A 56,864-nucleotide genomic window follows, 5' to 3' on the forward strand; every position below is an offset into this window, starting at 1 on the left:
AAATTACGCAAACTGTTCTAAGTTGACCGCCACCAACGGAAACGCTTCGTCCACGAATTTTTCGAGGGCGGGGCGTTTTTTCATGTGGCTGTAGTGCGAAGCCAATCCATAGATCGCCAGGTGGCGACTGTGGCGGGAGTTCCGTGGGGACTTTGGAGTTTCTCAACCAATAGGAAAGCAAATCAAATATCTGCTTCTTGATGGTTCCTTCAACCAGTGACTCAAATTGCTGGTGCGGTTGGGCACAGCCAGTATGCAGACGTGCGAGGAATTCCACCACGGCGAGGATCAAGTTTCGCAGGTTGTCCTGGCTGTAACTGCAGACATTCAAAGTCCGTTTTTCGATCTCTCTGTCATGAACATTTTTGAATGGAATAATCCAGCAGGGCATATTTATCGGGGAAATGCGCATAAAAAGTGGCGCGATTGATCTGCGCCTTATCGGTTACATCCTGAACGGAGATACTCTCAAAGTTTTTTTCGGCGAGGAGATTCTCAAAGGATTTCAGGATCAGGCCGCGGGTACGAACGACGCGCGGGTCTAGTTTTTCATCAGAGTTAGGCAACACTTTGTCTCCTTTGTCGCTTAGTCAACAGAACCAGTTCTTTGTTGGTTGACTTTCATTGGGTAAGTTGGTAAAGTAAGCAACATATGTTGCGTAAGCAACGTGTATATTATCAAACAATTCAAGGAGAGTCAATATGAACAACAATTATCGGAGCAGGAAATATGGGACGCGGTATCGGAACCCGCGCAGTCGCTGGCGGTCACTCGGTCACATTTGTGGACGCGAATCCTGAAGTTGCAGAAAAAGCTGCTGCTGATTTGAAAGCCTCCGCCAAGAATGGCGCGACAGTTTCGGCCTCAAGCCTCGGTGATGCAGTCCTCGGTGATGTGGTTGTACTCGCTGTATGGTATGGCACCAATATTGAGATCGCAAAGCAGCTCGGCGCAAAACTCGCTGGCAAGGTTGTCGTGGATATCGCCAACCCGTTGAACTCCACCTACGATGGTCTCGCCACTGCGCCTGATTCATCTTCAGCAGAAGATCTCGCCAGGGCAATCGCCGCTGGCGCCTATGTTGTGAAGGCTTTCAATACAACTTTCGCAGGCACGCTCCTGACGGGTGAGGCTGGCGGACAGAAGCTTGACGTCTTCATTGCTGGCGATGACGCCGATGCCAAAGCCAAGGTTTCCCAGATCGTCACCGACGGCGGCATGCGCGCCATTGACGCTGGTCCTCTGCACCGCGCGCGCCAGATCGAATCCATGCAATTGTTGCAGATCGTTTTGCAAGGCACCCTCGGCACCAACTGGGGCAGCGCCATCAAGATCCTCGGATAGGAAAAATATGTTCACAGCAAATAAAGATATTGCAATTACCCCGATTGAGGAATATGCCAAACAGGCAACTGACGAAAAGATCGAGCGGACTTCAAAAGCCCTCGAAGCCAATGGCATTCAAACGCTGATCGCCGAAACCGGCGCGGAGGCAAAACGATTGTTCCTTGGGTTGATCCCTGAAGGATCGGAAGTTTTCCTTAGCTCCTCTGTAACCCTTGAACAACTGGGCATTGTCGCAGATGTTGATCAATCAGGACGTTTTGATGCAGTCCGCCCCAAGATGTACGCCATGAATCGCGAGACTCAGGGACGTGAAATTCGCAAGCTGATCGCCGCGCCTGATTTCGCCGCTGGCAGTGTCCACGCTGTAACGGAAGATGGGCACGTGCTGATCGCTTCTGCCACTGGCAGTCAGCTTGGTCCGTACGCTTCCGGCGCGGGCCGCGTGATCTGGGTGGTCGGCGCTCAGAAGATCGTAAAAGATCTGAACGATGGTTTCCGTCGCATTCAGGAACATGTTGTCCCTCTTGAAGAAGAACACATGCAGCAACTCTACAAAGTCGGTACAGCGGTCAATGAAATGCTGATCGTCAACCGCGCAACCCGCCCGGGCCGCATCACGATGATCCTTGTCAAGGAAGAACTCGGTTTTTAAAAGAAATTAAACTCGCGATGGTGTTGTCTGCTAAACAGACAACACCATCAAAGGACTGCAAGAGAAAAAATGAATACACAAACAAACGCTCCCGCTAAAGATGAATTTTCGATTCACCCCGCCACCCTGCTTGGTCATGTTTCATTGAGAGTTGCCAATCTGGAAAATCAGATCGTCTTCTACACCCAGGCGCTCGGATTCAAACTCCACTGGCGCGAAGGGAACAAGGCTGGCCTGGGCGCAGGCGGCGCGGATTTGTTGCGGCTCACCGAAGAACCTGACCTGAAGAAATATCGCCGCGTGACCGGGTTATATCACTTCGCTATCCTTTTTCCAGACCGCCGTCAATTGGCGATCGCGGTGGCGCGTTTGTTTGCATTCAAATATCGCAACCATCCCACCGATCACATCATGACCAAGACCACTTATCTGGATGATCCTGAAGGCAATGGCATTGAGCTGTACGCAGAGTCACCGGAAGATGGAATCTTTACGATTGAAAATAATGATTTTGTCACCCGCCGCGCGGATGGGACATTAAGCGACGGCCGCGAACCATTGGATGTGGACGCACTCTTCAGTCACCTGAAAGCAGATGACAAACTTGATGTGCCCGTTCCGCCCGAAACACGCGTGGGACATATCCATTTGCATGTGCGCAATGTGCAGGAGGCTGTTGATTTTTATCACGGCATCATCGGTTTTGACGTGATGGGACTTTCATCCACATTTCAAGCCGCGTTCATTTCTGCGGGTGGATACCACCACCACTTGGGACTCAACGCCTGGCAGGGTGAAGGCGCGCCTCCTCCTCCAGCCGATGCGGTGGGACTGCGTCACTTTACAATTGATTTCGCAGATCAAGAAGCGTTGAACGAAGTTGTCAAACGGATCGATGATGCGGGAATCCCATCCAACAAAACAGACGATGGATTATTGGTCTACGACCCGTCACAAAACGGTGTGGTTTTGAGAACAATATAAGAAATTAGTGGATAAACATTGAAATGCCTCGCAGCCATGCGAGGTGTTTTTATTTGGCTTGGAAAATGCAGAGAGATATCGCGTTATAATTCGGGGCTACTCCCATCAAAATCAAAATCAAATCCAAAATCGGAAATCAAACTCATGCATATCCTTGTAACCAACGATGACGGCGTGCAAGCGCCCGGACTTCTAGCTCTCGCGCAGGAAATGCGCAAACTCGGTAAAGTGACTATTTTTGCGCCGGATAAGAATTGGTCTGCCTCCGGACATGTAAAAACGATGGAGCGTCCGCTGCGCGTGAAGGAAGTTTTTCTTGCAGATGGGACGAGTGCATTCGCGTCAGATGGCGCGCCTTCGGATTGTGTTGCTTTGCCTTTACTGGGTTTGGTCGAAGAAAATATTGACTTGGTAGTTTCAGGTATTAACCCCAATGCCAATCTCGGACATGATGTCACGTATTCAGGCACAGTCACGGCCGCGATGGAAGCGGTCATCGCGGGCATAAAGGGCATTGCGGTTTCGCTTGATTCACCGGAAGGCCACAAAGGCTTATTGGATTATTCCTGCGCGGCTTCGGTGGCGCGGCGTGTGGCTGAAAAGGTCATTGCGGATGGATTACCTGAAGGCGTGGTAATGAATGTCAACGTTCCGTATTTAAAAGAGAATGAACTCAATGGATTTATGATCACCCGTCAGGGATTGCGCGTCTATCGTGATGCGCTCGACGAGCGCATCGATCCGCGCGGCAAACCATATTTCTGGATCGGCGGCGAAGCTCCCACCGGTGTGGATGAACCCGGCACGGATTTTGGTGCTCTCCGTGCGGGCTGCGTTTCCATCACCCCGCTGCAATTGGATTTGACCCATTACAAGGCGATGGATGTCTTAAAGAAGTGGAAGTTTTGACGATAGCTGGAAGTTATATTGACAAAAAAACTGCCATTGAAATTGTAAATAAAATCACTTATAATATGGCTGTCCGTCGTTAGGATGCCCCCCTCATCCTGGCGGCGGGCATTTTTTAATAATTTTTTGGAGATCCCCCTCATGAATTTTTTTCAAAAACTTTTTGGTGGTTCCACTGCCAGGAAACATGAAAAGCGTTATTACAGCTTTTCAACAAAATGTCTACGCTGCGGCGAGACTATTACCGGCCGCATCGATCTGGATAATGAACTCAGCGTGGAGTACGAAGACGGTGGCGATACGTACCATGGCCGCAAAGTCTTAATGGGAAGCGGTATTTGTTTTCAGCGTGTGGAGGCGGATTTTAAATTCACATCAGCCCGTATATTGATCGAAAGGCATATCACTGGCGGAGAGTTTATTTAATATGGGTGATTCAAGCATCAATGAATATTGGAATGCATTTCTGTCCAGCCTGCCGCCCACCTCGCCTTATTTTGGAAGATCCTTCCTCACTGAAAAATTTGGCGATACACCGGATCTGGTTGATGAATTGGGAGGACTGGTTGTCAAGGGCATAAAAACAGCCGCATGTTCTGCGTTGTGGGAATGGGAGGCGGAGGGACATTTTCTTCCGCACCTCGGTATGGTTTCCATTGTGCTTAATGGTCAAGACCTTCCCTTATGCATCATCGAGATCACAGAAGTGTATGTTTGCCGCTTCAAAGCTGTGGATCAAGATTTTGCCCAGGCAGAGGGGAATTACTCCATCGCATATTGGCGGGAAGTCAATAAAAAACTCTTCTCGCGCTCACTTCCTAAAATTGGAAAAGAATTCACCGAAGAAATGCCCTTGGTATGTGTATTGTTTAAAGTCATTCATAAATAATGCGCCGCATCTCGCACATACTTCTCGGCCTCCTTGCTTTACTTCTCATTCTGCAGGCCGGATTTTCCTTGCAGTGGCCCATCGCCCATGATGAAGCGCCTCTTTTTTATGAAGCCTTTCTCATGCGCACCGAAGACCGAATTCCCTATCGTGACATATTTGATTTTCAAATGCCGGGCAGTTTCGCGGCTTATTATGCGCTCGGCAGACTGGGCGGATTCAGTGACCTGCGTATTCGAGTGATAGATCTGCTTATTCTCTCGATACTTCTCCTCGTCACATATTTTTCCATCCAGCGTTTCGGAAAAGTGGCTGCGTGGAGCGCGGCAATATTGTTTGGTTTGCAATATCTGCAAGGCGGACCATCCATGTCACTCCAGCGCGAATATCTTTTACTGGCTTTCATCGCGCCGGCGGTTTGGATTGCCATGCGTGATGATCTGACTTCCAGGCACAGATTTATGCTCGGTTTTTTATTCGGTTTATCGACGGTTATAAAACCCCATGCCGCGATCGGACTCATCCCCATCCTGCTTTTTGACATTACGGATAATATCCAGCAACGTAAGTTGACCGTGCTAAAAGCCGCCGCGGCAAGCCTTCTTCCCGCCTCGATTGGATTCTCCGTCCCGATCGTCGCTGTCTTTACATGGCTTGCGTTGAACAATGCCTTGATGCCCTTTATTGAAATTGCCTTAAACTACTGGCCGTTATATTCGCAGATCAACGGCCAGCTGGTGATCACGCCGAAAGCAGAACGAATCCCCTTTTTGCTGGAACAGGTCTGGCGTCTGGGTGGACACGGAATATGGTTAATTCCAGCGGCGATCGGCCTTTATTTAAATCAAAATATGCGGACCTATCGCCTGGCCAGCCTGGCTTTGTGTTATGCGATTTATCCCGCGCTTTCAGGCCAATTCTTTCCATATCACTACATCCCATTTGTTTATTTCATCATCCTTTTAGCTTCATTGGCCGTCTCCACCATCCCCCTCCCGCCATCACCCGCCCGCCAACTTTCATCCATCATCCTTTTGGTGGTCATCCTCATTAACGTTCGCCCCTCATCCGCATTTCTGCGCCAGATCGAAGGCAGACCCGTTAACACCTCCACGTATCGAGCAAATGAGATCGCGCGTTTTCTTGAAAATAATTTAAAAGATGGTGATAAGGTTCAGCCGCTGGATTGGACTGGCGGGACATTGCTTGCCATGCTTGAGACGCGCGCGCATATCGCTACGTCCTATGTGTTCGATTTTTATTTTTATCATCATGTGTCGATGCCCTATATCCAAGGCCTGCGTTCAGACTTTATGCATGAATTACAAACTGCGGCTCCTCGCTTTGTGATCGAAGTTACTTCAATGGATAAGCCCTGGGTTGGCGGTGAAGATACCTCAAGGGATTTTCCAGAACTGCGTAATTTCTTGAACGAGAATTATTCCATTACAATTCAACAAGATGACTATTTGATCTATGAAAGAAGATGAGGCGCCTTCTGTCCCGTAAAGATATTTTATGAAATGGCTCTCTCGTGTTACCTGGTTATATCTGACCCTGCCGTTCATTATTTTTTGCGCGGGATGGCTGCGGCTGTCGATCGCGATTCCGGTGGCTGCAGTGCTTTTATGGGTTGTTTGGCGGCTGCTAAAACAAAAGTCCAGTGACCTTTCCCCATTCCCAAAATTCCAGCTCCCATTTTACTTATTACTTCTTACCATCCTTTGGGTCTTCCTCTCCGGCGTGGGCGGATACGCTTTCCAAAATTGGGATCATCATTGGCGCAATGCCGTCCTGCGCGACCTGATCACAGACAGCTGGCCTGTGGTGTATTCATCCCCTGAACAAGGTCCAGTAAAGATGCTTGTTTACTATCTGGGATACTGGCTCCCTTCCGCCCTGGCTGGGAAATTGCTTGGATGGAAGTTCGCCAATTTTTTTCTCTTCCTGTGGACCTGGCTTGGTGTTTTACTAACCATTCTGCACCTCAATCTCAAATTAAGAACCAGCTTGATCAAGACAGCTCTTCTGCTTATTTTCTTTAGCGGCGCGGATGCGCTGGGTGTACTCTTCTTTGCTCAAGAGTATCCAACGCTCTGGCCTCCCGTCCAGCATCTCGAGATCTGGGCTGGAGGTTTGCAATACTCCGCGTTCACTACACAGTTGTTCTGGGTGTTCAATCAAGCCGTCCCTGCGTGGCTGTGTATTGTACTTATTCTGGAGTTGGACCATTCGCTGTCCGGGTATCGCTCATTTCAAATTACTGAAAAGATTTTTATCTGGTCACTCTGTTTCTTCTTTGCTCCGCTTGCTTCCATTGGATTATTTCCTTATTTGCTGATCGAATGGTTCAAAGGAACGAATTTTAAGAATCCACTCAAGGATATTCGTTTCGACCTGCTGTTGGCCAGTGTGGCGGTTGTCATAATTTCCTATCTTTTCTTTTCCTCCAATACCGCCGCACAGGAACGCGGATTTCAATCTTTAGCTGTAAAAGATTTCCTGATCTTCTTTCTGCTGGAAGGCGGGATTTTCTGGCTGTTGCTTGCCCCCGGTTTGCGGCGTGACCTGCGCTGGATCGTAACTGGCTTTCTCCTTATCCTCATTCCATTTATTCAACTCGGAAGCGGCCGCGACTTTGTCATGCGCGCCTCGATTGCGCCGCTGTTCTACCTCATGATGATGACAGGCGGGATCCTTTTTCAAAATACCTCTTCGCGCTTCCTGCGTTTTACTTTTATTGTTCTATTCCTGATCGGTGCATTGACCCCGCTTTATGAGATCAACCGCTCGGTCTATAGAACCTTTGAATATTATCTTTTGCTTGATGACAGTCCGCCTGCGCAGCCAAGCCAGGAGCCGATCACGCATCTTGAGCAGGGCGTCGCCCCGGAACTGGAACATCCCGGCGCCCTCGTCTCGGATAAAATTCAAACGCTAAAATTCATGGATGACAAACTTTCGAAGAACTTTATTGCCAATGTCAGGCAATCGTTGTATTATCGCTATATAGCACCCCGTTAAACTTGGAGCATATCATGACACAATTCCCAACCCCTCCGGACCCAAAGGAATTTTACGAACAGGTCTGGGAGATTGCCCGCCAGATCCCGCGCGGCAGGATCGCCTCGTATAAGCAGATCGCAAAATTGATCCCATTGCCAGCCGGTGTGGATGGTGAAACCTATCTGGAATTTGGGGCGCTTTGGGTGAGCGGCGCCATGGCCGCCAGCCCAAGTGATGTCCCCTGGCAGCGCGTGGTTAACTCGAAGGGCGAGATCAGCGAGCGGGACGGCGTTGAAGCAAAAAGGCATGTTCTCCTGTTGGAAGAGGAAGGCGTTGTCTTTGGTGTCAGGGGCCGCATTGATCTGAAGAGATATGGCTGGAGCGGAAAGCTTAAGTGAGGAGAAATTCCCAATGCCTGCCTTTGCCTCTCCACCCAACCTGCAAGCTTACTACGAACAAGTCTGGAATATTGTGCGCCAGATACCGTTCGGCAAAGTTGCCGCGTATGGGCAGATCGCCAAAATGATCCCTCCGCCCCCTGATGTTGAGATCGAAGCCTACGCGGCTTTCGCCCCAAGGTGGGTTGGCGGAGCAATGGCCGCCTGTCCTGATGATGTGCCCTGGCAACGGGTCATTAACTCACAGGGCAAAATCAGTGAACGTGAAGGCGCGGAGCGGCAGCGTCAACTGCTCGAATCAGAGGGGATTATCTTCGATGCCAAAGGCAGGGTTGACCTGAAAAAATACGGCTGGAGCGGCAGGAACGAAGATGATATTCCCAAACAGCCGTCTCTGTTTTAGTATCCCTCTTGACCCTGCGTGTTCCCTGACGTTTTTAACACGCCTGAAACAAGCTGTTTTTCCCGCGCCTGTCGGTAATGAATAATGCAGGCTTTATAATGGACTTTATGACTACTCAAGGTTTTTTCACTAAAAATAATTCAGTTAGAAATCAACGCATGTTCTTTGCAGCGTTAAGCGGATTTTTTACGGGGACGGTCGTAACGCTGGCCACAAGTTTTATTAATACCTGGTTTTTCCCAGACCTGCCTCTATATTTGAACTGGTCTTCTGTTTTAGTTGCATGGGTTATGTGGGCATTTCTGGGAGGTTTGCTGGCAGGCTTATCTGCGCTTTCCGCTGAAGGCTGGGCCGGGGTTTTTGTTTCCGCTTTGAGCATGGCAGTTGCGGTGCTTGTGATCAACTCAATTCAAGGTTCAGAAAGTATGATGGTGAGTCTGGTCGCATTCTTTGGATTACTGCTCCCATTCTTTGCCATGCTGTTCCCATTGGCAGCTCTTTTTTACTGGCTCGCCAAGCGTTCTGTTGAAGCACTGTCTTTAAGCGGCTGGCCGCGCGGCCGCGTTTTTCTGGTCAATGCTTTGATTGTGCTTGTGTTGGGAGCACTGCCGGGCTGGTATGTAAAAATGGATCAAAGGGCTGAGCAAGGGGTGCGAATTATCCATAATATTCTACAGGGAGCGCCTATGGAATTCAAAGAAGATCTCTCAAAAACCAGTGGATTTTTGGAACATCAAGGCCAGTCTTATGCGCTCAGTCAGGTAGACTCATCCTATTCAACGGTTGGAGTGGATGTCACCGTTCACTATGAAGATGGATATACCATAATGTGCACGGTAGTCTTGTATCCCGGCCAGGAGCCTTCCGTGTCGCCTTGTAAAGCTCAGACACCGTAGTCATTTCCCCGCGAGTTCAGCGATCAGCATGTCCAGAGCCAGTTCCAGTGTGATCTGGCTCGTTTTGACTCTTTCATCGATTGTTAGTAATTTACGATAAATACTTTCCAGCGCTTCGATCGAGAAGCGCCCTGCCTGCCCGGTTGTTTTTTCAGCAACGAACGGATGCACGCCCAGCGCGCGCGCCACATCATCCTTGTTGCCCCGCCCGTCCAAAATTTCACGCGCCTGTATCAATAATCTGAATTGGCGCACGACCATGCCCCACAAGGAAAACACTTCTTCGTTCTCAAGCAGACGATGCAAAAGTTTTTGTGCGACTTTGCCGTTGCCCTGTGACAACGCATCGACAAAATCAAAGACACTTTGCTGGGAAGTGACGATACAGACCGCTTCCACATCCGACCCTTGAATCGGTCTTGCCCAATTGACATAAGCCAGTAATTTAGAAATTTCCATCCCCGCTTGGCGCGTGTCCACGCCGACCATTTCAGCGAGTTTTGAGGCCGCTGCAGGTTCGATTTTTCCATCCTGCTTCTTCACCTCATTGACGATCCAGCCTTGCATCTCCTTTTGTCTTGGGAGCATGAAAGCCTGGGCCTTTACAATAGACGCGTTTTTGGCCGCCCATTTGATCAACCAGTGTTTTTCTGCTTCCTTGGGTTCGATCAATTCATGGATGACAAGCTTGACTGAATCAGGCGCCTTGCTGATGTACTCTTCAAATTTTTTGCGGGTGCCAACATTATTGTATTTTGCCGATGGATTGGAGAGGACCACCAGCCGCTTTGGCGCCAGGAATGGCATGGCGTTGAGGGCGTTATTAAAGTCATCCTCGCTCACACTTCGCGCTTCAAGGTGTGCCGTGTTCATCCCTGCAGTGGTGGGGTCGGTAAAGTCAGACTCGAAGTCCTTGAGCCTGCGCGTGATGGCGAATTCATCGTTTCCGTATAAAATGAAAATATTGGGCATGATTCTTTTACCACAAAGTGTCACAAAGGTTTTCCTGGGTGCCCTTTGTGGTTAATTTTATTTTGTGATGATTCTATGTACACCCTTGCGGATGGGGATGATATCAATAATCTGCATGGCCCCCATGTCCGCTTCGGTGGTGTAGCGCTGCTGGAGCAGTGGTCCAAGCGGACGCGCGATCAGCACGCCAATAACGCCCGCTGCTACCGCGATGGGCAGGAGCAGGAGCCGTGTCCACGTGGATTTGGCCAATCGAAGCACCGACCAGCTCAATGTTCCGGCCAGAAGCGTGGTGGTCGCGAGGTTTGTCCCGCAGCCCGCGTGGATCGCCAATCCGCTTTCCCCTTCGCGTAATCTTTCCAGCGCTTCAGTTGAGTTGATCCAAACATCCTGCGTGGAAAAATCCCCGAGCAGGAAAAATCCGGTTGGGTTGGAATGCCCTGCCATATTGCCCTGGTGTGTGCGTGACAGCATGTGCAGTGTGGCATGTTCGAGCGCGTGGTTGCGCCGTGTTTCGAGAATATAGGGGAGGTCGAGGATCATAAGGGAATTATATCCTTTACGCTTACGCTGTGGCGGCGTAGACTTGATCAAGCAGTTCAAGAAATTCAGCAGATGGGCGTGTCTTCAGGATCTCCCGTCGTGTTTCGCGGTCGAGTGTTTTCAACAAGAGGTATTGCACCGCGTATTTTCGGAATAACCTTTGGCCATCTTCATCGCCATAAAATTCCACGCTTTTTGCCAGGTGGTTATGAATGGTTTCCTTGACCATTTCAGGCGGGACCTGTTCGCGGTCCAGCCGCGCAAATATCCACGGGTTGGCAAGCGCGGCGCGCCCGATCATGACCGCATCACAGCCTGTGTAGTCCTTCAGCTTTTTGATATCTTCAACCCGCTTGACATCGCCATTCCCAATGACGGGAATTTTCACCGCGGATTTCACTTCTGCGATGGCGTCCCAGTTCGCGTTGCCGCTGTAGCCTTGCTCCTTGGTGCGCCCGTGGATCGCGATCAGCGAGCCGCCGCATTCTTCCACGATGCGCGCGATGAGTTTGTAGTTTTTATTCCGCTCCCAGCCTAATCGGATCTTGCCCGTTACCGGCACTGTGAGTTTGGCGCTAAGTTTGCTAAATGTGCGCGCGATCTTGAGCGGCGATTTCATCATGCCGACGCCGGCGCCGCGATGCGAGACACTTTTGGCAGGACACCCCATGTTGATGTCAATAATGCTCGGTCCCCAATCCTGCACGCGCAGGGCAGCTTCCAAAATTTTGTTGGGATCGTCCCCGTATAGTTGAAAAGTGACGGGGCGCTCCACTTCCTGGTAATACAATTTTTTCGCGGGTTGTTTTGACCTGCTTAAGATTTTTTCAACTTGAACGAATTCAGAATAGCTCATCGCTGACCCGAACTCGCGGCACAGCGAACGGAACGGCCAGTCAGAATAGCCGTCCATCGGTGCGAGGATGGTATCGCCATAAATAGGAATATCGCGAACATGGAAATTAGGTGAGGAATTGTTGTTCATAAAATAAAAAGGGCGGACATCCTTTGTCCGCCCAAGTATAACTGTTTTATGCCGGCTGTTTCTTCAGCAGCTCCAGATGATGTTTCCGAAATTTTAATACTTTTGGCGCGACTACCGCCTGGCAATAGGGCTGGTTCTGATTGCGCGCAAAATATTCCTGGTGGTAATCTTCGGCAACGAAATAATTATTTACTGCGGTCACTTCTGTAACAATGGGTCCGCTCCAGATGACCTGGGCGTTTAACTCGCGGATGATCTGCTCTGCGGTGGTTTTTTGCTCGGGGGAATGATAGAAGATGGCGGAACGATATTGCACGCCGACGTCTCCGCCCTGGCGGTTCATGGTTGTGGGGTCATGGATCGCAAAGAACACATTCAGCAAATCACGGAACGAGATCACAGACGGGTCAAATTTGATGCGGATCACTTCCGCGTGGCCGGTATCTCCGCTGCATACATCGCGATAGGACGGATTTAGTACGTGTCCGTTTGAATAGCCTGATTCAACCGATTCCACCCCTTTGATATCATCGAAAACTGCTTCCAGACACCAGAAGCATCCCCCTGCGAGTGTGGCGGTCTCATACTGGTCGCTCATAATAAAATCTCCTTTTTGTATGCTTTCAAGACAACACGGGGATGAAATATATTCTTAAAAGAAGATAACAGTTTATTAAACAAAAAGATCACCGTTAGGGGGATCTTTTGAAGATTTATCTCATTCCGGATAGCGTGATCAATCCGCTGCTGATGTTGATGTTCATTATTTTCAGCCCGGGCGTTTGCTCATTTATTTTTTCAGAGAGAAGTTGGTTGAGCCAGGTCTCTGCCTGTGAAAGTAAAATATTCGGGATCACTTGACGGCCGATCTGTATTGTTTCGATCTTAATGGCGGGCTGTCCATTTGAGTCCAGATCGATTGTCCCGTTTATCAATGCGGAAGTCTCGTTGTCACTGCCGTTTACGATTCCCCAGATCTGGATCTGGCCATTGCGCAAATAGACTTGTATCTCCCGCATGGGCAGGTCGGGATTGTTCTTCATTTCCATCGCAAGCCATGAAGTAATCTGTAATTCGGTCAGCGTAACTGTGTTCAATGTGCCGGGTTGGGGGAGCGCGCTTTCAAGCGCCGTCTTTGCCTCCAGGCCGGCTGTGTCCGATGATATGATCTGTGCGCCTGGTCGTTCTGGAGCGCCTTCCATGCCGCTTTTGGCATTGCTTACTGCCAGGCTGATCAATGCATCCACGAGCGGAGCATACTGTGGGTATGATGCGCCAATCTCGGCCCGGGTCTGCGCGGCGATATCATCTGCCAGTGGCTGCGCAAGCGGAGTGGGCGTCGCAGGAATGATAAGTTGCGCCATATCAGACCCAGGGTTGTTTCGCGCAACCACAAAAGTGGACGTGCCAAGGATCAATATCATGACCGCAACGACGGTTACAATTCGTAAAATGTTTTTTAGCGGGCCGGGAATGGAGACGGAGGCAGAATTCGCAAAACCACGAAATGGTAAAGTTTTATCCTGTGATTTTATCCGTCCAAGCCAAAGCCTTGCTTCGTGATTTTTAGGATTGATCTTGAGCACGCGTTCATAGCATTCCGCCCTGCGTTCTTTTTCTTCCACCATGCGCGCCATCAGCATCCACGCGGTTTCTTCATCGGGATATTCGGTGAGCAGTTCGGCAAGATATTTTTTTGCCAGTTCACGGTTTCCGCGTTGGAAGGTGTAATCGGCTTGCTTGAGGAGTTCTTTTTTATTCATTTATTTTGACCAGTCCCTAAAGGCCTTTTGAACCTTTAGGGACTGGTTTTTTTCTCTAGATACTCGGTTCGGGGAGTTCTTCCTCAGATTTATTAAGGATTAACTCGCTTTTATTGAGGACTAATTCACCGTCGTCGTTGATGTCAACTTTTATGGCGTCGCCGTTGACAAATTCACCGGCCAGCACACGGTCGGATAACGGGTCTTCCACTTTTTGCTGGATGACGCGGCGCAACGGACGGGCGCCAAATTCTGAGTCATAACCTTGTGTGGCCAGCAGTGACAATGCTTCATCCGAGGCGGTCAGCACAAGCTCATGATCCTTCAAGCGCTCGGCGACCTTGTTCAATTCAAGCGATACGATCTGCTGAATATCTTCCTTGTTGAGCGAGCGGAAGATGACGACTGAGTCCATCCGGTTGATGAATTCGGGCCGGAAGGCGCGCTTGAGCGATTCGTTCAGTTTCTTGCGCATATCGTCGTACGAAAGGCGTTCTTCGGTCACTTCGTCGCGTTTCATGGCAAAACCAAATGACGTTTGATTCTTGATCATGTCCGCGCCGATATTGGAGGTCATGACGATGATCGCATTGCGGAAATCCACTTTGCGTCCCTTCGCGTCGCTGAGGTGACCTTCCTCCATGATCTGCAGGAGCATATTGTGGACTTCAGGATGCGCCTTTTCAATCTCGTCGAAAACGATGATGGAGTATGGGCGGCGGCGCAGGGCTTCGGTCAATTGACCGGCATCTTCATAGCCGACATATCCGGGAGGCGCTCCCACCAAACGGGCGGCGGTGTGACGTTCCATGAACTCGGACATGTCCAGTTGGATGGCGGCTTCTTCACTGCCAAACATGAACTTGGCGAGAGTCTTTGTTAATTGGGTTTTTCCTACACCTGTCGGTCCGAGGAACATAAATGAACCGATCGGGCGCTTAGGGTCTTTTAGACCGGCGCGTGCGCGGCGGACTGCGCGAGAGATGGCAACGATGGCATCTTCCTGCCCGATAATATCCTTGCGTAATTCATCTTCCATCTTGAGCAGGCGCTGTGATTCTGCCTCGGCAAGCTGCATGAGCGGAACGCCCGTCCACATGGAGACGACTTCGGCGATATCTTCCGCTGTCACCACGGGGCTGTTGGCGCGATCCCAGCCAGTGCGCAGGCGTTCGATCTGCTGGCCGAGGTCGGTCTCGCGTTCTTCCCATTCTTTTATATCTTCAGAGTTACCCTCTTCCTGAGCGAGGGTTCGGTTCTGGCGTGCAGCACGCAGCTGACCAAAGAGATCCTTGGCGTGTTTCGCGGCGGGACTCTTGTACATGCGTACGCGCGAGGAAGATTCATCGATCAAATCAATGGCTTTATCGGGCAGGAAACGCTCGGTAACGTAGCGCGCCGATAAATGCGTGGCGGCTTCGAGCGCTTCGTCTGAAATAACCAAATGATGATGTTCTTCGTATGCGCCGCGGATGCCCTTGAGGATTTGAATGGTCTCTTCTTCAGAGGGTTCATCCACCTGCACCGGCTGGAAGCGTCGTTCGAGTGCGGCATCGGATTCGATGTGCTTGCGATATTCATCCATAGTGGTCGCGCCGATGACTTGCAATTCTCCGCGCGAGAGGGCCGGCTTGAGGATGTTGGCCGCGTCGACGGAGGAGCCTGCGGCTCCCGCCCCGACCAGCATGTGGACCTCGTCAATGAACAGGATCGCCCCTGAAGCCTTTAACTCATCAATGATCCGTTTGAGTCTTTCCTCGAACTGACCGCGATACATGGTGCCGGCTACAAGCGAGGCCACATCGAGTTGCAGCACGCGTTTGTTCATCAACGGGGCGGGGACATCACCGTCAACGATGCGCTGGGCGAGTCCTTCGACGATGGCGGTCTTGCCGACGCCGGGTTCGCCGATCAATGCAGGATTGTTCTTTGTGCGGCGCGCCAGGATCTGAATGACGCGCTCGATTTCTTTTTGACGCCCGATGACGGGGTCCAGTTTTTTCTCTTCAGCCTTCGATGTCAGGTCGGTGGCGAGTTGATCGACGAGAGGGGTCTTGGGACCGGTCGCCGATGCGGAGCCGCTTTTGCCCGGTTGCGGGCCGGCAGGTGTCGGCGAAGAGGAGGATGCGGATTCGTTCAAGACGCGGCGGGTCTGTCGGCGGATCTGATCCCCGGTGACGCCAAGTCTGCGCAGGGCTTCCATTCCAGTCGATTCAACGCGCAGAAGCGCCAGGAGGATGTGTTCAGTGCCAATGTAATGGTGGCCGAGCCGACGGGCTTCATCCACCGCAAATTCGAGGACTTGTTGGGTTTCCGGGGCGAGTTCGATGCGGTTGGAATCAAAGTCTGTTGAACCGCTTGAAACGCGTTGTACCACTTCGCGGACGCGCTCCGGGGTCATGCCGAGGTCGCGCAGGACTCTGCCTGCCACGCCGCCTTCCTCATCCATTAATCCGAGGAGGAGGTGTTCGGTTCCGATAAAATTTTGACGGGCGCGCTCTGCCTCTTGATGGGCGAGACTGAGTACACGCCTTGCTCTTTGTGTAAATCTTTCCATGCCTGCCATAATGTTCTCCTAATATACTGAGGCATTGTACCAAAAAGGCGGGTGACTCAGCGTTGGAAAAAGGTTAGAGTTTTCTAACGGGTTCCAAACTTGGAACTTCCAATGCTTATCGGTTGTCCCCGTCTCCTTGAATCTTACCGCGCGCCTGCCTATCCAAAAGTTTAGTTAAATTGGATTCGGCCACTTCTTCGAGGGAAATGTCCAATTCGGTGCAGGTTTGGGCCAGATACCAGAGCACATCGCCCAATTCGGCTTTGAGGGCTTCGCGTGTTTCGGCGCTGAATTCCCCTTCCTTATCCCGAAAAACCTTTTTGATCTTGCCTGCCACTTCGCCGGCCTCGTTGACAAGTCCCAGGGTGGGGTAGATGACTCCATGCCCGATGACAGGATATTTTGCGGTGGCGCGTGATTTGATTTGGTAGTCGCTGAAGTTCATGATTTATTCCATTGTCCTTGAGTTTTCTCTTATCCAATTTGTAAAAGCCTCGCGGCTCAACATTCCAGACGCAAGCTGAAGAAAGATTGCTTCCTGTTCATCCACAGATGCATCAAGTTCATAACCATTTATAACCAGACAGGTTTCCATTGCGTAATGCCCAATGCGTTTATTGCCGTCTACAAAAGCATGATTCATAACGAGTGAAAATCCAAGCGCTGCCGCCTTTTCAATGATTGTCGGGTATAGCTCTTTCCCATCAAAGGTTGCGCGAGGCTGCGCAACTGCGGATTCAAGCGCTTCAACGCTTAAAATACCAACTGTACCGCCGGATGTTTCCATCACTTGGCGGTACAGTTCAATTACTTCTGAGACAGTCAAATATTGCATCAGGCGGCGAGACGCTTGTAGAGTTCAGCGTTCTTCTTGAGCACATACTGGGCGGAGTTGCGGAATTGTTCTTCCGGTTGAGTTAGCATATCCTCTACGCTAACGCGGACAAGCTCTTCCATGGAAACACCAAATTTTTGAGCCATTTCCTGAAGTTTTTGCAGGCCTTCGCTTGGTAATTCGATTGTAATTGTGGCCATAACTTACTCCTGTTAAAAGTTTACCCACTTACGACTAAAAAAGAAGGGGCCCCCCCCCCCTCTCCCCCCTCAGGGGCCCCCCCCCCTTTTTCCCCCCAAAGGTTGTACTCCTAATTTTTATTTAAACGCCTTTGCCAGACCCCGCCACCACTCATCCTTTTCTTTTGGAACAAATGGCGTATACAGCGTGAGTCGATCTGCGATACCTGCAAAGCGTTTCTTTAGATCATTTGCAAGTTTTTCCTGCGTGGTGACCAGACAAAACTCATTCAGCATTTCATCGGTGATGAGCATCGGCATTTCAGCCCACTCGCCTTTGGCGGCGAAGCCTGAAAGTTGCTGGGCGGTTTCGCCCCAGCCGTGCATTTCCATCACGGCTTGATAGGATGGCGTGGATGCGTAGAATGCGATCTGCATCCGCGCGAAACCTTCTTCTTCGGGCGAGGTCGCTACGAACGGAGTCATTGAAACGGTAATGTCTTTGCGAGTCCGTCCGCTCTTTTGCAGGCCGTCTTCAATGGCAGGCAAAAGAACTTCATTCATATAGCGCGGACTGTTGAACGGGTGCGCATGGAATCCCTCGCACATTTCGCCCGCCAGTTTGGCAAGCCCCGAATTGACACCAGCAATATAAATTGGAATATTCGGATGTTCGATTGCGCCGGGATTAAAGAACGGCGACATCAGAGTCGCCTTGTAATATTCGCCGCGGAAATTTAATTTTGTGCCGTTCTGCCAGCAATCCCAAAACGCGCGGATGACTTGAATCTGCTCACGCAATTTTCCTGTGACTGATTCAGGCCATGTCATGCCGAAGCGCCGCTCAATATGCGCCTTGACCTGCGTGCCCAATCCCAAAATGAATCGTCCGCCCGATTGCGCGGACAAGTCCCAGGCGGTGTAGGCGAGGTTGGCTGGCGAACGCGCAAACGAGACCGCGATGGCTGTGCCAAAGCGCAGAGTCTCTGTATGTTCAGCGACCAGTGTACAGGGCAGGAAAGGATCGTGTTGAGTCTCCTGAGTCCATAACGCATCGAAGCCGATTTCCTGTGCGGCTTTTGCAATGGCAGGGACATCCTTTAATTGAAAGGCGGGCAGCGCGGCATCGAGTTTCATTTTATTCTCCCAGCAAATAAGCCATGATCCAGTTGGTGGTGGCGTTCAAGCCGTCCATGTGGGCGCGTTCGTAGTTGTGTGACGCGTCAATGCCGGGACCGATCAGCGACAGCGCCACATCGCCACCCGCGCGCCAAAAGGCCTCGCCGTCTGAGCCGTAAAATGGATACACATCCGTTTTATATGGAATGTTATTTTTCTCGGCCAGCGCGCGCAGTTTATTATTCAACTCAAAATGATACGGCCCGCCGCTGTCCTTGATGCAAAGCGTGACGTGAAATTCATCCGACTCCTGACCATCGCCGACGACAGCCATATCCACTGAAATTAATTCCGCGACATCAGATGGGATTCCCGCCGCCGCGCCATGACCGACCTCTTCATAGTTGGAAATGTGGAAGTACACGCTTCGCTCTGGACTTCGGCCTGCTTCTGCCATGGACTTGATCGCCGCGACGAGATTTGCTACGCAAGCCTTATCGTCGAGGAATCGCGAGCGGATGAAGCCATTCGTCACTTCCACGCGCGGATCAAATGCCACGCAATCACCGACATTGATTCCGAGTGCGCGCGTTTCTTTTTCAGATGTTGTGCGCGCATCAATGCGGACTTCCATGTGAGCATCATTGCGTGGAGTCTCGCCGCCTGCCCCGCTGTAGATGTGACCCGAAGCTGTGTCGATCAATACCGAGCCGCGAATCCGCTCCCCTTTGGATGTGATGATCCATACGCCTTCCGTCTCAACCGTCGGCCATTGGATTCCGCCAATGCGGCTCAACTTCAATCGTCCGTTGGATTTTATCTCCTTGACCACTGCGCCAAGCGTATCCACGTGGGCGGTCAAGGCGACAGGGGCTTTGTCACTTTCTACATTCCATTTTGCCACCAGTGCGCCCTTACGAGTCCTTGATAATTCCAATTGCTTGTATTTGGATAATTCCTTTTCAACAAACGCAATGGCTGGTTCTGCAAACCCGGTCGGGGATGCGATGTTGAGCAGGTCAACAAGAAAGGTGGTGAAATATGTTTCGTCAATAGTTGGAAGCGCCATTATTAGCTCCTAGTAGTTGTTGGAAAGTTGGCAGGTTTGAACGTTCCAACGTTAAAACTTATAAACCTTCAAACGCCTTTATCTTCTCGCGCCACTCGTGCGGAATATTGACAGTTTTTTCTTCGCGATAATCATAGGTCACCATCACAACTTCCCCCTTGGCCAATACTTTACCTGTCTTTGCATCCACAATATTCTGCTCCCAAGTCATGGACTTGGTCCCCAATTTCGAAATGTGAACTCCAACTTTAATATGTTCGCCAAAATAAATTGGAGCATGATAGGTAATATGGACATCCGCCAAAATCACGCCTATCTCCATAAAGGATTGGTCTTTCGTGAACAATCCCAGTTCGATCATATAGGCAATGCGCGCCTGCTCAAAAAAGGTGAGATGTTTCGCGTTGTTGACATGTCCCTGCGGGTCCAGATCCCCGTATCGGACTTCGATTGGATGGAAGAATTTGAATTCAGTCATGGCGGGATTATAGTCAAATAGTCCCTAGTCGAATAGTCGCCAGTTGAGAACGGATCAACTGACGACCTCGTAATCCTCAATTACCTGTTCACTAATCACAAAAACGTGCCAGCCCAGCCTTATTGTGGATGATGAATCTTCCGTCCGTGTCGGTGCTGGCAAGTTCCTGCTCTTTGAAAAATACCATCGCCTGATTTACACGCTTTCGCGAGGCACCGACTAAATCGGCAAGGTCGCCTTGCGTCACCACAATGCGGACTTGTACCCCGTCAATTACTTCACGGCCATAGCGTTCTGCAAATGCCAGCAGTTGACGCGCAACTCTTCCATTCACATCCAAAGTTGCAAGGGATTGGATCACTTGATCCGAAAGCCGTACACGGGCGGATAATATCTTTACGAGGTTGCGCGCCACTGGCGGAAAGTTATCCAGTAGATAATTGAATGTGGTTTTATCCATCCACAGCATGAGCGAGCTTTCCAAAGTCAATGCGCTGGCAGAACGCCCCATGCTGTCTATCAGACTCATCTCGCCGAGCAAGTCGCCGCCGCCCAGAATGGACAGGATCACATCGCGTCCGCCTTGCTCGATGTGAATTTTCACTGTGCCATGCAAAATGATGAATACCGCCTCGCCGGGTTGTTCAACTGTCATTACATTTGTTCCAGCCGCAAAGACTCTTCGATGCGCGTTCTTCGCGACCCAATCCAATTGCGCCGGCGCTAATCCCTCAAACAGGCCAATGTCCGATAGCAGGTTGCGTGTGTCGAATTTTCTTTCATCCATTATCAACATATTTTACATCCATTCTTTTCCCTCTCTCTCAACGGGAGAAGGGAAGGGGTGAGGGTGAGTGTAATTTCCAATCCTTCATATGCGGCGCGTGAATTGGAAAATATTTTTTTGGCGGCTGCTTCCTGCGCGGCGACCATTGCATCAGTGTAAGCCGGTTCGTGATGGAACAGAATCAACTCACCTGCATGGGCTGAAGCGACTACTTCACAAGCCATGTCCGCTGTTGAGTGTCCATATCCCTGAGTGGATGAGAATCCAGCAAGACGTCCACAATAATGTTCTTCGCTATATTGCGCGTCGTGGATCAACACATCTGCATCGCGCGCAAATGAGGCTAACTTGCGATCCGTGCCAACATATCCTTCGGTGTCTGTGGCATATACGACTGATTTGCCGCGCCAAGTGATGCGATAGATATAGACTCCGCCGGGATGCGCGTGCGATTTATAAATGCGGATGACCAGCGCATCTGGACTTAATCTGCTGCTTGATTCAGATACCCGAATATTTCTCCTGCGGGCCTCCCAAACAATGACCTGTGACTCGCGCACCGATTGAATATCTTTCATGGCAGGCATATCCCGCAAACTGACAGGGAAAGTCTCTGCCGATTGGTTATGCTCCAAAATACGCTTCAAGGTTTCAGGCGTGCCGCCAGGACCAAAAATGTGCAGGCGTGTATTGGGTATGTAGGCTGGCACAAAAAACGGAAAGCCCTGCGTATGATCGTGATGCAAGTGGCTGAAGAGCAGCAGCATTTCCGAGGATTTTTGTTTCGCCAATTCACGCCCCAGCGGAATGATGCCGGTGCCGGCGTCCAAAATGATCGTACGCTCGCCAGCGCGGATTTCCACGCAGGCGGTGTTTCCGCCATATTTGATCGTCTCTGGGCCGGGTGTAGGGTAACTTCCGCGTACGCCCCAGAATTTGATTGTGAATTTTTCGTTCATCATGTCACCTCCGAAATTCAACTTGCTCCCTTATTATCTTCAGTTTGGATTCTTCTTCAAGGAAAGTTTTCACACACAGGCTGGGAAGTATTTCACACTGAAGTCCGCGTTCCGCGAAACATTGTTTACAAACCTTTAACATGCGATGAACAGCGGTCTATCTCATGGCGGTATAATCTTATCCATGCTTCCCGATTTGCAATTGAAGGATCACTTAAGATTGCGTAAACCGCATCCATGCGGATCTTATGAATGGACAGTGGTGCGCCTCGGCGCGGATATTGGGCTGGAATGTAATGGGTGTCAGCATCGTGTACTGCTTACCCGCCGTGAACTGGCGAAGCGCATGAAGGCGAATTTAACGAAGCATGAAGAAGATAATAAAGAAGCAAAATAATAGGTGACGGTCAATTCGCAATTGACTGTACCTATAATTTTCAGGAGAAATTCAACATGGCAGAAGCTGTCGCAGAATCAAATCCAAAGCTGAACGTGGGGTCACTTCGCATTGGATTATTCACAGATACGTATGCGCCGCAGGTCAATGGCGTATCCATTTCCCTGCAATTGATCTCGGAGGGATTACAGCGCGCGGGTCATCAGGTGACAATTTTTGCGCCGCGCATCCCCGGTTACACAGATGACAAGCCAGGGATTGTGCGTCTTCCATCTTTGAAATATTTGAACGACCCGCCGATCTATGTCGCGGTGTTGGGAACGCCGCGCAGCACCTGGTCGCTCACCCGCAAGCATTTTGATGTGCTGCACGCCCACAGCCCGTTGACCGTGGGGCTGCTGGCATACTTCACGGCCTCTACGAAGAACCTTCCTCTTATTTATACCTATCACACCTCCATCACAGATTACACTCATTACTTGAAGATCATCGGCGGCACGGGCGTGATCCGTCACGCGGCGCGCTGGTTTAGCACCACATCCACCAATCTAGGCGATCAGATCGTTGTCCCCTCGCCCAAATTTCACCGATTGCTTTTGGAACAAAAAGTCACGAAACCGATCCATACCATTCCAAACGGGATCGATCTGAGTCAATTCAAGGCGGCAAAAAACCCGGGTAGTTTCAGGAACCGGCTTGGGATAAAACCAGATGCGCCGATCCTTTTGTCTGTGGGCAGGGTTGACCCGGAGAAGCGTCTCGATTTCCTGATCGATGCCTTCGCAGGCCTGGCAGATCGGATACCGCAAGCGCATCTGGTTTTTGCGGGTGATGGCAGTGCGCGTAAAAAACTGGAGGCGCATGCGGCGAATACAAAGGTAAATGAGCGCATTCATTTCCTTGGCATGGTCAATCGCGTTGAACTTCCCGACCTGCTGCACGATGCGACCATTTTCCTGTCCGCATCCACGACAGAGGTGCATCCCATTTCGGTGATCGAAGCGATCGCCTCAGGACTCCCTTTGGCTGCGGTGCAGGATGAAGCCTTTGAAGGCATGATCGTGGAGAATGAGAATGGTCATTTGACCCCGCTGAATGTGGATGTGTATAGCGATACGTTGGTCTCGATGTTATCCGACCCTGAAAAACTTAAACTATACGGGCGGCGTTCCCTTGAATTAAGCGAAAAGTTTTCAATTGAAGGTCAGGTTCGTACGCTTGAAAATCTTTACTTTGAAGCCATTCTGCAAAATTGGCGCGGAAGTTTCCGCGGGAGTCTCGCCTCGCGTATTTCAGCAAAATTGAAGTTCTAAAAGATCACCTGTAGATCAGATGGATTTTGCAGATAAAAATTACGAATCCGTTTGATCTGCAGATCATGTCTATTTTTTCACCTGATATTTATCAGGGGGTATAATTCTTTTTCGATGCCCATACTGGATTCACACACCATTGAATTTTTCAGCCGCAGCCCGGAGCAAACACGCCGCATCGGAATGAGGCTGGGCAGTTTGCTTACTGCGGGCGATGTGATCTGTTTGCAGGGAAACCTCGGCGCGGGGAAAACTACATTCGTTCAAGGTCTCGCGCAAGGCTGGGGCACGATCGATTCGGTGTCCAGCCCAACCTTTGTCATTGTCAATCAATATCGCCGCGCAAACGGCGGTTTGATATTCCATCTCGACGCGTACCGCCTTGAGTCAGTGCCTGAAGCGGAGGAACTCGACTTTGATGTCATGCTTGCGGATGGCGCGTTGATCATCGAGTGGCCGGAAAAACTGGATGGGTTGATCCCGGCCGATCGTTTGTGGATCAATCTCGATTACATGGCAGATGAACATCGTCAAATGCGTTTTAACGCGCACGGTAAACGTTACGATATTTTATTGGATGGCATCCGCCAGTCCATGTTTGGAGGCGCGTAATGTTACTCGCTATGGATACATCCACTGCGCAAGTTGGGATGGCCTTGTATGACGGGTTGCAGGTGCTTGGTGAAATGACGTGGACAACTCGTCAACACCACACCACTGAACTTGCTCCGGCTCTTTCCGGACTTTTGACACGCTCCGGTTTGACAATGGATAATGTCAGTGCTTTGGGCGTGGCGATAGGCCCGGGTTCATTTACAAGTTTGCGTGTTGGTCTATCATTGGTGAAAGGATTGGCGCTTGCCTGCCATTTACCTGTGATCGGCATTCCGACCTTGGATATCATTGCTGCCGTGCAGCCCGTGGGAGATTATCCACTGATGGCTGTTGTGCGCGCCGGACGTGCCCGAATTGCTTTGCGGCGATATGAATGCCTAAAGGGCAAATGGCTGGCCCAGGGTGAGTTGCGAGGCGCGACTGTCGATGAACTGGCTGACGAGATCGAAAGTCCAACGTATGTTGCGGGCGAATTTACATCCGAGGAACGCGGGCGCCTGGCCCGCAAACGGGTGAATGTATTACTTGCGCCGCCTCTGCAATGTGTGCGCCGTCCGTCTGTTCTGGCTGATCTGGCTTGGGCGCGCTGGCAGGAAAATCAAGCGAGCGACGCCGCGTCACTCGCCCCCATTTATTTGCATGTTGCTGGAACACCCAATTTATGAATTGTGTTTTTCGAAAAATGACACTGGATGATCTGGAACAGGTCATTGCGATCGATCAGGTATCGTTTAGCCTGCCGTGGCCGGTTCGCTCGTTTGGTGTGGAGTGTGAAAACCCGGTTTCACGCTGCTGGGTGGCTGAGTTGGATGGCCGCGTGGTTGCCATGCTGGTGGCCTGGATGATCGTGGATGAGGTTCATATCGCTACCATAGCCACGCATCCCGATTTTCGCAAACAGGGGATAGCAAGGAATTTACTTTCACACGTTTTGCGCTCGGCAAGGGAAGAAGGCGCAGTCTCATCTTTTTTGGAAGTTCGCGAGAGCAATCTTGGCGCGCAGGAAATGTACCGCCAGTTCGGCTATGTGGAAACCGGACGCCGCGAACAGTATTACAGCGATAATGGGGAGGATGCGCTCATGATGGCATTGGAAGGATTGAACCAATGGGTTGAACCCGCTGCAAGGTTAAGCGGAGGATAAATGACCGCCGAAGAAAATTTGAATAAACTTGCAAGGGAAATTTCTATCTGCGAACATTGTGCCTTGCATGAGACGCGAAAAATGTCTGTGCCCGGCGATGGCCCTTCGAATGCTGAGATCATGTTCATTGGTGAAGGCCCTGGATTTCATGAGAATGAACAAGGTCACCCCTTTGTTGGGGCTTCCGGCAAGTTCCTGGATCAACTATTGGCACAGGCGGAACTGACCCGCGCAGAAGTATTCATCTGCAATGTGGTCAAGTGCCGTCCGCCCGGCAACAGAGATCCTTTGCCGGATGAGATAGCGGCCTGTGATGCCCATCTTGAAGCGCAAATAAAGATAATCAATCCAAGTATCATTGTGACATTGGGACGCATCTCGATGAGCAAGTTCATACCTGATGTGAAGATCAGCGCCGTGCATGGGCAAATGAAAAAGATCGGGGACCGCTACGTGATCCCGATGTTCCATCCGGCGGCGGCGCTGCACCAACCGCAGCTTAAGCCATCCATTTTGGGAGATTTTTCCAATCTGCCAGGCCAGTTGAATGAAGCGCGTGAAGCGCTCGGCAGACCCGTAGTCACTGTAAAGAAAAAGATACAGGAAGTTGTGTCTGATAAACCAAAGCAATTAAATTTATTTTAGGAATCAACCGCCGGTCTACCGGCATCAAGGAGAAACATGTCTACAAAAGATGATTTGACAAAGAAACTGCGGGACAAAACCGCGAAGATCGCCATCCTGGGATTGGGGTATGTGGGGTTGCCGCTGGCTGTTGTGTTTGGCGAAGCGGGCTTCCATGTGACGGGTGTTGACCCGGACAAGCGCAAGGTCGACTCGCTCGCAAAGGGGATATCCTACATTCCCGATGTAAAAACAGAGACGATTGAAAAACTGGTGAGTGGCGGCATGCTCACCGCCACAGCGGATTTTTCGATACTGAAGGATATGGATGCGGTCAGTATTTGCGTGCCGACCCCGCTGCGTCAGACCGGTGACCCGGATATGTCCTTCATCATTTCTGCGATGGATGAATTGGCGAAGTATATGCACAAAGGCATGGTGGTGGTGCTTGAATCCACTACGTATCCCGGCACGACCCGCGAATTGCTCCTCCCCAAACTGGGCGTGGATAATGGATTGGTAGCTGGGGAAGATTGGTTCCTGGCTTTCTCGCCGGAGCGCGTGGACCCCGGCCGCGAAGACTTCACCACCATTAACACTCCTAAGGTGATGGGCGGTATTACCGAAGCCTGCGGCGAAGTGGCGACCGCCTGGTATGAAGGCGCGATCAAGATCGTGCATCACGTTTCAACAGCGGAAGCCGCGGAACTGTCCAAACTGCTGGAGAACACTTTCCGCATGATCAACATAGGTTTGGTGAATGAACTTGCGATCATGTGCGAACGTCTCGGTGTGGATGTGTGGGAGGTAATCGATGCCGCCGCCACCAAACCGTTCGGTTTTATGAAGTTCACCCCGGGCCCTGGGTTGGGCGGCCACTGCATCCCGATCGATCCACTATACCTTTCATGGAAGATGAAGTCATTCCATTACAATGCGCGCTTCATTGAACTCGCATCAGAGATCAATACCAACATGCCTCGCTATGTGGTTAACCGTGTGATGGAAGGCTTGAATGACCACGGGAAGGCGCTCAAAGGATCAAAGGCGCTCGTCCTGGGCGCGGCGTACAAACCGGATATTGATGATGTGCGTGAATCACCCGCGTTGGATGTGATCGGACTGCTCAGACAGAAAGGCGCAGAAGTGCAATATCACGACCCATACATTCCACATATTCACCACGAATATGATGGATGGAAGATGGACAGTGTTCCGGACCTGATGAAGGCGGTGAAGGACGCCGATGTGGTGGTGATCGTCACCAACCATAAGCAGTATGACTACAAGGCCATCATCGAATCAGCGAAGTTCGTATTTGACTCCCGTAATGCGACGGGTAAACTGGGCAAGAACAGCGATAAGGTAGAAAGACTTTAATTGGATGAAGTGTCGAAACGCTGTCGCGTATTACACGCGCAGCGCTTCGACACTTTTTATTTGGAGCAATCATGGGACATTATCTGGTGACAGGCGCTGCAGGATTTATCGGCGCAAGGACGTCCACCATGTTGATCGAGCAGGGACATAGCGTTGTCGGCATCGATAATATGAACGACGCCTACGATCCGCGCGTAAAAGAATACCGCCTGAAAAAACTTCAGGGACTGAAGGGGTTCAAATTCCATCAGCGGGATATTTCCGAGAAATCAGCCATCGAACTGTTTAAGGATGAAAGACTCGATGGCGTGATAAACCTTGCGGCACGTGCGGGTGTGAGATTCAGCGTGGAAAATCCGTGGGTGTTCCTGGAATCCAACATCACCGGCACGCTGAACATGCTCGAAGTTTGCCGGCAGTATGGGTGCAGGAAATTCATCCTCGCGTCCACCTCCAGTATTTATGGAGAGAATCCCGAATATCCGACACCCGAAACCGCCTCCAGCAGTGAACCGATGCAGCCGTATGCCGCGAGCAAAAAGGGTGCGGAAGCGCTCGCGCATTCATACCACCACCTGCACGACATCGATGTGACTGTTGTCCGCTACTTCACGGTTTATGGTCCGGCGGGCAGACCCGACCTGGCCATCTTTCGCTTCGTGAAGTGGATCATGGAAGGCGAGCCGATCCGCATCAATGGCGATGGGAAGCAGTCGCGCGGCTTCACTTATGTGGATGATATTGCCCGTGGAACGATCGCTGCGCTTAGACCGCTCGGATATCAGATCATCAATCTTGGCGGGCATGAAGTCATTTCCATTAACGGATTGGTTGAGTTGATCGAAGACCTGACCGGTAAAAAGGCGGATGTGCAGTACGGGCCTCCCAACCTGGCGGATATGTTCATGAACCAGGCAAATGTCACCAAGGCCAAAGAATTGCTCGGTTGGAATCCGCAAGTGAATTTGAGGCAGGGCATCGGAAACCTGATCGAATGGTATAAGGCGGAACGAAACTGGGCGAAGGATATCCTGACCCCATAGACTTTGATAAACAGGTAAATAAACGCTCCAGTTCAAAAGACTGGAGCGTTTATAATTCCAGGCATGTCGCTGCCTTCTAAATTCAAAGACGACCCATTGCTGAACAGGGTTCTACGCTCCAGCGCGCACCTATTCACCAGCAACACCCTCAGTTTGGGATTGAGCGTTGTCATGAGCGCATTGTCTTTTCGTCTGTTAGGCGCGTCAGGCTCGGGATTGATCGCTTTAGTCATGAGCTATACCTCCACGGTCAACAGCTTGTTCTCCTTCCGCATGAGCGAACTGGTGGTGCGCTATGGTGGCGAATTTCTGGAAAAAGGTGAAAAGGAAAAAGCATCCGCACTCATTAAGTCCGCTGCGTTGGCTGAAGCGGTTGTCTCAGTGCTGGCGTTTCTGGTCGTTCTGATATCATCTATGTGGGCATCGCAGACATTCACTAAATCCCCCGATTCGAAACTCATGTTTATTGTGTTCGCGCTTGGTCTGCTTGCAAATTTCAATACCGAAACATCCACAGGCATACTGCAAGTAACCGGAAAGATCCGTCATCAGGGCACGATCAATTTAATTCAAAGCATTATTTCCCTGGGCATTGTCATTACCGCATTTTTCCTGCCCAATCCATTGTGGATCGTACTGCTGGCATATCTCGCAAGCAAAGTCATACCCGGTCTCGGGCTTTACTTCATGGGGCGCAGACAATTGCAAAATGAACTTGGCGTACAGTGGCAAAACGCGCCGATGATGAATATCGCCGAGTCGCGCAGCCTCATTCGATTTGCGATCAGTTCCAATATCAGCGCGACCATCATCAAGATCTTCCGTGAGAGCGAATCGTTGTGGATCGGTCTCTTCCTGTCCACGGAAGCGGTCGGTTATTACAAGGCGGCTTATTCATTGGTTGGTTTTCTCTCCGTGCCGGCAGACCCGCTTATCGCCGCCACCTATCCCGAGATCAACCGCCTCATCGTTCAAAGAGCATGGACATCGCTGCGAAGTTTCTTGCGCAAGATCACCGCGCTCGCTTTTGCCATCAACGCTGCTGCCGCGCTTGGCTTTATATTCCTGGGCCAATTCGCCCTGGTCATTTTCACAGGCCGCCAGGAATTTGTCGCGGCTTACCCCGCCATGATCGCCTTGTGTATCGGCCTTGCGTTCAATTACACCTTGTTTTGGAATCGCCCGCTTTTGCTTTCGCTCGGTCTGACTGACTACCCGATCTGGACGACACTAATTGTCGGCCTCGCAAAATTAGCGCTGGCCTTCTGGCTGGTCCCGCAGTATGGAATTCTTGCGGCGGGCGCGCTGCTCTCTTTCTATTACATCGCTTCGGTGGGCATTATGGCCTGGCGCGGCGTAAAGGAAATTCAATGAAGATCGCTGTCATAACCAATTCGCGCATCCCGTCCCTGACAGCCAACTCCATCCAGGCGATGAAGGTCGTTCAGGCACTCATGCAATTGGGACATCAGATTCAGATGTTTGCGCCGCGCGAAACGGACCCCGCATCCCGGGAAACTCTCGCCGCGCATTATGGTCTGCGCTTTGTGCCCGGCCTTGAACTGCTTCCGTCCATTCGACCTCTCAAACGCTTTGACTTTATCTTCCACGCCCAGCGCGCCGCGAGTCAATTCAAACCTGATCTTGTCTATACCTGGCTGCCGCAGTCGGCTGTGCTAGCTGGTTGGGCGGGTTATCCTGTTGTGCTTGAAATGCACGCGGATGTATCGGGTCGAATGGGGGCATGGTGGATGCTCCAATTCTGGAAATCTCGCGGCAATAAGTTGATGACAGTCACCACGTCCGCGTTGAGAAAGGCTTTGGAACGCTCATGCAATCTCAAATTTAAGGATGATGCGGTGCTCATCGCCCCGAACGGGGTCGAATTGGAAAGATATGATAGTCTGCCGAATCCACTTGATGCAAGACAGCAATTAGGTTTGCCTGATGGAGTGACAGTCGGTTTCACGGGTCACATCTACCCCGGGCGCGGCGCGGACTTGTTGTTCGAACTTGCAAAACAAATGCCGCAAGTGAATTTTTTATGGGTGGGCGGCACGCCGGAACTGGTGGATTTTTGGCGCAGCCAATTGTCTGTCGCCAATATGACGAATGTGACAATGACTGGGTTTGTCAAACACGAAATGATCCCTCTCTATCAAGCCGCATCAGATGTATTGTTGATGCCGTATGGCCGGTCGATCTCCGCCAGCAGCGGGCAGGATATTGCCGAGGTGATCAACCCGATGAAAATGTTTGAATATATGGCTTCGGGGCGCGCTATTGTATCGGCGGATATTCCATCCATTCGCGAAGTGCTGAATGAGGCCAATGCAATTTTTTGCGAGCCTGATGATGTTGGGAAATGGAAGGCTGCGATCGCTTCTTTGCTTTCAAATAAATTACGCAGAGACGAGCTGGCGATTCAAGCGCGGAAGGATGTCGAGCAGTTAACCTGGACCAAGCGGGCGGAGAGGGTCTTGAAATCCATTAAACCTAAATCGTGGTAAAAGTGAAATATGAAGAATTTCAATCAACGCGATTTTCTCTGGATACTGCCTCTGGCTTTCGGACTTGGTGCAGTCTTATCGTTCCTGCAGTCCGGTAATTGGCTGATCGGCTGGTTTGGATTCTCTTTCCTCTTTCTTCTTTCCTTTTCATTTCTCACCCTATCCACAAAATGGGCGGATGGCGGCAAAACTCTGGCATGGATGGTCATCCTTGCTTTTACCCTGCGTTTCGTTGGTGGTGTTGTCACCTACCTCGCGCTGCCCGTTTATGGCTATGTGGATGATGAAGATCAAAGTGTAGGTTTCACATATACAGACGCCCATCGCCGCGACGCGCAGGCTTGGGATCTTGCAAGTTCAGAGCAGCCGGTTTACGATGCGTTCAATAAGACCTATGCTTATGATCAGTATGGCGGTCTGTTGGCGTTTAGCGCATTGATCTATCGCTATCTCTCACCTGATACGCATCGTCCGCTACTGTTGGTGCTGATGTCCGCGTTCATGTCGGCGCTGGCTTTGCCATTTTTGTGGAAGGCGGCTGTTCGAGAATGGGGAGTAAAAGTCGCAGTCGCCGCGGGTTGGGTCTATGCGCTTTATCCTGAAAGTGTTTTGCTGGGCGGGTCTGCCATGCGTGAGCCGTATTTATGGGCATTCAGTGCCTTCGCGTTATGGGGATTTGTCAGCTCTGGAGTGCAGGAACTTGCTCCTGCAAATCACGATAACAAGTGGCCGGCCTCCAGGTTATGGCTTGCGCTTGGGATCGGCGGAATGCTGCTTGTCTCACCGGTTGTTGCATTAACTACAATGATCATCCTGGCGGGATGGTACTATTTTACAAAAGGCGATGTTCGGATTTCATGGCGGCTGGTGGCAGCTGCGGCGGTCGTTTTTGTTGCGGGTCTCTTTTTGCTTTCGTCTGCGCTAAACCGCTCGGGCGAATTTAATTCAACTTCTCCGCTGTATATCCTCAGTGATTGGTTAAAGCTTGCTGTTCAATGGGATGTGTATCAGTTGGAGCGCGGCTCGGGCTGGGTGCAAAAACTCTTTGATGAAATGCCTGAGTGGATGCGTCTGCCTTTTGTCACTGCTTATGGAATTTTTCAGCCGGTCCTGCCCGCGGCATTTGTCGAGCCGACGAAATTGATCTGGCGCATCATCTCGATCCTGCGTGCTGTGGGTTGGTACACCATGCTGCCGGTGTTGATCCTCTCTATTGGGGCTGCGGCAGGTCAGAGAGTGGAAATGAAACGCAGGCTTTTCCTTTGGCTAAGTTTTATTGTATGGATGTGGGTCATTCTCACGGCATTGCGGGGCGGCGGCGACTCATGGGATAATCCGCGTTATCGTGCGATCCTGTTCGTATGGCAGGCGATCCTGGCTGGGAATGTTTGGGTCTGGTGGAAGGAATCGAGGAATGCCTGGGCCGCGCGCGTGTTTGCGATGGAACTTGTCTTTTTGGTGTTTTTTGGTCAATGGTATGCGAACCGCTATTTGCATTTGGGGCCGCAGTTGTCGTTTCCTTTGATGGTTGTGTTGATCATCGGTTTTTGGGCTTTGATTCTCTTTTGGGGTTTGTGGCTTGACCGAAAACGTAGTGTATAATTCAGCGACTGAATTTTGAATAAGGAGTTTCTATGCCTACTGCTCTTATCACTGGCATTACAGGCCAGGATGGTTCGTATCTTGCCGAATTGTTGTTGAAAAAAGGATATCGTGTGATCGGTGTTGCGCGCCGTTCAAGCACTGTCAATACAGAACGCATCAATCACATTTTGGATGACATCACAATGGTGCAGGGTGATCTGCAGGATCAGGGTTCCCTGCTTTCGCTGTTGGAAGAATATCATCCCACCGAGGTATATAACCTGGCGGCGCAATCCTTCGTGCCGACTTCGTGGAATCAACCCGCCTTGACCGGTGATGTGACCGCCATTGGTGTGACCCGTTTGCTGGAAGCCATTCGGTTCGTTAATCCGAAGATCCGCTTTTACCAGGCGTCTTCCAGCGAAATGTTCGGCAAGGTGATGGAAGTTCCTCAAAGGGAAAGCACGCCGTTCTATCCGCGCAGCCCGTATGGTGTTGCCAAGGTGTATGGGCATTGGATCACCGTAAATTACCGTGAATCATTTAATATGTTCGCGACCTCCGGGATCCTGTTCAATCATGAAAGCCCGCGTCGCGGCTTGGAATTTGTCACGCGCAAGATCTCTGATTCGGTTGCGAAGATCAAGCTTGGCAAGGCAAAGGAATTGCGTCTTGGTAATCTCGAAGCCCAGCGTGACTGGGGCTTCGCGGGAGATTATGTCGAAGCGATGTGGTTGATGCTTCAGCAGGATCACCCCGATAATTATGTGATCGGCACAGGCGAGACTCACGCGGTGCGTGAATTCTGTGAGATCGCGTTTTCACATGTTGACCTGGATTACAAGGAATTCGTGATACAGGATGAAAAGTTCTATCGCCCCGCTGAAGTGGATCTGTTGATCTCGGATCCATCCAAGGCAAGGAACGATCTTAAATGGGAGCTGAATGTTTCCTTCAAGGAACTGGTCACCATGATGGTGGATTCAGACCTGGCGCGGCTGAAAAAAGTGTAGAATCTTTTCTCGCTTTTAGGCATGTATGATCAAAAAAATAGAGCTTTTAAAAAATAAAGAGTGGCCTTCATGGGCGCCAATGGTAGTGGCGGCTTTGGGGGCGCTTCTTTATTTAATCCAGGCTGTGATGTACGCCTATACGACCGTGCCCGGGTTGGATGAAGGCTCGTATCTTTTGAAGGGTATCTTATATCTGCGCGGGGTCTATCAGCCGTTTGAACCTTATGGCCCGTTCACCAATAAAGCCCCGTTCGCGTTTTTGATCCCGGGCTTTGCACAATATGTCTTTGGCGCCGGCTTGCGGACAGGGCGGTTCTTTTTCATTTTCCTGGGCATGCTCACGCTTCTGGGTGTTTGGGTCACAGCCCGTCGCTGGTCGGGTAATTGGCTCGCCGCCGGTACGGTCTGGGTCTTTGCGCTTAGTTCCTATGTAATAAAAACTTATTCGGTCACGGTTTCAGAAGTACTCATTGCCTGTCTGCTGGCGTGGATGTGTGTCTGTGTGCTCGGGGATGAGCGTCCGCTTTGGCAGATCATTCTTGGCTCACTGCTGGCTGCTCTGGCGGTACTTACACGTCAGAATATGGCACCCGTTCTGGTGCTGCTACTTCCCTATATTTTCTGGCAGCACGGCAGGCAAAAGGGGATCTGGGCTTTTTTTGCCGGGGCTGCGTTTTTCCTTGCGGTTCATATTTATTATTGGCCTAACATCTTGACGATCTGGGCTCCCTGGCTTCCTGAAAATCTCACTCCTTTTCTTGACCCGTTCCGCCTGCCCAAAGACGCGGCGCCGATCTGGGATCCCTCCATTGATTTTTGGAATCGGGTGAATGCCTTCTTTCAGGGAATTCGCTACCATTTTGTGGTCGTTGTGGGGTTTGTTTTTTCATTGATCTTATGGCCGCGTCCGCGCGGCTGGAAATCTGCCTCGGGTATGCGGGCGGCTGTTTTCCTTGCCCTGTTATATTTCATCCTGTTCAGCATGCATGCCTGGGCGGCAGTGGCCAGCCAATATGAAAGTTATAGCTGCGTCTTCTGTTTTTCAAATTATCTGGCTTTCTTTGATCCGTTGGGACTTCTCCTGCTGGTGGTCTTTTATTCACAATCCGAGAATCGCAAACTGCCGCGGCTATTCCCGATTCTTGTCGTGTTGCTTGTTCTTGTTTTGAGCGCGGGTATTGGCTACTCATTATTTGAGTCCATTGGCCGCTGGGTGTATGAGATTCCCGTTCCGCGCATGCGAAACGGTCAATTTTTACCCGGCACAACCGGTCTGGTGGATGTTCTTACCCAAAGATTTGATTTATCATTAACGGTCATCAAAAGAATTCTTTCTTCCGGAATGGGCTTCCTTGTTGGGATTGGGTTTGTTTTGGCCGCATTTTTTGCATGGCGCCGTGCCGGAAGTTCAGATAACCATCCCGGTTTTGCATATCGTCTTATCAACTCGTTTCTCGTGCTGGGATTTGCGCTTGCTCCGCTTGTGAACGCCAGAGGAAGCCGTGTCGAATGTCAACAGGATCTGATCGCTGCAAATGAACAACTTGGCGCATATCTTGCGAATATCATCCCGTCAAATAGTCTGGTATATTGGGATGGAGGGTTGTCTGTTACCCCCCTGGTGTACGTCCCGAGTATCCGTATTTTCCCGCCGCAGATCAACAGCGCCTACACGTATCGGGATGGTGGGGATGCGGATACCGTGTACCGTCTCAGCCATTGGAATGGCGAACTAAATGAGCAATGGAAAGACAGCGCCGACATATTTATAATTGAAGCCAAACGCTATTCATCCTGGAAGGATTTCTTGAATCCGCAGGAATTTGAAGAATATCAAAAACCATTGATCTCTCCTTCCTGTATCGAGGGAGCAGAAATAAGGATATTTCACAGGCTGCCATGAACCTATCACTCGTAATCCCGGTATATAACGAGCAGGATAACCTGCCATTTCTTTTCGAAGCGGTCCAAAAGACCATGACCGAAATAAACCAATCATGGGAGGTGATTCTCGTTGACGATGGCAGCCGTGATCAGACCTTGTCTGTTCTCCAACATTATGCAGAAAAAGATCCTGCGCATATTCGGGTGATCTCCTTCCGCCGCAATTTTGGACAAACTGCGGCCATCGCCGCCGGTCTGGATTATGCCCAGGGCAAGATCATAATCCTGATGGATGCCGATATGCAGAATGATCCCGCGGATATCCCCATGATGCTGGCTAAACTGGATGAAGGCTATGATCTTGTCAGCGGCTGGCGCAAAGAACGAAAGGATGATGCGCTCACTCGCAATCTTCCTTCCATGCTTGCGAACGGGCTTATCTCGCGTGTCACCGGTGTGCATTTGCATGATTATGGTTGTACGCTCAAGGTGTATCGCCGTGATGTGCTGGAGGGTTTTCGTTTATACGGTGAGATGCATCGTTTTATCCCGGTCTATGCCAATTCTGTCGGCGCGAATATCACCGAAATGCCCGTTCGACATTACCCGCGCAAGTTTGGGAAGACCAAGTATGGTCTTGAGCGCACTGCCAAGGTCATCCTTGATTTGTTTACTGTGAAATTCCTGGTCGCCTTTGCTTCCAAGCCGATCTATCTCTTCGGCGGCACCGGCGGACTTCTTATGATCGCCAGTTCCATTATTATGCTGTATCTGCTTGTACGCCGAATTTTCTTTTTTGTCGGTGTGACCGGCTCGCCGCTCTTTCAGGTCAGCGCCATGTTTTTCATCCTTGGCTTTCAATCCATGTTGATGGGCTTGATCGCGGAATTGCTGGTCCGCACTTATCACGAATCCCAGCGCAAGCCTACCTATACCATTCGTACAACGGTCAACCTGGAACAGGACCCTCGTGACTAAGTGGTTCGCTCAGAATCGCCAGACTATTGTCCGTGTGTTGGGCAGTATTCTGGCATTGTTGCTTTTGATCATTTTGCTTGAAGAGGAGGGGGATGGCCAACTTTTCTCTGCGTTGCGGCGTGTCTCGATCGGGTATTTTCTGGCAGCGGTCGTGGCATTATCCATTTCACGCCTGTTTGCGGCAACGCGCTGGCATATATTGCTCAAATCAGCGGGTGTGGAAATTCCGTTTCTTCGATCGATCATGTTAACTTTCACCGGGAACTTTTCGTCCAATTTTTTGCCGACAACCATCGGCGGAGATGTGGTCCGCCTGGGAGGGGCAATGCAATTGGGCTATGACCGCGCCATCTGTGTTGCCTCGCTCGTCGCCGACCGTTTGATCGGTCTGGCAGGAATGAGCCTTGCCCTTCCTTTGGGTTTGGTCCCGGTCTTTTCGCTTGGTAATGGAGCTTCACAATCGCTTGCGTTTTCCGCGCTGATTCAAAAAAGTGTGGATTTTGCAAAACGTACCTATGCATCGTTTTCCATCTGGTTAAAGAAGCCGTTTGCGCTGAGCGGTTCGATGCTTGCCACGCTTGGCAATATGGCGTTTATCTATCTTGCAATTTACCTCCTGCTGCTCGGCATTGATCATCATGTTTCCTATTGGCTGGTGGCCGGGTTGTACACTCTGACATATTTTGTGACCCTCTTTCCCGTTTCCATAAATGGTTTGGGTGTGCAGGAGCTTTCCATGACATTTCTGCTGACGCAGTTAGGCGGGCTGAGTTCATCTGAAAGCGCGACCGTTGCCCTGCTGACCCGTCTTTTGTTCATTATCACAAGCCTGCCGGGTGCATTCTTTTTGCCTTCCATTCTTGGCGCGATGAACGAGAAAAAAACGCAGCCCGAATAATTTGCGCGGACTCGGAATATGGAACCAGTATCTTCAAAAAAATTCCTGCAAACATTTATTTGGTCCGTCATCCTGTTAAGTGTCCTGTCGATTTATCAGACCATTCAGCAGGGAGAGGCGTTGGGTATCATCATTTGGCGTTCCAAATGGATTATTCTGCTGGGAATTTTTGTGCTTAATATGGTTGCGGGTCTTTTTGCACTGCGATATTTATCCTCACAAGGCGATGCCTGGCTGTCGGAAAAGTTTGAGATTAACTCATCCAATAAATTGATGGGTGTGCTTCTTGTTGTATTTGGCTTTTCTCTGCCATGGGTGTTGAGACTTTACCTTTTTGGAAATATCCTTCCGCAAGTGGCTCCCATTTTCTGGGTTTTTCTTTGGGCAAGTCTGATGCAGTCTCTGGGCTTGAAGTGGATCACCGGCTATAAGTGGCACATCCTATTTGCATTGATTGTACTTGCGCAGGGGTTGGTCTATCAGATATACGGACACCTCGCTGTCATTACGGATTACCCTTTCTCGATCGGGTACTCTGAAGCGAGTCGTCATTATTATGCTTCGATGTTCTTTGCGGAGCAGCTGTATGGAATGAAATTGCCGCTTCCATTTTTGCATCCTTCCCGCTATCTCCTGATGTCGATCCCTTTTCTTATTGATGGTCTGCCCCTTTGGTTTCACCGCATGTGGCAGGCGCTGTTATGGATCGGACTTACCGCCTCGTCATGCGTCTTATTAACCCGCCGCTTGCGCCTGAACGGCTGGATGCAGTTCTTTGTCGCATCCTGGGCCTTTCTTTTCTTTTTGCAGGGCGCTGTCTATTATCATCTTCAAGTTTGCGTTATTTTGATCCTTGCAGGTGTATCAATGAAACACCCCGGGCGGTCTTTCATCGTTATTGTGGCCGCTTCTCTTTGGGCTGGAGTGAGCCGCGTGAATTGGTTTCCAGTCCCCGCCATGTTTGCAATCGCCATATATTTAATGGAGACGCCATTCAGAAGTAAGGGTTGGCGTTATTGGTTGATTCCCTTTGTCTGGGGAGCAAGCGGACTTGGGTCTGCGGCCATTTCCCAGTTTCTCTATATCAATATTTCAGGGAATGCAGACGTTCGCGCCTTCGGTTCGAGTTTTACGTCAGAGCTGCTTTGGAATCGCCTGCTTCCCAATGACACTTCTAGCCTGGGAATTTTGCTCGGCATACTGATGGTTTCCGCGCCATTATTTATCGCGCTGGCACAAATATTGAGCGGAAACATATCCCGTTTGCATCCATTACGCTCCCTGGCGCTTTTATCTTTTTTAGTCGTTCTTTTTCTTGGAGGGCTGGCTGTCAGTACGAAAATCGGCGGCGGCGGTGATCTGCACAATATGGACGCGTACCTTGTCATGCTCGCGTTGATCGCGTCTTCATTTTTTGCCGAACGTGTTGCCCCTGAGGAACAGTCGAGCCCTGCCTGGGGGAAGATTCGCTGGCCGGTGGCTGTGGCAGCCTTACTTGTCCCACTGGGCTTCGCGCTTCCTCAAATCGGATTCACTCACAGCTATGACCACGCCCGTGTCGAAACAGATATACAGAAGCTGCAGCAAGTCGTTTCAGATACGCTTGATAACGGCGGTGAGGTTTTGTTTATTACTGAACGTCAGCTTCTGACATTTAAAGAATTAAAGAATATCCCGCTTACTCCTGATTATGAACAGATCGAGCTGATGGAAATGGCGATGTCGGGCAATCGCGAATATTTGGAAAATTATTATGCCGATCTTCGCAGCCATCGCTTCGCGGTCATTGTCGCTGAAGATCAAAAATATGTGCAGCGAAAAGACGGCGCGTTTATTGAAGAAGATAATGCCTGGGTCCGTTTTGTAGGTGCGCCGCTTTTATGCGCGTATAAACCTGTTGAGTCTCTCGCTTCAGCCAATTTGCAAATATTTGTGCCTCGTCCCAACCCGCCCTCCTGTAAAGACCCATTTTTGGAATGAACCCATTACATGCGTATTCTCACGATCATCTATGAATTTCCGCCTGTTGGCGGCGGAGGCGGCAGGGCGGCTTACGATATTTGCAGAGAGCTTGCTGCGCGCGGACATGATGTCACGGTTCTCACAGCCCATATGCCGGGCCTGGCGCTTGAAACTCACCAGGATGGAATTCGCCTGATTCGGATTCGCTCCTTAAGAAGGGAAGCCTTCCGCGCGAGTTTTTTTACGATGCTGGCGTACGTTCTTGCCGGACTTTGGGCGGGTTTGCGAATAATTCGTCTGTATCGCCCCGAGATCATTCACACCCATTTCGCCGTTCCGTCGGGCGCGCTCGCGTGGGCGCTGTCCGTGTTGACTGGTATTCCTTATATATTAACCGCTCATCTGGGTGACGTGCCCGGCGGTGTCCCGGACAAAACAGGCAAATGGTTCCGCTGGCTTGAACCGTTCACAAAACCCATTTGGAAGCGCGCCAAAAAGGTGGTCGCTGTCAGCGAGTTCACCCGTCAACTGGCGGTACAGCATTATTCGGTGCCTGTTGAGGTCATCCCCAATGGCGCGGACATTGATCGCCTTGCTCCCTCCAGCATTAGATTAAATACTCCCCCGCGGCTCGTTTTTGCCGGGCGTTTTGTGTATCAGAAAAATCCGCTTGCAATTGTGCAGGTGCTTGCGAGATTAAAGGATCTGGACTGGCAATGCTCCATGCTGGGCGACGGCCCAATGCTTGAAGATGTAAAACGTGAAATTGAGAAAGCCGGCATGTGTGAACGCTTTGATTTGCCGGGCTGGGTAACCCCCGAAGAAGTTTTGGAATGTTTCTCGAGAAGTGACATATTATTCATGCCGTCATTCTCGGAAGGTTTGCCGGTTGTTGGTGTGCAGGCTCTTGCGAAGGGACTTGCCATTGTCGCCAGCAGGATTGGCGGATTTTTGGATCTGGTTGATGAAAACAGGAATGGCTATTTGATCGATGTGCATGACAAACCCGCTTTTGTAACTGTATTTGCGCAAAAGCATTTCTGAACCATTGCTCCTTTTAAACTTCCGCGAGGCGAGTGTGAAAAAATCACAGGATTTTGATATTCAAAAAATAACAGAGCGTTATCAGGCAATATTTCAGGAAGTGCTGAATGCCCATTAGAACGGTCGCTACCATTGTGGGCGCGCGCCCGCAGTTCATTAAGGCTGCGCCAGTTTCGCGCGCGCTGGCGGCCGGTTTCAAGGAAATTGTCATTCACACCGGACAGCATTATGACTATGGCATGTCTGAAATATTTTTCACGGAGATGGAAATGCGTCCGCCGGATTTCAACCTGGGGGTCGGTGGCGGCTCGCACGCTGAGCAGACGGGCAAAATGCTGGTTGAGTTGGAGAGAATTTTCAATGCCGTCAAGCCGGATTGTGTGCTGGTCTTCGGCGACACGAATTCAACCCTGGCTGGCGCGCTTGCCTCTGCCAAGGCGCAGATACCGCTCGCGCATGTCGAGGCAGGTTTGAGATCATTTAACAGAGCGATGCCGGAAGAGATCAATCGTATGTTGACCGATCATGTATCCACGTTACTGTTTTGTCCAACCGATGCCGCAGTTGAAAATCTGGCGAAAGAGGGGATCACCCAGGGAGTCCACCGTGTTGGCGATGTGATGGCTGACGCGCTATTTTTTAATTTGAAATTAGCGCGTGCAAAATCTAATATTATCGAACTGTTGGGTCTGGCAAAGGGCAGGTACGCGCTTGCCACGGTTCACCGCGCCTCGAACACAGATGATGCGGACAATATGCGCTCGATCTTAAGGGCGTTTGGAGATCTGTCTTCACAGGTGGTTTTTCCTGTACATCCGCGCACGCGTAAAATGATGAACGAGTGGGGAATATCTGCAGGTTCTAATGTGTTGATGATCGACCCTGTCGGTTATTACGATATGCTGGTTTTACAGGAAAACGCGAATTGTATTTTGACCGATTCGGGCGGCGTGCAAAAAGAGGCGTATCTTGTGGGGGTGCGCTGTATTACTTTGCGTCAGGAGACCGAGTGGGTGGAAACGGTTGCCTCGGGTTGGAATCAACTTGCCGGCGTGCAAGAAAAGAAAATCATCGATCTTTTTGAAAACTGGTTCCCGCGAGGGGCTCGCGCGCCGCTATATGGGGATGGTCATTCCGCTGAACAAATATTTAATATTCTTTCAGCTTCTCTGAAGTAAAAGAATCCCAGTTTTTTCACTTGACAGGGATACCTATTTATGTGAGAATTCAAAAACTGAAAGCTCAGATTATGACAAAGATCAAACAACACGAATATACTCTTCTGAATGAAATTGCCCAGGATTCGCTTGTGACCCAGTCAAATTTATCGGATCGCCTGGGCATTGCAGTTGGCAGTGTCAATTGGTATATCAAGCGGCTTATCCATCGTGGCTGGGTCAAGGTTTCTCACCTTGACCGCACCCGCTTGAAATATGATTTGACTCCCGAAGGTATGGCGGTCTTTACACAGAGAGCCTTATCTTATGCGCGCGACTCTCTCAAAGTATATGGCGATTATCGCGAGAAGGCCAAAATGCTCGCCCTTGATCTTAAGCAAAACGGTGTCAGGGATGTGTTTGTGGACGGGAACGACGAGATCATGGATATTCTGCGCCTGACTTGCATTGAGGCTGGTCTTCGTATCAGTGAAATCCCGAATGGTGTTGTGTTGAAAGTGGATGAGCGGGGATATCGAGTAGCTTCGATATCAGGCTGATTTTATTCGGACTTGAAAGGATGATATGCCTAAAAATTTTGCTGTGATCGGCGTTGGCGGTTATATTGCGCCTCGCCACTTGCGCGCCATTCGTGATACGGGGAATCAATTGGTGGCGGCTGTAGACCCCAAGGATTCGGTTGGAGTACTGGATCAATATTCATTTGATGTAAAGTTTTTTACCGAGATCGAGCGCTTTGATCGTCATTTGGAAAAGTTACGACGCGGCCCTATGGAAGACCGCGTCCATTTTGTTTCAGTCTGTTCCCCAAATTATCTGCATGATTCGCATTGCCGCCTCGCATTACGCGTTGGGGCGGATGTGATTTGCGAAAAGCCTCTGGTGATCAACCCCTGGAATTTTGACGCGCTCGAAGAGTTGGAATCCGAGACAAAGCACCACATCCATACGATCTTGCAGCTGCGCGTGCACCCGGAGTTGATCAAGCTCAAGCAGACTCTGCAGGAGCAGGGTGGTCAGCATGATGTGGAACTTACCTACATTACCAGCCGTGGTCCCTGGTATCAAGTTTCATGGAAAGGGCATGAAGATAAATCGGGCGGCGTGGCTACAAATATTGGCGTGCATTTCTTTGATCTTTTATTGTGGCTGTTTGGTTCTACGCATGGAATTAAGGTATATCATTCAGATGAGAGCCGTATGTCTGGTTTCATTGAGTTGGAACATGCGCGTGTGCGCTGGTTTCTGTCGGTGGATAAGAACGATCTGCCGTTTTCTGCAAAAGCTGGTGGCAAGACGACATTTCGTTCCATTACAGTGGATGGAAAAGAGATCGAATTTTCAGAAGGCTTTACAGACTTGCATACCCGCGTTTATGAAGAGACATTGGCTGGCCGGGGATTTGGGATCAAGGACGCGCGTCCATCTATTGATTTGACTTATGCCATTCGCTCCGCTGAAATTTCACCAAAGGATGAACTGATTCATCCGCTTTTGAAGAAGTAGTTGCCATGCCAGATTATTTTGTTCATGAATCCAGTTATGTAGATGAAGGCGCGGAGATCGGCGCGGGTACAAAAATATGGCATTTCTGCCATGTCATGCCCGGCGCGAAGATCGGCGAGCGCTGTAACATCGGTCAGAATGTATTGGTCTCGTCTGGCGTGACGCTGGGAAATAATGTGAAGATCCAAAATAATGTTTCACTTTATACCGGTGTTATCGTTGAAGACGATGTGTTTTTAGGGCCTTCGATGGTGTTTACGAATGTTATTAATCCACGCAGCCATGTCAACCGAAAAGATGAATATAAGACCACGCTGGTCCGCAGGGGCGCATCCATTGGCGCGAACGCGACCATTGTGTGCGGTACAACGCTGGGGCGGTATTGTTTTGTCGGCGCGGGCGCAGTGGTGACGAAGGATGTGCCGGATTACGCGCTCGTCTATGGGTCGCCGGCGCGCCTGCGTGGGTGGATGTGTCAGTGCGGCGAGCAGTTGAAATTTGAGGGTGATCGCGCAGTCTGTCAAAGCTGCGGCGATGCTTATAGAAAACAGGATCAGGTTGTCGGTCCGGAAAGAGGCGAGTGATGATTTCGTTGGTAGATCTAACAGCGCAGTACCATTCCATTAAGGAAGAAATTGATTCGGCTGTATTATCCACATTAGAGTCTGGACATTTTATTCTTGGGCCGCAGGTGGTGAAGTTTGAGGAAAGCATTGCGGTCTATCTTGGCGTGAAGCATGCGATCGGGCTAGCTTCAGGAACAGATGCTTTGGTGCTGGCATTACGTGCCCTGAATATTGGCACAGGCGACGAGGTGATCATTCCGGCGTATACGTTTTTTGCAACCGCGGGTACGGTGATGTCTGTTGGCGCGCAGCCGGTGTTTGTGGATGTTGACCCGCAGAGTTATCAGATTGATGTGAGCAAGATCAGATCTGCCATCACGCCGAAGACGAAGGCGATCATTCCTGTGCATTTGTATGGCCACCCGGCTGAGATGAATCCGATCCTTGAAATTGCGCGCGAGAATAATTTGAAGGTGATCGAAGATAACGCGCAGGGACTCGGCGCGGAATACCTTGGCAAAAAGACAGGTTCGTTTGGAGATATTGCCTGTCTGAGTTTCTTCCCCACGAAAAATTTAGGCGCGTTCGGCGATGCGGGCATGGTGGTGACAAATGACCCGTTGCTTGCAGAACGGATGCGGATGCTGCGCACGCACGGCTGGAAGAAAAAATATTATTCGGAGGAAGTCGGTTATAACAGCCGGCTGGATGCGCTGCAGGCTGCGATCCTGCAAGCCAAGTTCCCGCATTTGGATTCGTGGAATGAAAAGCGCCGCGAACTGGCTCAGCGGTATAACGAGAAGCTTGGTTCTTCAGGCATTGTGATTCCGGTGGAGCGCGAGTGGGGCAAGCATGTGTATCACTTGTATATTGTCCGCTCGGAAAAACGTGATGCGTTGCAGGCTTTCTTGAAGCAGAAGGGGATTGCCTCGGAGGTGTATTATCCATTGCCTCCGCACTTGGCTACACCTTGCCGAAAACTTGGATATAAGGAAGGTGATTTTCCTCATGCTGAAAAAGCTTCACGCGAGACGTTCGCGCTTCCGCTCTACCCGGAATTGCCTCTGTCTCAACAGGATGAAGTGGTTGATACTGTGAAGGAATTTTTTGAAAAGTGATTTTTGTGAAAAGTTTGTGGAAACTTTCAGGAAAAATTAATAAGGTTGAAAATATCTGCTATGGAAATAAATAAACTTCAAAAAAAATGGACTCTGATCATTCGTCCTCAACGAGCATGGTGGGATCTGCAGTTGGGAGAGATCTGGCGGTATCGCGACTTGATTTTATTGTTCGTCTGGCGCGATTTTGTCGCATATTACAAACAGACGATTCTTGGTCCATTGTGGTACCTGATCCAGCCGATCCTGACTACCGTGGTTTTTACCGTGATCTTTGGGAACATTGCTAAACTTCCCACGGATGGACTTCCCCCCTTCCTATTTTATCTGGCTGGCAACACGGTCTGGGTGTATTTTTCCACATGCGTTACCAGCACTTCAGATACCTTTGCTGGAAATGCAGCCGTCTTTGGAAAAGTTTATTTCCCCCGCTTGAGCGTTCCGATCTCGATCGTGATTTCCAATCTCATTTCTTTTGGAATCCGGCTGGGTGTCTTTTTGGCATTTCTGGTGTATTTTATGCTGAAAGGCGCTGTTGTGCATGTCACCTGGTGGGCGTTACTTTTGCCCGTCTTGTTGATCATTATGGCTGGCTTGGGGCTGGGCTTTGGGATTATTATCTCATCCATGACAACCAAGTATCGTGACCTTCAGCAACTTGTCGGGTTTGGGGTGCAGCTAATGATGTACGGTACGCCGGTGATCTATCCGCTTTCCAGTGTGGATGCGGGATTGAGGTGGCTGCTTTTATTAAACCCCATGACCCCTGTCGTGGAGGTCTTCCGTTTCGCATTTTTAGGTACGAGCGCGCTGGAGCCTGTCTATTTGGTTTACAGCTTTTTGTGTATGTTGACGGCGCTTGTGATCGGGATCGTGGCGTTCAATCACGTCGAAAACACATTTATGGATACGGTGTAACAATGTCTGATATTGCGATCTCGATCGAAAATGTATCCAAAAGCTACCGTCTGGGAGTGATCGGTACCGGAACCTTTTATGGCGATCTCAAGCGGTGGTGGGCGCGCCAATTGGGGAAACCGGACCCCTATCTTAAACTCGGGCAGGTTGATCATGGCAACCGCGATGGTCAGACCATTTGGGCTGTTAAGGATGTGAATATTTCCATTAAACAAGGGGAGGCTGTGGGAATCATCGGACGAAATGGAGCCGGGAAGAGTACCCTGCTGAAGATCCTTTCGCGGGTGACAGCTCCCACAGAGGGTGTGATCAAGGTCAATGGACGGATCGCAAGCCTGCTCGAAGTTGGAACCGGCTTTCACTCTCAATTGACAGGCAGGGAAAATATCTATCTTAATGGCGCGATCAATGGCATGACTCGCGATGAAGTAAAGCGAAAAATGGATGAGATCGTGGCGTTCTCCGGTGTGGAACAATTCATCGATACGCCCGTAAAACGGTATTCAAGCGGTATGTATATCCGCCTTGCCTTTTCTGTCGCCGCCCACCTGGATCCTGATATTTTGGTGGTGGATGAAGTTCTGGCTGTGGGTGATACTGAATTTCAAAAGAAGTGTCTGGGAAAAATGAACGATGTGGTCGGGCAGGGACGCACAGTGCTGTTCGTAAGTCACAACATGGCGGCTGTTCAAGCCTTATGCCAACGCGGTATTGTCCTTCAACGAGGCAGTATGATTTTTTCGGGCACTCAGAATGAAGCGATCCGAAACTACGTGGACAGCGTCAATAAACCGGATGTGTTTTTGTCCGACCTATCCTTACGCCCCGGATCGGGGCAGATCCGGATTACCAATGCATATCTCAGGGATGCGGAAGGGCATCCTCTTAATGCGGCGCAGTCGGGTCAGGAAATTTTTGTTTGTCTGCGGTATAAGGCCAACAAAAATTATGCGGGCGGGGCGGTTAAGACCGGCATCATCGTGTACGATCAGCAGGGCATCGCCATTTTTACCCATGCAAGCATTATTCAGGGACTTGAATTTAGAAAGGTGCCGGAGGAAGGTGTTTTTATTTGCCGTATTCCGCGCCTGCCTTTGCCTGCTTCCAATTATTTTGTTGAATGTTCTGTAAAAGTTGATAATGAATACTCTGACAGGGTTGAAAATGTCATGAACCTTGAGGTTATCCATGGCGACTTTTTTGGGACCGGTTTCTTCCCGGGTGAACGTCAGACCATGTGCCTGGTGGATGGCGAATGGTCGCTTGAGTAAATCGTGTTGACCGAGGTGTAATGAAGATAGCGATCTACTGCCCGCTTGGTCCATTGGATCAATTTGGCTATCAATATAATCATAAGGTAACCGTGGAGAGTTTTTGCTCCCTTGCAGACCGTGTTTACCTTGTTTCCACCTCTCGCAGCGCTTATGGCTTCGCAGGCCTGTCTGCCTTGTCTGACAAGATCAGCCTGCTTTCAGACGAGCGGACATGGTTCCAAGTGGGCGATCAAGGACAGGAAGTCTTTGATGCCTGGAAACCCTGCGGACCGAATGCTAATATTGCTGTCGCTCAAGCCCGTGCAGAGGGACTGGACTGCATCATCACCATGCATGTCAACCAGTATGTGCCAGCCCAGGCAGTGAGCGAAATAAAAGTAGATTGTGCAGATATGCTTGAGGAAGCGCGCCCCTACACATGGCTTTATCGGCGCTATCAATTGGCAGATCGTCTCTTTCATACGGATGTCCGCTTGCCATGGATCCTAAACCTGCGATTGCCGCCTTCGTTCGAGTTCGATATCGACTCGATCAAAGATGAAAATACAGGCGCGCAACTCCCCATGGAGTTTGGTGATTTCCGATCCCGAAACCGCAGCGCGATTGTTGATGCAGGTATGGAGTTGGAGATTGACGACCTTGTCAATGTCAGGAAATTCACCCGTAATTACATCGAACTTCGTCCATATATGACTGAGACCTATAACTGGGAGGAATATCAATCCTACTATGCCGAGAAGTTTAAAGCGAAGTCATTGTCAAACGATTCACTGGACGAACTTGGCAAAAGATTATTTCAAAATACACGTGAGAGTTTTGTCAGTCGCGTTGTTCTGCGTGAATATATGCGGTCTAGAAGCATCATCGAAAGGCTGCGAAAATTCTGGCGCAAATCCTTTAAAGGCAGGTAAGAGCAACCACCCTTGCAAGGTAGAATTCGCATGAACATTCATCAAGATATTCCCTCCAAGCCCTGGCAAAACAAGTATGTCACCTACCGTCGTTTATGGTTGGATGCCGCCATGGCCCGCTTTTCTCCGGAAATGCGTGGAGTGGTGATTGACCTGGGCGGCAAACGCAGTGAGAAACGCGGCACCTTCCAGCCTCCGGAATATCAGGCGGATATGTGGCTGTACATTAACCTCGACCTGCAGACCAGCCCCGATCTTTTTGCAGATGTAACAAAAACCCCGCTCAAAACGCAAATTGCAGATAGCATCATCTGTACCGAAGTACTGGAGCATTTGCCCGCCCCGCAGGCCTGTGTGGATGAAATGCACCGCCTCCTTCATGACGGTGGGCAGGTCTTTGCGTCAGTTCCCTTTTTTTACCCGGTCCATGCCGATCCCTACGATTTCCAACGCTTTACCGAGGATGGAATTCGACATCTGTTCCGTGATTTCAAGCTGGTTGAAGTCTACCGCATGGGTGGGTACGCAGGTGTTTTGGGGCTGATCGTGGAATTGGGTATTTCCGGTGTGGTAGGAAACACATATTTCGACAAGTTGATGCGCTGGCTTATGAAATGGACCTCCCGTCTGCTATTCCATTATGACCTGCGCATGTTCGGCAGGGAAAGCGCTGCCTGGCAGAAGTTTACAACGGGATATTTTGTAAAAGCAGTCAGGTAGAACCTGCCCGATGTGGAGACGAAAATGGAAAATGTGAAAAATGGAAAAGACGGCAACCGTCAACTGGAAGGGGAACGATTGGTTTATTTTCACCAAACGGCAGACAAAGAATATTGGAAAACTGTGTGGAGCGCTTATGCAAACCAGGAATACTATGAGCCGTTCCGGGCCGGCACTCTTAACCCTTTCGAGAAGATATTTACCCGTCACTTGCCCAAACAGGCACTGGTACTAGAAGCTGGCTGCGGAACGGCTCAATATGTTAAGGCTTTAAACGTCAGGGGCTATCGGTGTATGGGCCTCGATTACGAACTGCATGCCATGAAGATGGCAAATATCTATGCCGGTTCTTTGCCGTTGGTGTGTGGCGATATCACTGCGCTGGGCATCGCGGAAAATTCTTTTGATGCCGTCATTTCGCTTGGTGTGGTTGAACATAGGCGCGCAGGACCGGAACCATTTCTCACGGAAATGTGTCGGATATTGAAACCCGGGGGCATCATGCTTATCTCTGTTCCATACTTTAATCCCTTAAGGCGTTGGCGGGCAGCACGCGGCGCATATCAGGATGAAGTGGGGGGGATGGATTTCTACCAGTATGCATTCACTAGAATGGAGTTTTACCGTTTTCTTGAGAAGGCTGGTTTTGAAATTGAAAAATATTACACCTACTCGCACCAGAACACGCTTTCACAGGAACTGCACTGGTTGAAAAAGATTCCCGAATCTTTGAAAAAAATTATCCTGCGCATCAGCAAGTACGTGCCTTATGTCAACTCCGAGATCGGGCATATGGTAATGGTTGTTGCGCGAAAAAAACAACCGTAACCTATAATGAAAATGGGCATCCGTAATGGACTTTTAGATTTTGGGGCTGTTCTTGCAGGTCAGTTCACATCTTCAGACCTGTCCATCTTCCACGAGTTTGAGCCGCCTCCTACAGGCGGAGGGCATCAATTTCTGCGCGCGTTTCGGATGCAGGCAGAAATGCATGGATTACGCGTAGAGAATAATATCATCTCCCGCACCACGCGCGCCTGTCTGTTCAACTCTTTCAATTTCAATGAAAAACGCCTCCAGCGAACCCGGCGCTCCTCTGTATTGTATGTCCACCGTGTGGATGGTCCCATTGGGGTTTATCGCGGTTGGGATGATGGTGTGGATGGAAGCATCCACGCTGTCAACCAAAAATATGCAGATAAAACCATCTTCCAATCCCGTTATAGCTTGGAAAAGCACCTGGAACTGGGAATGCAGTTCCGGAAACCAGTGATCATTATGAATGCTGCAGACCCGCACATCTTTCATGCGCGTGGAAGGGCGGGGTTTTCCTCAGATCGGAAAACGCGTCTGATCGCATCAAGTTGGTCAGATAATCCCAATAAGGGCGCGCTTGTTTACCAGTGGTTGGATGAGAATCTGGATTGGACTCGATTCGAAATGACTTTTGTGGGGCGCAGTTCGGTCGTGTTTAAGAATATCTACATGATGCCCGCCGTCGATTCGTTTCGCATGGCGGATTTATTCCGTGGTCATGATATTTATCTCACTGCCAGTCGGAACGACCCGTGTTCCAATTCGTTGATCGAAGCGTTGACCTGCGGGCTTCCAGCCATCTACTTTCAGAGTGGAGGTCACCCTGAAATTGTGGGGCAGGCCGGGGCGGGGTTTGAAATGGCGGAGCAAATTCCCGGGCTTTTGGAGCAGATCGTCAAAAATTATCGAGCGGTCCAGTCTATAATATCTGTTCCATCTATGGAACAGGTCAGTGAACTATATTTGCAAATCTTGGGATTAATGGATGGTCAATCCATTGATCCCAATAGGAGAATAAATGAATAAATTCAACCCATTGTCCCACCCGATCATGTTTGCCCGCCCTTTGCGGGTTGCCGCTTCAGCCTGGTGGCTGCATGTGCCGTTTGCCATGTTCATGGTAGACGCCTTACGCCCCGCCTTGATCGTGGAATTGGGTACGCATAACGGCGTTTCGTACTGCGCCTTTTGTCAAGCTGTGGATACGTTGAAATTGAATACCCTTTGTTATGCGGTTGACGCATGGGTGGGTGATGAACATGCTTCATTTTACGGTGAAGAAGTTTTGAGCGATTTGAAAGATCATCATGATCCTTTGTATTCAAAATTCTCTAAATTGATCCAAAGCTATTTTGAGAATGCGCTCAGCCTGTTTGAAGGCGGTTCTATTGATCTTCTTCACATTGATGGACTGCATACATACGAAGCTGTCAAAAAAGATTTTGAAGGATGGCTTCCGAAAATGAGCCGACGGGGCGTAATTCTTTTCCATGATATTTCAGTGTATAAGACCGATTTCGGGGTATGGCAGCTTTGGAGTGAGGTTAAGGCGAAGTATCCTTCTTTTGAGGTTTCCCATGGCAGCGGACTGGGAGTGTTGTTCGTTGGGAATGAGTATCCGTCTGAACTGTCCGTTCTGATGCGGAATTCGAGCGAAACACCCTTCATTCGGGAATTTTTCTATCAATTGGGAATGACCGTCGATCGCAATAAGGGGAGCGTGGAGAAATACCGGGATGCAGAGACAACTATGCAGAGGATTGTATCCAGCAAGCCTTGGGCACTGCTGAAGTGGTTTGAGCGCCTCCCCCCCTGGCTGCCAGTTGCCAGAATCCGCGATCGGCTGCTGCGTTTCCTGCACAAGAGAATGTAACCTGTGATGTGTCTGAACAAAGTATCTGAAGTACTTAACCATAAAGCGTAAAATGGACCAATGAAGAATTTTGGAAACCAAATAGCAAAAAGATTTTTAAAGATCGCTTCCTTCCATTGGAAGCCCTACTCCCGTTTGATATTGTATGGCGACAGCGCGGGGTGGGTTCTCGATTGGGAGATGCGCGAACTCAAGCGTATATGTAAGCGGCTTGATGTGCGGCTGGCGAAGCCGATTTGGAAGCATGCCGCGTCGCCGCAGGCTATTTTCTTTTCCAACCAGTTTTTTTTAATGAATGATGACTGGCTTAAATTGAAGCCTTGCCGGATCGGTTTTGCTTATTTTCACGGGAAACCGAATACAGGCGACGAGTTGTTTGATTCGGTCCACAACTCGTTGCGCACGCATCATGAGCAAATTACCCGCGTACAGGTCTCACACACGGAAATGATGAATGTGGTTTTGGAAACGGGCATTGATCGGTCAAAGGTTTTTATGATTCCCATTGGGGTCAATTTGGGTTATTTCCCTTTCCGTACCGCGCAGCAAAAAAGAAATATTCGTGCGCAATTGGGCATCCCGCAGTCTGCTTTTGTGGTCGGATCCTTCCAAAAGGATGGGGTTGGCTGGGACGAAGGATTTGATCCCAAGTTAATAAAAGGCCCCGATGTGTTTTTAGCGACAATTAAATTGTTGAAAAGGGATATTCCGGAGTTATATGTTTTACTTTCAGGTCCAGCAAGAGGATATGTTAAGAAGGGGTTGGATGAATTGCAAGTCCCATACAAGCATGTCTATTTAAAATCATACCCAGATATCGCGAAAATGTTTTGGGCGCTTGATGTATATCTTGTTGCGTCACGGCAGGAGGGAGGACCGAAATCTATTTTGGAGAGCATGGCCAGCGGCGTTCCGATTGTAAGTACCAGGGTGGGGCAGGCTGTTGATTTGATCAGGAATGGCGAGAATGGCTGGCTGGTTGATGTTGAGGATGTTGAAGGACTTGCGGCCTGTGTAACGCAAGTCTATGATTTGGGGGATGATGCATTGTTGCCAATTTTGAGGTGTGGCAGGGAAGGCGCAAAAAACAACGACTATATTGCGCAAATTCCATTGTGGGCTTCGTTTATGAAAGGATTTATTGCATGAAAAAAACCATTAATTCTATTTTCTCCAGAGTTGCCTATCTTGTGCTGCCCCGATCTGTACGGAAATATATTATCAAATTACTGATCTCCGCCGAAGAATCTGCTCCACCCCGTGATGCCATACGCTGGTTGCTGGGTATTTTTGATCAGGTATCCAATGCGATCGATCTTCAAAGCATACGCTGGGGGAATGGAGTACATATCAAACATGAACTGATGGATGGCATCCATTCATTTTTCTATGACCGTATCCCGAAAAATGCCCGTGTGCTGGACCTTGGGTGTGGCATTGGAGCCGTTGCCCATTCCATAGCAACTCATACAGACGCACAGGTGCTCGGGATTGATTTCGATGTTGCTCAAATTGAGTTTGCAAAGCAGCGTTTTTCACATCCGAATGTCGACTATGTGGTTGGAAATGTTTTTACAGATATACCCAAAGTCGAGTTTTTTGATGTGATCGTTCTTTCCAGTATTCTTGAACATCTGGAGAATCGCGAAAATTTTCTTAATGACCTGTCCGAACGATTCCACCCGGGGAAATTCCTGATCAGAGTGCCGACTTTCGAACGCCATTTCTTCGCCGCCTTAAAACGGGAACTTGGCTTGTTCCCATATACCGATGATACACATGTGCTTGAATACTCTCCTCAAATATTTATGGATGAAATGAAGGCTGCGGAGTTGGAGATAAGGCATTTTGAGATTCGCTGGGGAGATATTTGGGCAGAGTGTGTTCCCGTAAAAAAAACATGATCAGAAAACGGTTAAATTTCCTCAAGAAACAATTTCCAAATCTGTTTCAGCTGATATTTCGCTTGCGTGACGCACTGCTCAATCTTCCTTTATGGCTCAGAGTTTCAGAGATCGGAAAAAGCGAAGGGCGCCTTTCAGTGACGTACCTGACCACGAATTTTCCTAAGCCGCCGGCTTTACGCAGTGAATTCGCACATGGCGGCTCGGTCAAGCTAACTTATCTGGCTGAGACATTTCCGCACCAATTCCCTTCCGCAAGCCTTTTATATGCAGTTAGCAGCGTCGGGCATCCCTTGCGTACGGCGATTCTTGCAGAAGCAAAGCGTAAAGGATTGAAGATTGTCATTAATCAAAATGGTGTCGCCTTCCCGGCGTGGGACGGCTTGAATTATGAAGCATCCAATCGCGAGTTGAAGACGGTCATCCACTCTGCTGACTTTATCGTTTATCAAAGTCGATTTTGCAAGATAAGCGCGGAACGATATCTCCTGCCGCCGCAAGTGCCTCATGAGATCATCTATAATCCAGTCGATACCCGTCTCTTTACTCCTGATGCCTGCCCGGAAAAGCCGGATGCATTGACCCTCCTTTTGGGCGGGAATCAGTTCCAGCAGTACCGTTTGGAGCTGGCGTTGAATACGCTCAAGGCCTTGCATCGGGAGATCCCCAACGCGAGGCTAATGGTGACGGGCAAACTCTGGCTCCCGGATCACGAAGCAAAGGAGTGGACCGCGCGTATTTTGAAGGAATTGGATCTGACAGACCATGTAACTTTTACGGGAGCGTATACCCAGGCGGAAGCGCCTGCGCTTTATTCACAGGCGCACTTTTTACTTCATACACAATATGCAGATTCTTCCCCAGGTCTTGTGTTGGAAGCGCTGGCGCTGGGCATGCCCGTTGTACATTTGGAAAATGGCGGCGTGCCAGAGTTGGTCGGCGATGCAGGTATCGGTGTCCATGTGGAGCATGATTGGGATACGATCAACCTGCCCGCCCCGCAAGCCATGGCAGATGCGCTGATGAAAGTTTTTTCCCGCCGCAACGAATATTCGCAGAAGGCACGCCAGCGTGCTGTGGAATTATTTTCGCTGGAAAAGTTCACCGCCCGCCACAAACAAATCTTTGAGAAGGTTTTGGGTTCATGATGAAGATCTCGGTCATCATCTGCACGCGGAATCGATTTGATGATTTCCAGAAGACATTATCTTCCCTTGTAAAGCAGACCCGTTTGCCGGATGAGCTCGTTATTGTGGATTCGTCTGATGAAAAAAAAATTGAAGATTATCTAAACTCGATCAAGATCCCTTTTTCAACGCGTTATTTCCATACCCAGCCAGGGCTGACCTTGCAGCGCAATTATGGAATTCGCGAATCTGTAAGCGATCTGATTTTCTTTTTTGATGACGATGTGGAGTTGGATTCTAATTATTTTGATGAGATCGAAAGAATTTTTGCAAATGACCTTTTCCATGAAATTGGCGCTGTCGGCGGCAGGATCATTCGTCCGCTTGGAGGCCAGTCGAAACCGGTCAGGTTTTGGCTGGAGCAAAAAATCTTCTTTCTGTTGCGGTCGATTTTTGGGTTGGTGGATAATGGCAGCGGGCGATTTCGCTGGTCTGGTATGGCGACTCATCCTCACGCGATCCTTCAAAGCAGATATATTGAATGCCTGTCTGGTTGTTGCATGGCGTTTCGGCGGGAAGTATTCGATAAGGCGAGCTTTGATGAAAAGCTTGTCCGCTATGGTCTGATGGAAGATTCTGATATTTCCAAGCAGGTTTTGGATGCCGGCTATAAGATCTACTACCACGCGTCTGCCACGCTGGCCCATAATGAAAGCCCAAAGAATCGTTTGAATTATCGACAATGGGCCGAAATGACCGTTGTGAACTATGATTATCTTTTCCGCAAGAGTTGGAGTAAAGATAAATGGCGTTGGGCGGCTTACTATTGGGCATTACTGGGCTTGATCGTTGTAAACCTCACCAAAAGAGAAGCCTTGCGCGGCACATTGAACGGTATCAGGAATCTAAAAGGGAGATGAAACGGGCTTTGATAACCGGGAAGCAAGGCTTTGTCGGGAGGCATCTTGCTGACCACCTGACCGCTGCTGGTTGGGATGTTTTTGGCTTTGGCCGGCGTCCTGACGGTACGAACAGCCGTTCCTTTCAAGGTGAAATAACCGACCGACATGCGCTCAGAATTGCCCTGGAGGAAGCTCGTCCTGATGTTATATTTCATCTTGCCGGGCGTATTAAGTCTGATGCATCTGAACTTTTTTATATGGTAAATCTGCTTGGCACAGTTGCATTGTTTGAGTCGGTACTGGCTGCAGGGATTCGGCCTGTTATAGTAGTGGCAAGTTCAAGCGCTGTGTATGGTCATAGATCTGGGAAGCCGATCAGCGAACGGATTGCTCTGCGCCCACTTACACATTATGCAGTCAGCAAGACCGCGCAGGAGGCGGCTGCTTTGCGCTATTACCAATCTTTTTGCCTGCCGGTTATGATCGTGCGTATGTTCAATTTGTTAGGACCGGGCCAGTCCGCTGATCTTGCTTGTTCAGCTTTTGCGCGTCAGATCGCGCTTGCCGAATTAAACGATGAGAACGGGATCGTGACCGGGAATTTGTCTGCGCGCCGTGATTTTTTGGATGTGCGCGACGCGGCCCGCGCCTTTGAGTTGGTTGCCAAAAAAGGAAAAGCCGGGCAGGTCTATAATGTATGTTCCGGACATGCGGTGGCGATTCGAAAATGCTTGAGTGAGATGATCTCCATGTCGCCGAATCAATTCACAGTTGAATTAGGTGCGGCGCGCTTCCAAAAAAATGATATTCCCATTCAAGTTGGGAATTCGCTAAAACTGAATCGGGCTACAGGCTGGCGTCCAAAGATCTCCCTGCGAGAGTCGTTATCTGATCTATTGAATGATTGGCGCCAAAGAGTAAAATCAGAACTGGAGTGAGTATGGATTGGAAAAACAGACAAGTGCTTGTGACCGGGGCGGGCGGATTTGTTGCCAGCCACCTTGTGGAAAGATTGGTGCATGAAGGCGCGCGCGTACGTGCGTTCACACGCTATAACTCGCGCAATGATGTGGGCATGCTGCGCTTGATTGCGCCTGAAATATTTTCACAACTCGAGATCATTTACGGCGATTTGCGAGATGTGGAGGCGGTGCGGGGAGCCGCGCGGGATGTCGACACGATCTTTCATCTCGGTGCATTGATCGCGATCCCGTATTCATATGTGCATCCGCGTGAAGTGATCGACACAAACATCATGGGTACGTTAAATGTGTTGATGGCGGCGCGTGATTTTAAAGTGCGGCGTGTCGTGCATACCTCCACGAGTGAAGTGTATGGCACGGCGCAGTATGTGCCCATCGATGAGTCCCACCCGCTTCAAGGACAGTCTCCCTATTCTGCCAGCAAGATCGGCGCGGATAAGATCGCCGAAAGTTTTTATCGTTCCTTTGAGGTGCCTGTGGTTACGCTGCGCCCTTTCAATACCTACGGGCCGCGCCAGTCCGCCCGCGCTGTGATTCCCACGATCATTACACAGGCGCTTACGCGTGATGAAGTTAAGTTGGGCAGTCTGGACCCGTCACGCGATTTCACTTTTGTTGCCGATACCGCTGATGGTTTTATGCGCGTCGCCTTGGCTGAGAATGTTCTTGGGCAGGAGATCAATCTTGGCAACGACAACACCATCCGTATTGGCGATCTGGTCGATAAGATATTTGGGATCATTGGTAAATCGCCAAAAGTGGTGATGGATGCTCAACGCATCCGCCCTGGAAAAAGTGAAGTGATGAAGTTATGGGCGTCCAATCAAAAGGCCCGTGAAATGATCGGATGGGAGCCGCGCGTCTCTCTCGATGAGGGACTGCGTGCCACCATTGAGTGGATCTCGGCTCATATCGATCTTTATCGTCCCGACCAATATACTGTGTAGG

At 50.0% G+C, this 56,864-nt stretch carries 63 protein-coding genes; 46 read left to right on the top strand and 17 right to left on the bottom strand.

Features of this window, described 5'->3' with window-relative positions:
* Window positions 1–391, bottom strand: a 391-nt coding sequence (locus tag IPL17_RS07375) for a hypothetical protein (RefSeq protein WP_345306434.1), incomplete at its 3' end; no start/stop codon positions are given.
* A complete protein-coding gene (locus IPL17_RS07380) occupies window positions 354–569 on the bottom strand; it encodes a TetR family transcriptional regulator (RefSeq protein WP_345306435.1) in 216 nt (71 codons plus the stop codon). The genes IPL17_RS07380 and IPL17_RS07375, both read right to left, overlap by 38 nt.
* A gap of 146 nt (window positions 570–715) precedes the next feature.
* On the opposite strand from IPL17_RS07380, the gene IPL17_RS07385 reads away from it, so the two are divergent.
* The 11 genes from IPL17_RS07385 (at window position 716) to IPL17_RS07435 (ending at window position 9,485) form a co-directional block, all read left to right on the top strand.
* Entirely contained in the window at window positions 716–1,345 is a 630-nt protein-coding gene (locus tag IPL17_RS07385) for an NAD(P)-binding domain-containing protein (RefSeq protein WP_345306547.1), read from the top strand.
* 7 nt (window positions 1,346–1,352) lie between these two features.
* Window positions 1,353–2,000 carry an LUD domain-containing protein gene (locus tag IPL17_RS07390; protein ID WP_345306436.1) on the top strand — a complete coding sequence of 216 codons (648 nt, stop codon included), beginning with the start codon at window positions 1,353–1,355 and terminating at the stop codon, window positions 1,998–2,000.
* Window positions 2,001–2,069: 69 nt separating this feature from the next.
* Complete coding sequence (locus IPL17_RS07395) at window positions 2,070–2,984, top strand: VOC family protein (RefSeq protein WP_345306437.1); 915 nt, start codon at window positions 2,070–2,072, stop codon at window positions 2,982–2,984.
* Between the two features lie 144 nt (window positions 2,985–3,128).
* A complete protein-coding gene (surE, locus tag IPL17_RS07400; protein ID WP_345306438.1) occupies window positions 3,129–3,893 on the top strand; it encodes a 5'/3'-nucleotidase SurE in 765 nt (254 codons plus the stop codon).
* A 141-nt stretch (window positions 3,894–4,034) separates the two neighbouring features.
* Window positions 4,035–4,319 (top strand): hypothetical protein, encoded by a 285-nt coding sequence (locus IPL17_RS07405; protein ID WP_345306439.1) that lies wholly within the window; start codon window positions 4,035–4,037, stop codon window positions 4,317–4,319.
* A gap of 1 nt (window position 4,320) precedes the next feature.
* The gene (locus tag IPL17_RS07410) at window positions 4,321–4,782 is read left to right on the top strand and encodes an ASCH domain-containing protein (RefSeq protein ID WP_345306440.1); all 462 of its coding nucleotides are present in this window, start codon (window positions 4,321–4,323) and stop codon (window positions 4,780–4,782) included.
* Between the two features lie 68 nt (window positions 4,783–4,850).
* Entirely contained in the window at window positions 4,851–6,272 is a 1,422-nt protein-coding gene (locus IPL17_RS07415; protein ID WP_345306441.1) for a hypothetical protein, read from the top strand.
* A gap of 28 nt (window positions 6,273–6,300) precedes the next feature.
* Window positions 6,301–7,806: a hypothetical protein gene (locus IPL17_RS07420; protein WP_345306442.1), complete on the top strand. Its 1,506-nt coding sequence runs from the start codon at window positions 6,301–6,303 to the stop codon at window positions 7,804–7,806.
* Between the two features lie 14 nt (window positions 7,807–7,820).
* The gene (locus tag IPL17_RS07425) at window positions 7,821–8,186 is read left to right on the top strand and encodes an MGMT family protein (RefSeq protein ID WP_345306443.1); all 366 of its coding nucleotides are present in this window, start codon (window positions 7,821–7,823) and stop codon (window positions 8,184–8,186) included.
* Window positions 8,187–8,199: 13 nt separating this feature from the next.
* Complete coding sequence (locus tag IPL17_RS07430; protein WP_345306444.1) at window positions 8,200–8,589, top strand: MGMT family protein; 390 nt, start codon at window positions 8,200–8,202, stop codon at window positions 8,587–8,589.
* Between the two features lie 98 nt (window positions 8,590–8,687).
* Window positions 8,688–9,485, top strand: coding sequence for a hypothetical protein (locus IPL17_RS07435; RefSeq protein WP_345306445.1), 798 nt, complete (start codon window positions 8,688–8,690; stop codon window positions 9,483–9,485).
* Here IPL17_RS07435 and holA read toward each other — a convergent pair whose 3' ends face one another.
* The 14 genes from holA to IPL17_RS07505 all read right to left on the bottom strand — a co-directional run bounded on the left by holA (window position 9,486) and on the right by IPL17_RS07505 (window position 21,734).
* Window positions 9,486–10,457 (bottom strand): DNA polymerase III subunit delta, encoded by a 972-nt coding sequence (gene holA / locus IPL17_RS07440; RefSeq protein WP_345306446.1) that lies wholly within the window; start codon window positions 10,455–10,457, stop codon window positions 9,486–9,488.
* Between the two features lie 57 nt (window positions 10,458–10,514).
* Window positions 10,515–11,000 carry a DUF6391 domain-containing protein gene (locus tag IPL17_RS07445; RefSeq protein ID WP_345306447.1) on the bottom strand — a complete coding sequence of 162 codons (486 nt, stop codon included), beginning with the start codon at window positions 10,998–11,000 and terminating at the stop codon, window positions 10,515–10,517.
* A 22-nt stretch (window positions 11,001–11,022) separates the two neighbouring features.
* Window positions 11,023–11,985 carry a tRNA-dihydrouridine synthase family protein gene (locus IPL17_RS07450; protein WP_345306448.1) on the bottom strand — a complete coding sequence of 321 codons (963 nt, stop codon included), beginning with the start codon at window positions 11,983–11,985 and terminating at the stop codon, window positions 11,023–11,025.
* Window positions 11,986–12,031: 46 nt separating this feature from the next.
* A complete protein-coding gene (msrA, locus tag IPL17_RS07455) occupies window positions 12,032–12,583 on the bottom strand; it encodes a peptide-methionine (S)-S-oxide reductase MsrA (RefSeq protein WP_345306449.1) in 552 nt (183 codons plus the stop codon).
* 115 nt (window positions 12,584–12,698) lie between these two features.
* The gene (locus IPL17_RS07460; protein WP_345306450.1) at window positions 12,699–13,748 is read right to left on the bottom strand and encodes a hypothetical protein; all 1,050 of its coding nucleotides are present in this window, start codon (window positions 13,746–13,748) and stop codon (window positions 12,699–12,701) included.
* A gap of 55 nt (window positions 13,749–13,803) precedes the next feature.
* Window positions 13,804–16,314, bottom strand: a complete 2,511-nt coding sequence (locus IPL17_RS07465; protein WP_345306451.1) for an ATP-dependent Clp protease ATP-binding subunit — start codon at window positions 16,312–16,314, stop codon at window positions 13,804–13,806.
* Window positions 16,315–16,420: 106 nt separating this feature from the next.
* The gene (locus tag IPL17_RS07470) at window positions 16,421–16,750 is read right to left on the bottom strand and encodes a nucleoside triphosphate pyrophosphohydrolase family protein (RefSeq protein WP_345306452.1); all 330 of its coding nucleotides are present in this window, start codon (window positions 16,748–16,750) and stop codon (window positions 16,421–16,423) included.
* Between the two features lie 3 nt (window positions 16,751–16,753).
* The gene (locus tag IPL17_RS07475; protein ID WP_345306453.1) at window positions 16,754–17,140 is read right to left on the bottom strand and encodes a type II toxin-antitoxin system death-on-curing family toxin; all 387 of its coding nucleotides are present in this window, start codon (window positions 17,138–17,140) and stop codon (window positions 16,754–16,756) included.
* The gene (locus tag IPL17_RS07480) at window positions 17,140–17,340 is read right to left on the bottom strand and encodes a ribbon-helix-helix protein, CopG family (RefSeq protein WP_345306454.1); all 201 of its coding nucleotides are present in this window, start codon (window positions 17,338–17,340) and stop codon (window positions 17,140–17,142) included. The genes IPL17_RS07475 and IPL17_RS07480 overlap by 1 nt, the downstream gene beginning before the upstream one ends.
* Before the next feature lie 117 nt (window positions 17,341–17,457).
* The gene (locus tag IPL17_RS07485) at window positions 17,458–18,456 is read right to left on the bottom strand and encodes a TIGR03617 family F420-dependent LLM class oxidoreductase (RefSeq protein WP_345306455.1); all 999 of its coding nucleotides are present in this window, start codon (window positions 18,454–18,456) and stop codon (window positions 17,458–17,460) included.
* Window position 18,457: 1 nt separating this feature from the next.
* Window positions 18,458–19,507: a M42 family metallopeptidase gene (locus tag IPL17_RS07490; protein ID WP_345306456.1), complete on the bottom strand. Its 1,050-nt coding sequence runs from the start codon at window positions 19,505–19,507 to the stop codon at window positions 18,458–18,460.
* A gap of 58 nt (window positions 19,508–19,565) precedes the next feature.
* A complete protein-coding gene (locus IPL17_RS07495; protein ID WP_345306457.1) occupies window positions 19,566–19,985 on the bottom strand; it encodes a thioesterase family protein in 420 nt (139 codons plus the stop codon).
* 91 nt (window positions 19,986–20,076) lie between these two features.
* Window positions 20,077–20,781 (bottom strand): Crp/Fnr family transcriptional regulator, encoded by a 705-nt coding sequence (locus IPL17_RS07500; RefSeq protein WP_345306458.1) that lies wholly within the window; start codon window positions 20,779–20,781, stop codon window positions 20,077–20,079.
* Entirely contained in the window at window positions 20,775–21,734 is a 960-nt protein-coding gene (locus tag IPL17_RS07505; protein WP_345306459.1) for an MBL fold metallo-hydrolase, read from the bottom strand. The genes IPL17_RS07500 and IPL17_RS07505 overlap by 7 nt, the downstream gene beginning before the upstream one ends.
* Window positions 21,735–21,915: 181 nt before the next feature.
* Between IPL17_RS07505 and IPL17_RS07510 the strand changes: the two genes are divergently transcribed.
* The 29 genes from IPL17_RS07510 (at window position 21,916) to IPL17_RS07650 (ending at window position 51,000) form a co-directional block, all read left to right on the top strand.
* Window positions 21,916–22,128, top strand: coding sequence for a DUF951 domain-containing protein (locus tag IPL17_RS07510; protein ID WP_345306460.1), 213 nt, complete (start codon window positions 21,916–21,918; stop codon window positions 22,126–22,128).
* Between the two features lie 56 nt (window positions 22,129–22,184).
* Window positions 22,185–23,441: a glycosyltransferase gene (locus tag IPL17_RS07515; RefSeq protein WP_345306461.1), complete on the top strand. Its 1,257-nt coding sequence runs from the start codon at window positions 22,185–22,187 to the stop codon at window positions 23,439–23,441.
* A gap of 114 nt (window positions 23,442–23,555) precedes the next feature.
* Window positions 23,556–24,053 carry a tRNA (adenosine(37)-N6)-threonylcarbamoyltransferase complex ATPase subunit type 1 TsaE gene (gene tsaE, locus IPL17_RS07520; RefSeq protein WP_345306462.1) on the top strand — a complete coding sequence of 166 codons (498 nt, stop codon included), beginning with the start codon at window positions 23,556–23,558 and terminating at the stop codon, window positions 24,051–24,053.
* Complete coding sequence (tsaB, locus tag IPL17_RS07525; RefSeq protein ID WP_345306463.1) at window positions 24,053–24,721, top strand: tRNA (adenosine(37)-N6)-threonylcarbamoyltransferase complex dimerization subunit type 1 TsaB; 669 nt, start codon at window positions 24,053–24,055, stop codon at window positions 24,719–24,721. Before tsaE ends, tsaB begins: the two co-directional genes overlap by 1 nt.
* A complete protein-coding gene (gene rimI, locus IPL17_RS07530; RefSeq protein WP_345306464.1) occupies window positions 24,718–25,200 on the top strand; it encodes a ribosomal protein S18-alanine N-acetyltransferase in 483 nt (160 codons plus the stop codon). The genes tsaB and rimI overlap by 4 nt, the downstream gene beginning before the upstream one ends.
* A complete protein-coding gene (locus IPL17_RS07535; protein WP_345306465.1) occupies window positions 25,201–25,845 on the top strand; it encodes a uracil-DNA glycosylase in 645 nt (214 codons plus the stop codon).
* 36 nt (window positions 25,846–25,881) lie between these two features.
* On the top strand, window positions 25,882–27,204 hold the full coding sequence (locus tag IPL17_RS07540) for a nucleotide sugar dehydrogenase (RefSeq protein WP_345306466.1): 1,323 nt from the start codon (window positions 25,882–25,884) through the stop codon (window positions 27,202–27,204).
* A 71-nt stretch (window positions 27,205–27,275) separates the two neighbouring features.
* Complete coding sequence (locus IPL17_RS07545; protein WP_345306467.1) at window positions 27,276–28,247, top strand: SDR family NAD(P)-dependent oxidoreductase; 972 nt, start codon at window positions 27,276–27,278, stop codon at window positions 28,245–28,247.
* A gap of 63 nt (window positions 28,248–28,310) precedes the next feature.
* Window positions 28,311–29,621, top strand: coding sequence for an oligosaccharide flippase family protein (locus IPL17_RS07550; protein ID WP_345306468.1), 1,311 nt, complete (start codon window positions 28,311–28,313; stop codon window positions 29,619–29,621).
* The gene (locus IPL17_RS07555; protein WP_345306469.1) at window positions 29,618–30,757 is read left to right on the top strand and encodes a glycosyltransferase; all 1,140 of its coding nucleotides are present in this window, start codon (window positions 29,618–29,620) and stop codon (window positions 30,755–30,757) included. The genes IPL17_RS07550 and IPL17_RS07555 overlap by 4 nt, the downstream gene beginning before the upstream one ends.
* A gap of 9 nt (window positions 30,758–30,766) precedes the next feature.
* Window positions 30,767–32,359 carry a hypothetical protein gene (locus IPL17_RS07560; protein ID WP_345306470.1) on the top strand — a complete coding sequence of 531 codons (1,593 nt, stop codon included), beginning with the start codon at window positions 30,767–30,769 and terminating at the stop codon, window positions 32,357–32,359.
* Window positions 32,360–32,391: 32 nt separating this feature from the next.
* The gene (gmd, locus tag IPL17_RS07565; protein WP_345306471.1) at window positions 32,392–33,354 is read left to right on the top strand and encodes a GDP-mannose 4,6-dehydratase; all 963 of its coding nucleotides are present in this window, start codon (window positions 32,392–32,394) and stop codon (window positions 33,352–33,354) included.
* 25 nt (window positions 33,355–33,379) lie between these two features.
* The gene (locus tag IPL17_RS07570; protein WP_345306472.1) at window positions 33,380–35,257 is read left to right on the top strand and encodes a glycosyltransferase family 39 protein; all 1,878 of its coding nucleotides are present in this window, start codon (window positions 33,380–33,382) and stop codon (window positions 35,255–35,257) included.
* Window positions 35,254–36,216: a glycosyltransferase family 2 protein gene (locus IPL17_RS07575; RefSeq protein ID WP_345306473.1), complete on the top strand. Its 963-nt coding sequence runs from the start codon at window positions 35,254–35,256 to the stop codon at window positions 36,214–36,216. Before IPL17_RS07570 ends, IPL17_RS07575 begins: the two co-directional genes overlap by 4 nt.
* Window positions 36,209–37,114 carry a lysylphosphatidylglycerol synthase transmembrane domain-containing protein gene (locus IPL17_RS07580; protein WP_345306474.1) on the top strand — a complete coding sequence of 302 codons (906 nt, stop codon included), beginning with the start codon at window positions 36,209–36,211 and terminating at the stop codon, window positions 37,112–37,114. The genes IPL17_RS07575 and IPL17_RS07580 overlap by 8 nt, the downstream gene beginning before the upstream one ends.
* Window positions 37,115–37,132: 18 nt before the next feature.
* Window positions 37,133–39,094 carry a hypothetical protein gene (locus tag IPL17_RS07585; protein ID WP_345306475.1) on the top strand — a complete coding sequence of 654 codons (1,962 nt, stop codon included), beginning with the start codon at window positions 37,133–37,135 and terminating at the stop codon, window positions 39,092–39,094.
* A gap of 9 nt (window positions 39,095–39,103) precedes the next feature.
* The gene (locus IPL17_RS07590; protein WP_345306476.1) at window positions 39,104–40,120 is read left to right on the top strand and encodes a glycosyltransferase family 4 protein; all 1,017 of its coding nucleotides are present in this window, start codon (window positions 39,104–39,106) and stop codon (window positions 40,118–40,120) included.
* 107 nt (window positions 40,121–40,227) lie between these two features.
* On the top strand, window positions 40,228–41,298 hold the full coding sequence (gene wecB / locus IPL17_RS07595; RefSeq protein WP_345306477.1) for a UDP-N-acetylglucosamine 2-epimerase (non-hydrolyzing): 1,071 nt from the start codon (window positions 40,228–40,230) through the stop codon (window positions 41,296–41,298).
* Window positions 41,299–41,369: 71 nt separating this feature from the next.
* Window positions 41,370–41,837: a winged helix-turn-helix transcriptional regulator gene (locus IPL17_RS07600; RefSeq protein ID WP_345306478.1), complete on the top strand. Its 468-nt coding sequence runs from the start codon at window positions 41,370–41,372 to the stop codon at window positions 41,835–41,837.
* A 25-nt stretch (window positions 41,838–41,862) separates the two neighbouring features.
* Entirely contained in the window at window positions 41,863–42,804 is a 942-nt protein-coding gene (locus IPL17_RS07605; RefSeq protein ID WP_345306479.1) for a Gfo/Idh/MocA family oxidoreductase, read from the top strand.
* A gap of 5 nt (window positions 42,805–42,809) precedes the next feature.
* Entirely contained in the window at window positions 42,810–43,388 is a 579-nt protein-coding gene (locus IPL17_RS07610; RefSeq protein WP_345306480.1) for an acyltransferase, read from the top strand.
* A complete protein-coding gene (locus tag IPL17_RS07615) occupies window positions 43,388–44,488 on the top strand; it encodes a DegT/DnrJ/EryC1/StrS family aminotransferase (protein ID WP_345306548.1) in 1,101 nt (366 codons plus the stop codon). Before IPL17_RS07610 ends, IPL17_RS07615 begins: the two co-directional genes overlap by 1 nt.
* Before the next feature lie 60 nt (window positions 44,489–44,548).
* Window positions 44,549–45,406 (top strand): ABC transporter permease, encoded by an 858-nt coding sequence (locus IPL17_RS07620; RefSeq protein ID WP_345306481.1) that lies wholly within the window; start codon window positions 44,549–44,551, stop codon window positions 45,404–45,406.
* A 2-nt stretch (window positions 45,407–45,408) separates the two neighbouring features.
* The gene (locus tag IPL17_RS07625) at window positions 45,409–46,677 is read left to right on the top strand and encodes an ABC transporter ATP-binding protein (RefSeq protein ID WP_345306482.1); all 1,269 of its coding nucleotides are present in this window, start codon (window positions 45,409–45,411) and stop codon (window positions 46,675–46,677) included.
* A gap of 20 nt (window positions 46,678–46,697) precedes the next feature.
* Window positions 46,698–47,591, top strand: a complete 894-nt coding sequence (locus IPL17_RS07630; RefSeq protein WP_345306483.1) for a hypothetical protein — start codon at window positions 46,698–46,700, stop codon at window positions 47,589–47,591.
* Window positions 47,592–47,621: 30 nt separating this feature from the next.
* Window positions 47,622–48,311 carry a methyltransferase domain-containing protein gene (locus tag IPL17_RS07635; protein WP_345306484.1) on the top strand — a complete coding sequence of 230 codons (690 nt, stop codon included), beginning with the start codon at window positions 47,622–47,624 and terminating at the stop codon, window positions 48,309–48,311.
* Window positions 48,312–48,335: 24 nt separating this feature from the next.
* Entirely contained in the window at window positions 48,336–49,139 is an 804-nt protein-coding gene (locus tag IPL17_RS07640; RefSeq protein WP_345306485.1) for a class I SAM-dependent methyltransferase, read from the top strand.
* 12 nt (window positions 49,140–49,151) lie between these two features.
* The gene (locus IPL17_RS07645; RefSeq protein WP_345306486.1) at window positions 49,152–50,153 is read left to right on the top strand and encodes a glycosyltransferase; all 1,002 of its coding nucleotides are present in this window, start codon (window positions 49,152–49,154) and stop codon (window positions 50,151–50,153) included.
* A complete protein-coding gene (locus IPL17_RS07650) occupies window positions 50,146–51,000 on the top strand; it encodes a class I SAM-dependent methyltransferase (protein ID WP_345306487.1) in 855 nt (284 codons plus the stop codon). The genes IPL17_RS07645 and IPL17_RS07650 overlap by 8 nt, the downstream gene beginning before the upstream one ends.
* A gap of 96 nt (window positions 51,001–51,096) precedes the next feature.
* Here the strand turns inward: IPL17_RS07650 and IPL17_RS07655 are convergent, their stop codons facing one another.
* Window positions 51,097–51,246, bottom strand: coding sequence for a hypothetical protein (locus tag IPL17_RS07655; protein ID WP_345306550.1), 150 nt, complete (start codon window positions 51,244–51,246; stop codon window positions 51,097–51,099).
* A 210-nt stretch (window positions 51,247–51,456) separates the two neighbouring features.
* Here IPL17_RS07655 and IPL17_RS07660 point away from each other — a divergent pair, with 210 nt between their 5' ends.
* Genes IPL17_RS07660 through IPL17_RS07685 form a run of 6 tightly spaced genes read left to right on the top strand, consistent with a single transcriptional unit; the run spans window position 51,457 to window position 56,863 of the window.
* Complete coding sequence (locus IPL17_RS07660; RefSeq protein ID WP_345306549.1) at window positions 51,457–52,149, top strand: glycosyltransferase family 4 protein; 693 nt, start codon at window positions 51,457–51,459, stop codon at window positions 52,147–52,149.
* Window positions 52,146–52,904, top strand: coding sequence for a class I SAM-dependent methyltransferase (locus tag IPL17_RS07665; RefSeq protein ID WP_345306488.1), 759 nt, complete (start codon window positions 52,146–52,148; stop codon window positions 52,902–52,904). The genes IPL17_RS07660 and IPL17_RS07665 overlap by 4 nt, the downstream gene beginning before the upstream one ends.
* A complete protein-coding gene (locus IPL17_RS07670) occupies window positions 52,901–54,052 on the top strand; it encodes a glycosyltransferase family 4 protein (protein WP_345306489.1) in 1,152 nt (383 codons plus the stop codon). The genes IPL17_RS07665 and IPL17_RS07670 overlap by 4 nt, the downstream gene beginning before the upstream one ends.
* On the top strand, window positions 54,049–54,951 hold the full coding sequence (locus IPL17_RS07675; protein ID WP_345306490.1) for a glycosyltransferase: 903 nt from the start codon (window positions 54,049–54,051) through the stop codon (window positions 54,949–54,951). The genes IPL17_RS07670 and IPL17_RS07675 overlap by 4 nt, the downstream gene beginning before the upstream one ends.
* An 8-nt stretch (window positions 54,952–54,959) precedes the next feature.
* Window positions 54,960–55,871, top strand: a complete 912-nt coding sequence (locus IPL17_RS07680; protein WP_345306491.1) for an NAD-dependent epimerase/dehydratase family protein — start codon at window positions 54,960–54,962, stop codon at window positions 55,869–55,871.
* Between the two features lie 2 nt (window positions 55,872–55,873).
* Window positions 55,874–56,863 carry a GDP-mannose 4,6-dehydratase gene (locus IPL17_RS07685; RefSeq protein ID WP_345306492.1) on the top strand — a complete coding sequence of 330 codons (990 nt, stop codon included), beginning with the start codon at window positions 55,874–55,876 and terminating at the stop codon, window positions 56,861–56,863.
* The last annotated feature ends 1 nt before the right edge of the window (window position 56,864 follow it).

The organism is Candidatus Villigracilis saccharophilus (assembly GCF_016711665.1).

Coding starts and splice junctions, on each gene's coding strand:
- IPL17_RS07390 (WP_345306436.1), top strand. CDS start 1,353: ATGTTCACAGCAAATAAAGATATTGCAATTACCCCGATTGAGGAATAT.
- IPL17_RS07395 (WP_345306437.1), top strand. CDS start 2,070: ATGAATACACAAACAAACGCTCCCGCTAAAGATGAATTTTCGATTCAC.
- surE (WP_345306438.1), top strand. CDS start 3,129: ATGCATATCCTTGTAACCAACGATGACGGCGTGCAAGCGCCCGGACTT.
- IPL17_RS07405 (WP_345306439.1), top strand. CDS start 4,035: ATGAATTTTTTTCAAAAACTTTTTGGTGGTTCCACTGCCAGGAAACAT.
- IPL17_RS07410 (WP_345306440.1), top strand. CDS start 4,321: ATGGGTGATTCAAGCATCAATGAATATTGGAATGCATTTCTGTCCAGC.
- IPL17_RS07420 (WP_345306442.1), top strand. CDS start 6,301: ATGAAATGGCTCTCTCGTGTTACCTGGTTATATCTGACCCTGCCGTTC.
- IPL17_RS07425 (WP_345306443.1), top strand. CDS start 7,821: ATGACACAATTCCCAACCCCTCCGGACCCAAAGGAATTTTACGAACAG.
- IPL17_RS07430 (WP_345306444.1), top strand. CDS start 8,200: ATGCCTGCCTTTGCCTCTCCACCCAACCTGCAAGCTTACTACGAACAA.
- IPL17_RS07435 (WP_345306445.1), top strand. CDS start 8,688: ATGGACTTTATGACTACTCAAGGTTTTTTCACTAAAAATAATTCAGTT.
- holA (WP_345306446.1), bottom strand. CDS start 10,457: ATGCCCAATATTTTCATTTTATACGGAAACGATGAATTCGCCATCACG.
- IPL17_RS07445 (WP_345306447.1), bottom strand. CDS start 11,000: ATGATCCTCGACCTCCCCTATATTCTCGAAACACGGCGCAACCACGCG.
- IPL17_RS07450 (WP_345306448.1), bottom strand. CDS start 11,985: ATGAACAACAATTCCTCACCTAATTTCCATGTTCGCGATATTCCTATT.
- msrA (WP_345306449.1), bottom strand. CDS start 12,583: ATGAGCGACCAGTATGAGACCGCCACACTCGCAGGGGGATGCTTCTGG.
- IPL17_RS07460 (WP_345306450.1), bottom strand. CDS start 13,748: ATGAATAAAAAAGAACTCCTCAAGCAAGCCGATTACACCTTCCAACGC.
- IPL17_RS07465 (WP_345306451.1), bottom strand. CDS start 16,314: ATGGCAGGCATGGAAAGATTTACACAAAGAGCAAGGCGTGTACTCAGT.
- IPL17_RS07470 (WP_345306452.1), bottom strand. CDS start 16,750: ATGAACTTCAGCGACTACCAAATCAAATCACGCGCCACCGCAAAATAT.
- IPL17_RS07475 (WP_345306453.1), bottom strand. CDS start 17,140: ATGCAATATTTGACTGTCTCAGAAGTAATTGAACTGTACCGCCAAGTG.
- IPL17_RS07480 (WP_345306454.1), bottom strand. CDS start 17,340: ATGGCCACAATTACAATCGAATTACCAAGCGAAGGCCTGCAAAAACTT.
- IPL17_RS07485 (WP_345306455.1), bottom strand. CDS start 18,456: ATGAAACTCGATGCCGCGCTGCCCGCCTTTCAATTAAAGGATGTCCCT.
- IPL17_RS07490 (WP_345306456.1), bottom strand. CDS start 19,507: ATGGCGCTTCCAACTATTGACGAAACATATTTCACCACCTTTCTTGTT.
- IPL17_RS07495 (WP_345306457.1), bottom strand. CDS start 19,985: ATGACTGAATTCAAATTCTTCCATCCAATCGAAGTCCGATACGGGGAT.
- IPL17_RS07500 (WP_345306458.1), bottom strand. CDS start 20,781: ATGTTGATAATGGATGAAAGAAAATTCGACACACGCAACCTGCTATCG.
- IPL17_RS07505 (WP_345306459.1), bottom strand. CDS start 21,734: ATGATGAACGAAAAATTCACAATCAAATTCTGGGGCGTACGCGGAAGT.
- IPL17_RS07510 (WP_345306460.1), top strand. CDS start 21,916: ATGCTTCCCGATTTGCAATTGAAGGATCACTTAAGATTGCGTAAACCG.
- IPL17_RS07515 (WP_345306461.1), top strand. CDS start 22,185: ATGGCAGAAGCTGTCGCAGAATCAAATCCAAAGCTGAACGTGGGGTCA.
- tsaE (WP_345306462.1), top strand. CDS start 23,556: ATGCCCATACTGGATTCACACACCATTGAATTTTTCAGCCGCAGCCCG.
- tsaB (WP_345306463.1), top strand. CDS start 24,053: ATGTTACTCGCTATGGATACATCCACTGCGCAAGTTGGGATGGCCTTG.
- rimI (WP_345306464.1), top strand. CDS start 24,718: ATGAATTGTGTTTTTCGAAAAATGACACTGGATGATCTGGAACAGGTC.
- IPL17_RS07535 (WP_345306465.1), top strand. CDS start 25,201: ATGACCGCCGAAGAAAATTTGAATAAACTTGCAAGGGAAATTTCTATC.
- IPL17_RS07540 (WP_345306466.1), top strand. CDS start 25,882: ATGTCTACAAAAGATGATTTGACAAAGAAACTGCGGGACAAAACCGCG.
- IPL17_RS07545 (WP_345306467.1), top strand. CDS start 27,276: ATGGGACATTATCTGGTGACAGGCGCTGCAGGATTTATCGGCGCAAGG.
- IPL17_RS07550 (WP_345306468.1), top strand. CDS start 28,311: ATGTCGCTGCCTTCTAAATTCAAAGACGACCCATTGCTGAACAGGGTT.
- IPL17_RS07555 (WP_345306469.1), top strand. CDS start 29,618: ATGAAGATCGCTGTCATAACCAATTCGCGCATCCCGTCCCTGACAGCC.
- IPL17_RS07560 (WP_345306470.1), top strand. CDS start 30,767: ATGAAGAATTTCAATCAACGCGATTTTCTCTGGATACTGCCTCTGGCT.
- gmd (WP_345306471.1), top strand. CDS start 32,392: ATGCCTACTGCTCTTATCACTGGCATTACAGGCCAGGATGGTTCGTAT.
- IPL17_RS07570 (WP_345306472.1), top strand. CDS start 33,380: ATGATCAAAAAAATAGAGCTTTTAAAAAATAAAGAGTGGCCTTCATGG.
- IPL17_RS07575 (WP_345306473.1), top strand. CDS start 35,254: ATGAACCTATCACTCGTAATCCCGGTATATAACGAGCAGGATAACCTG.
- IPL17_RS07585 (WP_345306475.1), top strand. CDS start 37,133: ATGGAACCAGTATCTTCAAAAAAATTCCTGCAAACATTTATTTGGTCC.
- IPL17_RS07590 (WP_345306476.1), top strand. CDS start 39,104: ATGCGTATTCTCACGATCATCTATGAATTTCCGCCTGTTGGCGGCGGA.
- wecB (WP_345306477.1), top strand. CDS start 40,228: ATGCCCATTAGAACGGTCGCTACCATTGTGGGCGCGCGCCCGCAGTTC.
- IPL17_RS07600 (WP_345306478.1), top strand. CDS start 41,370: ATGACAAAGATCAAACAACACGAATATACTCTTCTGAATGAAATTGCC.
- IPL17_RS07605 (WP_345306479.1), top strand. CDS start 41,863: ATGCCTAAAAATTTTGCTGTGATCGGCGTTGGCGGTTATATTGCGCCT.
- IPL17_RS07610 (WP_345306480.1), top strand. CDS start 42,810: ATGCCAGATTATTTTGTTCATGAATCCAGTTATGTAGATGAAGGCGCG.
- IPL17_RS07615 (WP_345306548.1), top strand. CDS start 43,388: ATGATTTCGTTGGTAGATCTAACAGCGCAGTACCATTCCATTAAGGAA.
- IPL17_RS07620 (WP_345306481.1), top strand. CDS start 44,549: ATGGAAATAAATAAACTTCAAAAAAAATGGACTCTGATCATTCGTCCT.
- IPL17_RS07625 (WP_345306482.1), top strand. CDS start 45,409: ATGTCTGATATTGCGATCTCGATCGAAAATGTATCCAAAAGCTACCGT.
- IPL17_RS07630 (WP_345306483.1), top strand. CDS start 46,698: ATGAAGATAGCGATCTACTGCCCGCTTGGTCCATTGGATCAATTTGGC.
- IPL17_RS07635 (WP_345306484.1), top strand. CDS start 47,622: ATGAACATTCATCAAGATATTCCCTCCAAGCCCTGGCAAAACAAGTAT.
- IPL17_RS07640 (WP_345306485.1), top strand. CDS start 48,336: ATGGAAAATGTGAAAAATGGAAAAGACGGCAACCGTCAACTGGAAGGG.
- IPL17_RS07645 (WP_345306486.1), top strand. CDS start 49,152: ATGGGCATCCGTAATGGACTTTTAGATTTTGGGGCTGTTCTTGCAGGT.
- IPL17_RS07650 (WP_345306487.1), top strand. CDS start 50,146: ATGAATAAATTCAACCCATTGTCCCACCCGATCATGTTTGCCCGCCCT.
- IPL17_RS07655 (WP_345306550.1), bottom strand. CDS start 51,246: ATGCTTCCAAATCGGCTTCGCCAGCCGCACATCAAGCCGCTTACATAT.
- IPL17_RS07665 (WP_345306488.1), top strand. CDS start 52,146: ATGAAAAAAACCATTAATTCTATTTTCTCCAGAGTTGCCTATCTTGTG.
- IPL17_RS07670 (WP_345306489.1), top strand. CDS start 52,901: ATGATCAGAAAACGGTTAAATTTCCTCAAGAAACAATTTCCAAATCTG.
- IPL17_RS07675 (WP_345306490.1), top strand. CDS start 54,049: ATGATGAAGATCTCGGTCATCATCTGCACGCGGAATCGATTTGATGAT.
- IPL17_RS07685 (WP_345306492.1), top strand. CDS start 55,874: ATGGATTGGAAAAACAGACAAGTGCTTGTGACCGGGGCGGGCGGATTT.